Origin of the sequence: Lysinibacillus sp. NPDC093190 (assembly GCF_050280425.1) — a bacterium.
GTDB lineage: Bacteria > Bacillota > Bacilli > Bacillales_A > Planococcaceae > Lysinibacillus.
Window position 1 is genome coordinate 1 of sequence record NZ_JBNNVG010000013.1, and the last position, 57,671, is coordinate 57,671.

General features: G+C 35.2%; 55 protein-coding genes, 4 pseudogenes and 1 riboswitch (1 of these 60 running past the window's edge). Of the genes and pseudogenes, 47 read left to right on the top strand and 12 right to left on the bottom strand.

Annotated elements, in window-relative coordinates:
• Positions 1 to 285: 285 nt before the first annotated feature.
• The 12 genes from ACQKOF_RS11775 (at position 286) to ACQKOF_RS11830 (ending at position 9,494) form a co-directional block, all read left to right on the top strand.
• Positions 286 to 717: an RHS repeat domain-containing protein gene (locus ACQKOF_RS11775; RefSeq protein WP_427556999.1), complete on the top strand. Its 432-nt coding sequence runs from the start codon at positions 286 to 288 to the stop codon at positions 715 to 717.
• 80 nt (positions 718 to 797) lie between these two features.
• On the top strand, positions 798 to 1,025 hold the full coding sequence (locus ACQKOF_RS11780) for a hypothetical protein (protein ID WP_427557001.1): 228 nt from the start codon (positions 798 to 800) through the stop codon (positions 1,023 to 1,025).
• A gap of 54 nt (positions 1,026 to 1,079) precedes the next feature.
• On the top strand, positions 1,080 to 1,430 hold the full coding sequence (locus ACQKOF_RS11785) for a hypothetical protein (protein ID WP_427557003.1): 351 nt from the start codon (positions 1,080 to 1,082) through the stop codon (positions 1,428 to 1,430).
• A gap of 20 nt (positions 1,431 to 1,450) precedes the next feature.
• Positions 1,451 to 1,627, top strand: a complete 177-nt coding sequence (locus tag ACQKOF_RS11790; protein WP_427557006.1) for a hypothetical protein — start codon at positions 1,451 to 1,453, stop codon at positions 1,625 to 1,627.
• A 249-nt stretch (positions 1,628 to 1,876) separates the two neighbouring features.
• Complete coding sequence (locus tag ACQKOF_RS11795; protein ID WP_427557008.1) at positions 1,877 to 4,045, top strand: RHS repeat domain-containing protein; 2,169 nt, start codon at positions 1,877 to 1,879, stop codon at positions 4,043 to 4,045.
• Between the two features lie 10 nt (positions 4,046 to 4,055).
• Positions 4,056 to 4,475 (top strand): hypothetical protein, encoded by a 420-nt coding sequence (locus ACQKOF_RS11800; protein WP_427557011.1) that lies wholly within the window; start codon positions 4,056 to 4,058, stop codon positions 4,473 to 4,475.
• Positions 4,476 to 4,580: 105 nt separating this feature from the next.
• Positions 4,581 to 4,739 carry an RHS repeat-associated core domain-containing protein gene (locus ACQKOF_RS11805; RefSeq protein ID WP_427557013.1) on the top strand — a complete coding sequence of 53 codons (159 nt, stop codon included), beginning with the start codon at positions 4,581 to 4,583 and terminating at the stop codon, positions 4,737 to 4,739.
• The gene (locus ACQKOF_RS11810; protein WP_427557261.1) at positions 4,709 to 4,897 is read left to right on the top strand and encodes a hypothetical protein; all 189 of its coding nucleotides are present in this window, start codon (positions 4,709 to 4,711) and stop codon (positions 4,895 to 4,897) included. Before ACQKOF_RS11805 ends, ACQKOF_RS11810 begins: the two co-directional genes overlap by 31 nt.
• 1,445 nt (positions 4,898 to 6,342) lie before the next feature.
• The gene (locus tag ACQKOF_RS11815) at positions 6,343 to 6,741 is read left to right on the top strand and encodes a hypothetical protein (protein ID WP_427557015.1); all 399 of its coding nucleotides are present in this window, start codon (positions 6,343 to 6,345) and stop codon (positions 6,739 to 6,741) included.
• A gap of 785 nt (positions 6,742 to 7,526) precedes the next feature.
• A complete protein-coding gene (locus tag ACQKOF_RS11820; protein WP_427557017.1) occupies positions 7,527 to 8,060 on the top strand; it encodes a hypothetical protein in 534 nt (177 codons plus the stop codon).
• A gap of 563 nt (positions 8,061 to 8,623) precedes the next feature.
• Positions 8,624 to 8,866 (top strand): hypothetical protein, encoded by a 243-nt coding sequence (locus ACQKOF_RS11825; protein ID WP_427557019.1) that lies wholly within the window; start codon positions 8,624 to 8,626, stop codon positions 8,864 to 8,866.
• Positions 8,867 to 9,146: 280 nt separating this feature from the next.
• On the top strand, positions 9,147 to 9,494 hold the full coding sequence (locus ACQKOF_RS11830; RefSeq protein WP_427557022.1) for a hypothetical protein: 348 nt from the start codon (positions 9,147 to 9,149) through the stop codon (positions 9,492 to 9,494).
• Between the two features lie 61 nt (positions 9,495 to 9,555).
• Here ACQKOF_RS11830 and ACQKOF_RS11835 read toward each other — a convergent pair whose 3' ends face one another.
• On the bottom strand, positions 9,556 to 10,257 hold the full coding sequence (locus ACQKOF_RS11835; RefSeq protein WP_427557025.1) for a YwqG family protein: 702 nt from the start codon (positions 10,255 to 10,257) through the stop codon (positions 9,556 to 9,558).
• 191 nt (positions 10,258 to 10,448) lie between these two features.
• A complete protein-coding gene (locus ACQKOF_RS11840) occupies positions 10,449 to 11,681 on the bottom strand; it encodes a DUF418 domain-containing protein (RefSeq protein ID WP_427557028.1) in 1,233 nt (410 codons plus the stop codon).
• Positions 11,682 to 12,112: 431 nt separating this feature from the next.
• Here ACQKOF_RS11840 and comX point away from each other — a divergent pair, with 431 nt between their 5' ends.
• The 4 genes from comX to ACQKOF_RS11860 all read left to right on the top strand — a co-directional run bounded on the left by comX (position 12,113) and on the right by ACQKOF_RS11860 (position 15,825).
• Positions 12,113 to 12,271 (top strand): competence pheromone ComX, encoded by a 159-nt coding sequence (gene comX / locus ACQKOF_RS11845; protein ID WP_427557030.1) that lies wholly within the window; start codon positions 12,113 to 12,115, stop codon positions 12,269 to 12,271.
• A gap of 47 nt (positions 12,272 to 12,318) precedes the next feature.
• Positions 12,319 to 14,589 carry an ATP-binding protein gene (locus ACQKOF_RS11850; protein ID WP_427557255.1) on the top strand — a complete coding sequence of 757 codons (2,271 nt, stop codon included), beginning with the start codon at positions 12,319 to 12,321 and terminating at the stop codon, positions 14,587 to 14,589.
• A 301-nt stretch (positions 14,590 to 14,890) separates the two neighbouring features.
• The gene (locus tag ACQKOF_RS11855) at positions 14,891 to 15,109 is read left to right on the top strand and encodes a serine hydrolase (protein ID WP_427557033.1); all 219 of its coding nucleotides are present in this window, start codon (positions 14,891 to 14,893) and stop codon (positions 15,107 to 15,109) included.
• A gap of 2 nt (positions 15,110 to 15,111) precedes the next feature.
• The gene (locus ACQKOF_RS11860) at positions 15,112 to 15,825 is read left to right on the top strand and encodes a hypothetical protein (RefSeq protein ID WP_427557036.1); all 714 of its coding nucleotides are present in this window, start codon (positions 15,112 to 15,114) and stop codon (positions 15,823 to 15,825) included.
• Between the two features lie 87 nt (positions 15,826 to 15,912).
• Here ACQKOF_RS11860 and ACQKOF_RS11865 read toward each other — a convergent pair whose 3' ends face one another.
• Genes ACQKOF_RS11865 through ACQKOF_RS11875 form a run of 3 tightly spaced genes read right to left on the bottom strand, consistent with a single transcriptional unit; the run spans position 15,913 to position 18,520 of the window.
• Positions 15,913 to 17,160, bottom strand: coding sequence for an AAA family ATPase (locus ACQKOF_RS11865; RefSeq protein WP_427557038.1), 1,248 nt, complete (start codon positions 17,158 to 17,160; stop codon positions 15,913 to 15,915).
• Positions 17,153 to 18,055 carry a tetratricopeptide repeat protein gene (locus tag ACQKOF_RS11870; RefSeq protein WP_427557041.1) on the bottom strand — a complete coding sequence of 301 codons (903 nt, stop codon included), beginning with the start codon at positions 18,053 to 18,055 and terminating at the stop codon, positions 17,153 to 17,155. Before ACQKOF_RS11870 ends, ACQKOF_RS11865 begins: the two co-directional genes overlap by 8 nt.
• Positions 18,056 to 18,070: 15 nt before the next feature.
• On the bottom strand, positions 18,071 to 18,520 hold the full coding sequence (locus ACQKOF_RS11875; RefSeq protein ID WP_427557044.1) for a hypothetical protein: 450 nt from the start codon (positions 18,518 to 18,520) through the stop codon (positions 18,071 to 18,073).
• A gap of 365 nt (positions 18,521 to 18,885) precedes the next feature.
• Here ACQKOF_RS11875 and ACQKOF_RS11880 point away from each other — a divergent pair, with 365 nt between their 5' ends.
• The 3 genes and pseudogenes from ACQKOF_RS11880 to ACQKOF_RS11890 all read left to right on the top strand — a co-directional run bounded on the left by ACQKOF_RS11880 (position 18,886) and on the right by ACQKOF_RS11890 (position 23,431).
• Positions 18,886 to 21,750: a hypothetical protein gene (locus ACQKOF_RS11880; RefSeq protein ID WP_427557046.1), complete on the top strand. Its 2,865-nt coding sequence runs from the start codon at positions 18,886 to 18,888 to the stop codon at positions 21,748 to 21,750.
• Positions 21,751 to 21,883: 133 nt separating this feature from the next.
• Positions 21,884 to 22,270: pseudogene (locus tag ACQKOF_RS11885) on the top strand (peptidase dimerization domain-containing protein); the annotation flags it as partial.
• 192 nt (positions 22,271 to 22,462) lie between these two features.
• A complete protein-coding gene (locus ACQKOF_RS11890; protein ID WP_427557048.1) occupies positions 22,463 to 23,431 on the top strand; it encodes a glutaminase in 969 nt (322 codons plus the stop codon).
• Positions 23,432 to 23,614: 183 nt separating this feature from the next.
• Here the strand turns inward: ACQKOF_RS11890 and ACQKOF_RS11895 are convergent, their stop codons facing one another.
• From ACQKOF_RS11895 to ACQKOF_RS11905, 3 genes are all read right to left on the bottom strand, one after another.
• The gene (locus ACQKOF_RS11895) at positions 23,615 to 23,791 is read right to left on the bottom strand and encodes a hypothetical protein (RefSeq protein ID WP_427557051.1); all 177 of its coding nucleotides are present in this window, start codon (positions 23,789 to 23,791) and stop codon (positions 23,615 to 23,617) included.
• Positions 23,792 to 24,124: 333 nt separating this feature from the next.
• Entirely contained in the window at positions 24,125 to 25,474 is a 1,350-nt protein-coding gene (locus ACQKOF_RS11900) for an amino acid permease (protein ID WP_427557053.1), read from the bottom strand.
• A 161-nt stretch (positions 25,475 to 25,635) separates the two neighbouring features.
• Positions 25,636 to 25,712: riboswitch (glycine riboswitch) on the bottom strand.
• A gap of 919 nt (positions 25,713 to 26,631) precedes the next feature.
• Positions 26,632 to 27,021 carry a rhodanese-like domain-containing protein gene (locus ACQKOF_RS11905; protein ID WP_132357268.1) on the bottom strand — a complete coding sequence of 130 codons (390 nt, stop codon included), beginning with the start codon at positions 27,019 to 27,021 and terminating at the stop codon, positions 26,632 to 26,634.
• 486 nt (positions 27,022 to 27,507) lie between these two features.
• Here ACQKOF_RS11905 and ACQKOF_RS11910 point away from each other — a divergent pair, with 486 nt between their 5' ends.
• From ACQKOF_RS11910 to ACQKOF_RS11920, 3 genes and pseudogenes are all read left to right on the top strand, one after another.
• Positions 27,508 to 28,338 carry a lipoate--protein ligase family protein gene (locus ACQKOF_RS11910; RefSeq protein ID WP_337989567.1) on the top strand — a complete coding sequence of 277 codons (831 nt, stop codon included), beginning with the start codon at positions 27,508 to 27,510 and terminating at the stop codon, positions 28,336 to 28,338.
• 202 nt (positions 28,339 to 28,540) lie between these two features.
• Positions 28,541 to 29,332 (top strand): annotated as a pseudogene (locus ACQKOF_RS11915) (ribonucleotide reductase N-terminal alpha domain-containing protein); the annotation flags it as partial.
• Positions 29,333 to 29,679: 347 nt separating this feature from the next.
• A pseudogene (locus tag ACQKOF_RS11920) lies at positions 29,680 to 31,461 on the top strand (vitamin B12-dependent ribonucleotide reductase); the annotation flags it as partial.
• Between the two features lie 172 nt (positions 31,462 to 31,633).
• On the opposite strand, the gene ppsA reads toward ACQKOF_RS11920, so the two are convergent.
• Positions 31,634 to 34,234 (bottom strand): phosphoenolpyruvate synthase, encoded by a 2,601-nt coding sequence (gene ppsA, locus ACQKOF_RS11925; protein WP_427557056.1) that lies wholly within the window; start codon positions 34,232 to 34,234, stop codon positions 31,634 to 31,636.
• 239 nt (positions 34,235 to 34,473) lie between these two features.
• Positions 34,474 to 34,655 (bottom strand): annotated as a pseudogene (locus ACQKOF_RS11930) (recombinase family protein); the annotation flags it as partial.
• Between the two features lie 461 nt (positions 34,656 to 35,116).
• Between ACQKOF_RS11930 and ACQKOF_RS11935 the strand changes: the two are divergent.
• A complete protein-coding gene (locus tag ACQKOF_RS11935; protein ID WP_427557059.1) occupies positions 35,117 to 36,025 on the top strand; it encodes an NAD(P)H-dependent flavin oxidoreductase in 909 nt (302 codons plus the stop codon).
• Between the two features lie 101 nt (positions 36,026 to 36,126).
• Here the strand turns inward: ACQKOF_RS11935 and ACQKOF_RS11940 are convergent, their stop codons facing one another.
• Positions 36,127 to 37,059, bottom strand: a complete 933-nt coding sequence (locus ACQKOF_RS11940) for a DUF1385 domain-containing protein (RefSeq protein ID WP_427557062.1) — start codon at positions 37,057 to 37,059, stop codon at positions 36,127 to 36,129.
• 170 nt (positions 37,060 to 37,229) lie between these two features.
• On the opposite strand from ACQKOF_RS11940, the gene ACQKOF_RS11945 reads away from it, so the two are divergent.
• The 21 genes from ACQKOF_RS11945 to ACQKOF_RS12045 all read left to right on the top strand — a co-directional run bounded on the left by ACQKOF_RS11945 (position 37,230) and on the right by ACQKOF_RS12045 (position 54,154).
• Entirely contained in the window at positions 37,230 to 37,655 is a 426-nt protein-coding gene (locus ACQKOF_RS11945) for a hypothetical protein (RefSeq protein WP_427557065.1), read from the top strand.
• A 60-nt stretch (positions 37,656 to 37,715) separates the two neighbouring features.
• Complete coding sequence (aroQ, locus tag ACQKOF_RS11950) at positions 37,716 to 38,150, top strand: type II 3-dehydroquinate dehydratase (protein ID WP_053483682.1); 435 nt, start codon at positions 37,716 to 37,718, stop codon at positions 38,148 to 38,150.
• A 2-nt stretch (positions 38,151 to 38,152) separates the two neighbouring features.
• Entirely contained in the window at positions 38,153 to 39,214 is a 1,062-nt protein-coding gene (locus ACQKOF_RS11955) for a M24 family metallopeptidase (protein ID WP_370043021.1), read from the top strand.
• A gap of 17 nt (positions 39,215 to 39,231) precedes the next feature.
• Complete coding sequence (gene efp, locus ACQKOF_RS11960) at positions 39,232 to 39,789, top strand: elongation factor P (protein ID WP_427557068.1); 558 nt, start codon at positions 39,232 to 39,234, stop codon at positions 39,787 to 39,789.
• Between the two features lie 199 nt (positions 39,790 to 39,988).
• A complete protein-coding gene (locus ACQKOF_RS11965; RefSeq protein WP_427557071.1) occupies positions 39,989 to 40,996 on the top strand; it encodes an NAD(P)H-dependent flavin oxidoreductase in 1,008 nt (335 codons plus the stop codon).
• 182 nt (positions 40,997 to 41,178) lie between these two features.
• Positions 41,179 to 41,388: a hypothetical protein gene (locus ACQKOF_RS11970; protein ID WP_012295089.1), complete on the top strand. Its 210-nt coding sequence runs from the start codon at positions 41,179 to 41,181 to the stop codon at positions 41,386 to 41,388.
• Positions 41,389 to 41,393: 5 nt separating this feature from the next.
• The gene (locus ACQKOF_RS11975; protein WP_427557073.1) at positions 41,394 to 41,771 is read left to right on the top strand and encodes a hypothetical protein; all 378 of its coding nucleotides are present in this window, start codon (positions 41,394 to 41,396) and stop codon (positions 41,769 to 41,771) included.
• Between the two features lie 12 nt (positions 41,772 to 41,783).
• Complete coding sequence (locus tag ACQKOF_RS11980; protein WP_370043025.1) at positions 41,784 to 42,695, top strand: stage III sporulation protein AE; 912 nt, start codon at positions 41,784 to 41,786, stop codon at positions 42,693 to 42,695.
• Between the two features lies 1 nt (position 42,696).
• Positions 42,697 to 42,840 (top strand): hypothetical protein, encoded by a 144-nt coding sequence (locus tag ACQKOF_RS11985; RefSeq protein WP_199777723.1) that lies wholly within the window; start codon positions 42,697 to 42,699, stop codon positions 42,838 to 42,840.
• A 62-nt stretch (positions 42,841 to 42,902) separates the two neighbouring features.
• On the top strand, positions 42,903 to 43,322 hold the full coding sequence (locus tag ACQKOF_RS11990; RefSeq protein WP_427557077.1) for a hypothetical protein: 420 nt from the start codon (positions 42,903 to 42,905) through the stop codon (positions 43,320 to 43,322).
• Positions 43,323 to 43,880, top strand: a complete 558-nt coding sequence (locus ACQKOF_RS11995) for a SpoIIIAH-like family protein (RefSeq protein WP_427557080.1) — start codon at positions 43,323 to 43,325, stop codon at positions 43,878 to 43,880.
• Positions 43,881 to 44,083: 203 nt separating this feature from the next.
• Entirely contained in the window at positions 44,084 to 44,578 is a 495-nt protein-coding gene (gene accB, locus ACQKOF_RS12000) for an acetyl-CoA carboxylase biotin carboxyl carrier protein (RefSeq protein WP_427557082.1), read from the top strand.
• A gap of 13 nt (positions 44,579 to 44,591) precedes the next feature.
• Positions 44,592 to 45,950 carry an acetyl-CoA carboxylase biotin carboxylase subunit gene (gene accC, locus ACQKOF_RS12005; protein WP_427557085.1) on the top strand — a complete coding sequence of 453 codons (1,359 nt, stop codon included), beginning with the start codon at positions 44,592 to 44,594 and terminating at the stop codon, positions 45,948 to 45,950.
• Between the two features lie 99 nt (positions 45,951 to 46,049).
• The gene (locus ACQKOF_RS12010) at positions 46,050 to 47,099 is read left to right on the top strand and encodes a tyrosine-type recombinase/integrase (RefSeq protein WP_427557087.1); all 1,050 of its coding nucleotides are present in this window, start codon (positions 46,050 to 46,052) and stop codon (positions 47,097 to 47,099) included.
• 561 nt (positions 47,100 to 47,660) lie between these two features.
• Positions 47,661 to 49,130 (top strand): DEAD/DEAH box helicase family protein, encoded by a 1,470-nt coding sequence (locus ACQKOF_RS12015; protein ID WP_427557089.1) that lies wholly within the window; start codon positions 47,661 to 47,663, stop codon positions 49,128 to 49,130.
• 623 nt (positions 49,131 to 49,753) lie between these two features.
• Positions 49,754 to 50,071, top strand: a complete 318-nt coding sequence (locus ACQKOF_RS12020) for a hypothetical protein (protein ID WP_427557092.1) — start codon at positions 49,754 to 49,756, stop codon at positions 50,069 to 50,071.
• Positions 50,072 to 50,273: 202 nt separating this feature from the next.
• Entirely contained in the window at positions 50,274 to 50,579 is a 306-nt protein-coding gene (locus ACQKOF_RS12025) for a hypothetical protein (protein WP_427557095.1), read from the top strand.
• A 152-nt stretch (positions 50,580 to 50,731) separates the two neighbouring features.
• Entirely contained in the window at positions 50,732 to 51,646 is a 915-nt protein-coding gene (locus tag ACQKOF_RS12030) for a hypothetical protein (protein WP_427557098.1), read from the top strand.
• Between the two features lie 168 nt (positions 51,647 to 51,814).
• On the top strand, positions 51,815 to 52,045 hold the full coding sequence (locus tag ACQKOF_RS12035; protein WP_427557100.1) for a hypothetical protein: 231 nt from the start codon (positions 51,815 to 51,817) through the stop codon (positions 52,043 to 52,045).
• A gap of 405 nt (positions 52,046 to 52,450) precedes the next feature.
• Positions 52,451 to 53,242 (top strand): STM4504/CBY_0614 family protein, encoded by a 792-nt coding sequence (locus ACQKOF_RS12040; protein WP_427557102.1) that lies wholly within the window; start codon positions 52,451 to 52,453, stop codon positions 53,240 to 53,242.
• Positions 53,243 to 53,545: 303 nt separating this feature from the next.
• Positions 53,546 to 54,154 (top strand): hypothetical protein, encoded by a 609-nt coding sequence (locus ACQKOF_RS12045; protein WP_427557105.1) that lies wholly within the window; start codon positions 53,546 to 53,548, stop codon positions 54,152 to 54,154.
• A gap of 174 nt (positions 54,155 to 54,328) precedes the next feature.
• On the opposite strand, the gene ACQKOF_RS12050 is transcribed toward ACQKOF_RS12045, so the two are convergent.
• A protein-coding gene (locus tag ACQKOF_RS12050) for an IS3 family transposase (RefSeq protein ID WP_427557108.1) occupies positions 54,329 to 55,464 on the bottom strand; the annotation gives its coding sequence in 2 pieces (ribosomal slippage) (positions 54,329 to 55,239 and positions 55,239 to 55,464; 1,137 coding nt in all).
• A gap of 76 nt (positions 55,465 to 55,540) precedes the next feature.
• Between ACQKOF_RS12050 and ACQKOF_RS12055 the strand changes: the two genes are divergently transcribed.
• From ACQKOF_RS12055 to ACQKOF_RS12065, 3 genes are all read left to right on the top strand, one after another.
• Positions 55,541 to 55,852 (top strand): hypothetical protein, encoded by a 312-nt coding sequence (locus ACQKOF_RS12055; protein WP_427557111.1) that lies wholly within the window; start codon positions 55,541 to 55,543, stop codon positions 55,850 to 55,852.
• A 447-nt stretch (positions 55,853 to 56,299) separates the two neighbouring features.
• Positions 56,300 to 56,488 (top strand): hypothetical protein, encoded by a 189-nt coding sequence (locus ACQKOF_RS12060; protein WP_427557258.1) that lies wholly within the window; start codon positions 56,300 to 56,302, stop codon positions 56,486 to 56,488.
• 87 nt (positions 56,489 to 56,575) lie between these two features.
• Positions 56,576 to 57,671 carry the 5' portion of a DUF3883 domain-containing protein gene (locus ACQKOF_RS12065; protein WP_427557114.1) on the top strand. The gene runs 260 nt beyond the window's last position, so the window shows 1,096 of its 1,356 coding nt (coding positions 1–1,096); it begins with the start codon at positions 56,576 to 56,578; the stop codon falls past the right edge of the window.

Here is a 57,671-nt window from a genome sequence, read left to right on the forward strand (position 1 = left end):
ATAAGGCACTTCCTGTTCAAAATCGAACAAGAAGTGCCTTATTTTTATCTGAGAAAGGTTCGCTTTTATGAAAACGTAAGTTTTTCAGTGCCCTCGTAAATCCCGAGCAGGGTTTTATTGCTACTCTTTTTTAATGAATTATACTTACCTTAATAAGACCTTTCTCTTATGGGATGGGAATACTATCCTACATGAGTATTTCTCACAGAATAATTCAGATATATATGAAAATCTAGATGAGTATTCTTCACAGAATAAATCTGAAATACCAGACAATCTAGTTACATGGTATTTAACGATGAGTTCGTACCTTCAGCTAAAATCACGAATGAAGGTAACTTCAGCATTATTAGTGACTATCTAGGAACGCCTGTTGAAGCCTATGATGGAGAGGGTTATAGGGTTTGGTCAGCAGAGCTTGATATTTATGGACGAGTGAAAGAATTCACAGGGACGAAAGACTTTATTCCATTCCGTTATCAAGGGCAGTATGAAGATGTAGAAATAGGATTTTATTATAATCGATTCCGATACTATGATCCTGAACAAGGGAACTATACTCAACCGGATCCGATTGGTCTTGAAGGTAAGAATCCAACTTTATATGGATATGTCCGCGAGACGAATAAGAATATAGATAAATTTGGTTTATATTCAGATTTACTAGGAACTGGTATGGGTCATCATTTGATGCCGAGATCAATAGCTGGGCTTTAGGTATTACAGAATTAAGCCAAAAAACTTCGATTGCATGGTATCCAGATAAAGGAGCTGAAACAGCAGATCTTCACAAAAAATTGCATAGAGAACTTATAGAAGAAGGAATACCTTATCACGGTTCAAAATATACTGGAACAGCAGATGAATTTTTTGACAAAGCTGCTAAAGCATACAAAGATATTGACGTTAAAGGTTATTTGAAAATCCCTTATACTGATAATAGATTATTCGAAAATTTAACCCCTGCAGAAGCATTAGATAAAATAAAAGAATTACATTCAAATGGGAAAAATCCTTGTAAATAGAAGAATAGGAGATGTTATTATGGATAGAATTTTAACTGTCTCAAGTTACGGCATTTGTTTATTTTCATTAGACGTATTAGAAGATTTTTAAAAAAAGAAAAAGTTAGGTCAAAAAAACTTTTAAAGAATTTTCAGGATAATCATAATCGATATTTAACTTTACTTACTGAAGGTATTTGGATTCCTTTTTTACCAATAGACTCTATAAAATATGTAATCAAGCTTGATAACTATAATCAATCATTTGATGATGAATGGGAGGAAAAATTAGTATATCATGACTTCAATATTGAAGTTAAAGATACATTATGGATTGCTAGTATTGGTTTATTTTATGAATTCGATAAAAATATATTTATAGGAAATGATGAAGTATCATATCAAACATTAGATGAAATTAATTAAATTCTGGATTTGGGTATAATGTGTCTCCTGGTAAATATTGGGTATCTATAAAGGGCTATGCACGTAAGAATAAATTAGATTATCCTAATGCGAATTTTGGTTTTTTGTTTTCTCTTGTTAAAGTAAATGAATTTGAAGGTTTTAATGATCCACGCGAAGATGAAAGATACAACTTTAATGTGGCAGATATGGATTAAAAATTAGATTAGATAATATTCTAAAAAACTGATAAAACATATTTTGCTAAAGGTTGCAACGTCAATAGAATTACCATAGATAGGTACAATAGGGGATCTATTCTGTAACAGATCTTTAGTGTATTAAAAGATTTGAAATTAAATTAAAAAGGGCAATAAATTCATTTAAAAGGATTTTATTGCCCTTTTGATCTTTATATCTAACTAAAGCTAGTTTATGATGCTAATCTAAACCTGAGTCAAGTAACATTGCCAGACGGGACAAGTTCGACATGGGAATATGACCGTCGTGGTAACTGCACCACAACGATTAATCCGCTAGGGTCCACTGAGAAATTCCTTTACGATAACTTGAATCGCCTTGTACGAGCAAATCTTTCAGATGGAAACGACGTTCAATTAAAGTACAATGCCTACGATGATGTTGTTTTTGCAAGAGATAACCATACGCAAGTAGCCTTTGATTACACTATTCTTGGCAGCTTAGTGTCTCGAGAACAAGGTGGAAAGAAAGTACAATTCGCCTATGATACAGAAGAGCAATTAACCTCTGTGGTCAATGAAAAAGGCGAAGCGTATCAGTTTGAACGAGATACGAAAGGGAATATCATCAAGGAAATTGGCTTTGATGAGATGGAAAGAACGTATGAGCGAAGTCTGGCAGGATTGGTTCAGAGAATTCAACGTCCAGGTGATCGTTGGACAGCGTTCCAGCATGATGGTCTAGGGAATGTCATTCGAGCTGATTATTATGATGACACCTGGGAAACGTTTGGCTATGACAAAAATGGTTCGTTAATTGAGACTGAAAATAAGTATGTGACCGTAAAACTGGAGCGAGACCCATCTGGACAAATAATCAAGGAGTGGCAGAATGACCATTGGATTGCGAGTAGTTATGACGAATTAGGCAACCGTTCACAGATTACAAGTAGCTTAGGTGCCAAAATCGATGTTGCTCGCAATGAAATGGGAAATGTGTCGCAAATCACGGCTTCTCGCTTAGAGCAAGAACAGTGGACAGCAGCGATGCAATACAATGAACTTGGTCAAGACATTGAGAGAATCCTTCCGGGAAATGTTATCAGCAAATGGCAATATGATGTGACCAGTAGACCAACACACCATCGAATAAGTAGTCAAAACCGTGATACACGAAGACGAGCGTATAATTGGGACGTCAATCATCGATTACGAAGTATGGTAAACGAGTTAACGGGTGTAAAAGTTACCTATGGTTACGATGAATTCAGTAACCTTGTCTGGTCCAATCAAGGCGGTCAATTTGACTTCTTACACCGCAGTGTGGATGATGTCGGGAATTTGTATGAAACAAAAGAAAAGACAGATCGTGTCTATGGTGCCGGAAGTAGATTGCTTGAAACGAAAGAGGCAACATTCTCTTATGATGATGAAGGTAATCTTGTTCAGAAGATTGAGAAGAATGGTGGTACATGGAATTACGAGTATTATGGCAATGGGATGATGTCAAAGGTCATCAAACCAGACAAGGCAGAAGTTACTTTTAAGTATGATTCACTAGGTAGACGAGTAGAGAAGTGTTCTGACGAGAGAACTATGAGATTCGTATGGGATGGGAATACTATCCTGCATGAGTATTTCTCGAAGGATAAATCAGATAAATTTGAAAACCTAGAGGAGTATTCTTCGCAGAGTAAATCCGAAATACCAGACAATCTAGTTACATGGGTGTTTAATGATGGGTTCGTACCTTCAGCAAAAATCACAAATGAAGGTAATTACAGTATTATTAGTGATTATCTAGGAACGCCTGTTGAAGCCTTTGATGAAGAAGGTAATAAGGTTTGGTCAGCTGAGCTTGATATATTCGGTAGGGTAAAAGAATTTACAGATGTAGAAGATTTTATCCCATTTAGGTATCAAGGGCAGTATGAAGATGTTGAAGCAGGATTATATTATAATCGATTCCGTTACTACTCACCAGTTGAGGGTATATATACTCAGGTCGATCCGATTGGGTTGACTGGTGGGAATCCTACACTATACGGATATGTGAAAGATCCTAACACATGGATTGATGTGTTTGGGTTGGAAACCATATTTGTAAATCCAAATGACATTAATTTCTCACAAAGGACTGTATCAGAATTAAGGGTATTTGATGCATCTAAGTATACACCATTAAATGTTATCAAAGTTGATGGACAACTGGTATCTTACGACAATAGAAGGTTACTCTCTGCTCAAAATGCAGGAATAGAAAAACTTGAAGTTAATGTTGTAAAAGCAGAAGACATACATCCTGATTCTACAAAAGGGAAGACTTGGGGACAGAAATTCAAAGAACGGTTTAACGACATAAGGAACAAAAAAGCAGGTGGAGTTGTTCCTGATAAAGGATTGAAAGAGAAACCTATAGTTCCTTGTAAAAAATAAAGGAGATTTTATGAGTATAAATAAGTTGATTGAAAATTTTGAGTGTCCATTAATTAATGCTTTTTTCTTTTCTAATGAAGATATATTAGTTTTAGATAATAACAACGAATGGATAAGAGTGTTATGCAAATCGACAATTGAAAGTTTTTTCAAGTACAATGATGGAGATTCCGTATGTCATTTTGATATATTGAAAAAGTATGAAACAGATGATTTTACTGTAAGCATTGGAGAAGGTAGTTTTGGAGGAGACGGTATTGTTCAATTGAATGATAAAACAGGAAAATTAATTTGGTTCTTATTTTTAGATAATAGTAATCCTTTTATAAAAGCAGAATTAGAAAATGATTCTATTCAAGTAACAAGTACAAAGGGTATTAAAATTAAAATTCCAATACGTAACCCTGAAAAAATCTCCATTGTAAAATAAATTGATATGCAATACCCTAGTTGTCGACTTTAATTCTAACTATCTAGGTGTTCCAAGCTTGCCTATGACAGTCAAGGCAAGCTTGTATGGTCAATGGAGCTGGATATGTATGGAAAGGTTAGAGAACTAACCGGAGAGCAGGATTTTATTCCATTTAGATTCCCGGGTCAATACCATGATTTTGAAACGGGGTTATACTATAATCGCTTTCGCTATTATGACCAGAAATGGGTATGTACACCCAACAAGACCCGATTGGATTAGCTAGAAATAATCCTACTTTGTACGGGTATGTTGGTGATGTAAATAAATTGAAAAATAATGAGAATGGAACATTTCATGGATTTCCTATTGATGGAACAGCTGAGAGTATTACATCAGATAAAGTGGGGAAATCTAAGACAGGTTGTGGTGGAAGATAATGAATAATAAGAACTTCAAGATAACACTTAATAACAACATAAAATTAGGGGAACTTGACACTGAAGATTGCACAATTTCAGATGCTATTGATAGTACGTTTACAAATTTAGAATATTTCATATTGAAATGGAATAACTCTTTTTTAATTGCACACAATCGATGGGGTTACCTGTATTAAATGGAATGATGATGAAATACCTGATGTTGTAACTATTGAATCTATTTTGTATATAAAAGAATGGTTAAAATTATTACAACAGATCCATGATTGTTTATTATTAGTAGGATATAACAATGAGAACTTGGAAGACTTCTATTTGTTAGAAAATCTAGAGAGATTTTCTTAAATAATCAAAACATCAGGACTGTAATAATCTCGTTATATACTTATAGAAGTTAACAAAGATTCTGAACATATGTAAAGAAGGAGGACACCATAAATCCTTTCTTTGCATATGTTTTTTTGTGTCAGAAAAGGGGAATTGTTTTATCGTGTATTTAGTGTAAACTCTCATCTGATGGTGGTATTTTATTACACAAAAAACTAAAACTGCTGAAAGTGAAGAGATTGATTGGTCTGTAGATCTTGATAAATAATGTTGGCTTAACATTTTCACAAAAAATCTAAATTAAATTTTATTTGACCAAATAAAAAAATAAAAAACATATGTAAAGAAGACGTTGTAACCTTCCTTTATATATGTTTTTTCCTGTATGCATTTACTATCTTCAATTAGGAAATATCTTATAAAACGAGTAACTAAAACTTCAAGAATTTAAAGAGGATGAATATTAAATCTATTTAGTGAAAAATGTTAGTTTTTGAGTATGGAAATTCTATGAGACAATACTTGTGTTAAAACCATCAAAGGAGTAGGATTAACAATCTTTCTAGATATCCTACAGAGAATTTATGGCTATGACAAAAATGGTTCGTTAATTGAGACTGAAAATGAGCATGTGACCGTAAAGTTTGAGCAAGATCCATCTGGACAAGTGATCAAGGAGTGGCAGAATAACCATTGGATAACGAGTACCTATGATGAATTAGGCAATCGTTCACAGATTACGGGTAGCTGAGGTGCAAAAATTGATGTCGCTCGTAATGAGACGGGGAATGCGACGCAAATCACGGCTTCTCGCTCAGAGCAAGAAAATTGGACAGCATCCATGCAATATAGGATGTTTCTATTGTTTTAGATGATCATTTAAAAAATGGTACTAAACCTAAGTGTTTATAAATATTAATTCAAGATTTTATTAAAGAGGGAGTTCTGATGGAATTAAGAAAAAACTAGGTAATCAGTTAGAAAAGCTTAATATAGAGGATATAGTTACTTATTTTATTGAAGGATCGACTTCATTTAAGAATGATTCGTATAATGAGCCCTATCATTTATTAGAAAAATATAGTGATAATAAATCAGGAGATGAAAAATATGATGTGATATTATCGTATTATATAGAAATTCTTGAAAAACAGGAAATTGAATTAAAACTATATTTTTCAGAAGGAAAAAGGTATTTACATGCAATAGAATTTTATGAAGATTCCCCGAAACTATTTGATTTCCAGAAGCAATTGGAATCAAAAAGTATTAATGTGTATGTTTGCACATATGAAGAAATTGATTGGGAATATGGAGTGATCATTTTAGATCAAACAAAGGCAATACAATTTAGAGTAAATACATCTATAAATAAATATGAGATTTTTCAGATTGAGGCTCCACATGTTGGCGAAGATCAAGCTGAACGATCAGCTAGTATGATTAGAGGAATACAAGTATCATATAAGAAGATCAGTTTTCAAGAATTGAAAGCATCTCGTTTTTGGAAGTAAAAATAGTTTTCTTGGAGATTTAATCTCACAAGTTTATCCATTTGAACTTTAAAAAACACCTAGAAAGGTAAATAAAAAGATGCGCTGATTCCTTTTTTGTAGAAATTGAAAGACAAAATGAAGGACTGGTAATGAAGATATTTAATCATACAAAACGTGATCATTGGGATAATGATTTGGCACAATTAGTAGAAATTTTAAACAGAACAAAAAATGAATTGAAATAAAAAGAAAGTAGTTTAGTTTAAAATTATTTTTATAAAACACACATAAACGAAGGTATATAAGCCTGCTTTATGTGTGTTTTTGTTAGAAGCGGAATTGTTTCATCCTTTGTATTTTGTGCTTGCTATGAAGCAACAAAATTCCTATGAGACCGGACCATCATTTTACATGAATGGTGCGTTGCAAAAGAAAGTGATCTATCCAAACAAAAGACGAAAACCTAACGATATGGATATTTGAAGCGGACACCTTCTCCCTACAGCCAAACTAAAAAGTGCAGGCAGTTACAGTATTATCACCGACCATTTAGACGGTAAGTTCCTATGATGAAGAAGGAAAAGAAGTCTGGAAAAGAGAACTAGACATATTTCGCAGAGAAAAACTCGAACTAACCGAATACAAACAAGTAAAAGAATTCACAGGTGAAACAGACTTTATTCCATGCGAAGCGATATGCTTCTGAATTAACGATGAAACTTAGGGAGGATGCAATTAATTTTGCTAAGGAACAAGAATTAAAATGTCCATAAAAACTAATAAAATGGAAAGGTGGATTTTAATTGTTTGCTCAATGCATTCCTTTTGATGATCATGTGAGAGGAAGAATAGGTGGTAATCCTCCAAAATTGATTGAAGAACAAATACCTGATGATTACAGGTTTTATGCAACTCTAGTTCATCCAGGAAAGGAGGATGTTATGCTTTCTATTATTATTCATAAGAATTTTGATACTTTATTGGGAAAAAATATTTATCCTTCAATTGAAGTAAAAGTTATAGAGCATAAATACTCCGAAATTGGAAGCAATACTGATAAAAGTATTTTAGATTTAGGTAGGAACTCAATAAGCGATTATTCGGAAAACCAAGGGAATAATTTTTTGTTTATTAAAGTTTTGGGAGAACCACGTCTTATTCAACCCAATAGTTATTATTATAAAGAGTTGGAAAATAATAATTATTCCTTTTTTCTGCAAATAGAGGAGGAAGGCTATAGTGATAATATGGATTATGTGTTTATGTACGGTGCATTATATTTATATAGGCATAATGAAACAGGAGAGGTCATTGCTGGTTTCTGGCAATGCTCTTGAACAATCTAGCTATTAGAGTGTAAAATGTGCACCTGCGGTTACTTTATTCAAATGCTATTGTGCAGATTGAGTAAAGTAACCCTCTTTTTCTTTGATTTTGATGTGATTTTTGGCAAGACCCTTGTATTTTCTTCAAGGAGAAATAGCTGAAAACATCCATTTTTACGTGAGCGATGGGGTTCTTGATCAGTCCATAAGTAAAACGTTTTGAATCTATCTGTATAAATTATCATATTTTTACAAAAAATACTTTGATTGCATAAGAATTAAAGTGTATCCATTGTCAAGGACAGTTTGGGTTTTTATTCTCCAATTTAGATAGATTTTGTTTTCGAAATATTTCCAAACGTGGGATAGACCAAAGATCAGTCTCTGACTTTTGCTTTTGGAATAGTCATTGGGTAGACGCCTGTAACAAGGTACTTGTAGTATTCCGTTACAGTCGTACTAAATAAAATAGGAACTTCGTTTAAATTAACATCCCCCCAATTATTATCGTCACTGTGTATCAAAGAAGGTAAGGGTGTACTAAATAAGAAAGGAAATTGGGTTGCAAAAAAAACATGTCGATAAAAAAATTATTACTTGAACTAATATCTGTTTGGGAAAGTACAAAAGACCCCAATGAGATTGCAAAGTCTGCTTATAATGTTTATTTAGAATTTGATAGATACTTACCAAATGAAATTCAATTCATTATTAAAGACATAATGATTATGGAGGCTGACGAGTGTATGATTATTGAAGTTGATGAGATCAATACTCTTATAAAAAAACTACAAAATTTTGCTGAATCACTAGCATAAAACAAATAGTTCATAATTGAATGAGGTATTTTTTAATCGATTCCGTAATATTTTGCATCTGATGAATCTAGTATTAAATTTTAAAACATATGTAAAGAAGACGTTCCAATGAAAATAAAATACGTGGATGTCCTTGATTATTGGAGGTAATATGGACCAAATTGGATTGTAGGTATAAAAGGAGAATTCGTTATGGAAATATATATAAAAGTTTTTGAGAATATGGAGTTTTTTGTAGTACTAAATTGATTGAGATAATTAAAGGTGTTTCGCAAGAAGAATGCGATGCTATCCTAACCTTGATAGCAGATATAGTGATGAGTTTTCAAATAAGTGGATGGAGGTATATGATGAGGTAAGAAAGAATTTAAAAAATAGTACAGTCGATACTTGTTACACACAAAAAATTGTAAGCTTAAGGGAAAGAACTTTTAAAGTAATTTTTGAGCACTCACAGTCATCCGATCTTGCAGCTTATTTATCAGATGATATTGCATTATTATTAGAGGCAGTGCTATGTAATTTTAATAGTAGTTGGTTAAATGGGCTATGGAATGAATATTGTGCAGGAAAAATTCCCTATGGAAAAATACTCTTAGCTGATGGGAAACTAGACCAATTAATTTAACTCTTACGATTGAGACATATTTACACGCTAAGGCGCCACTGCCTTAGCGATAAGATTTCTATTACAAACTGTAAAGATAATAATAAAGTTTAGAAAAATCCTTTGCGATCAGAGAATCTCGCTCGATAAAAAATTGCAATGTGCCAGAGTCTGCTATCATGGCATATGTCTTTTGGGCATCACCCTCCATATCTAATTGAAACAGCAGCTCAGCCTTGCTATTATTCTCATCAAAACTATTTTTATCCATAAATGCATAGCCACCTATTTTCGTCCCACTACCATCTGTTTGATCAAAATATTTTGAATATGCAGGGTTCTCCATTGGTAAGTCATAATGAACAGAGCGAGGATCTGTGTACGGTACTAACTCTTCTCGTGATGTTGCTTTAAATGCATAAGGGCCACCAAAGATAATTGGTTCACATAGCTCATACTCCATTTCCTCGTCAGAAAAAGGCTCTAAATCATGAGAGGGCTCAAAGTCCGCATAATAGTGACAAAAATAACCATCCTCGTAAACACCATAATCCTCATCTGCCAACACAAAAAACTGTAGAAGCCCTTGCTGTGGATAATCTTCCAGCGAAGGTAGCTGAGAAAAATTAAGCTGTGCCAAAAACATATAAGGTGTGCCACTACAATGTACAGGAAAGCTATCACCTAACTTACAATAAGGTTGTCCGCCTAATTTACTATCCTTATAAGTAACTGACCCTTCTACGGCTTGTAAAGCTATCGTCTGTTTTAATGATTGCTTCATTATTTATCAATCCTTTCTTGTTGCAATAAATGATCTTTCTAATTATACATACTCTGAAAATTCCTGTTAATTCCCATTGAGTGAAATAAAAAGACAGGCTTGATGGAACAGGGAGGCTGTCAACTGGCAGCCCCGTAGTTCATTTTATAGAAAAGAAACCTAAATTTATCATGAACTCACAAACACATAAGCTATGCATTTTTAGATTCCTTATTAATACCTAAATAAGTGAATGACCTCCAAACATATTCTAGTGGCCCGAAGCGGAATTTGGATAACCAAAGTTTACTAAAAATCACTTGGAAAACAAAAATGACAATGGCAATGATGATAGCTGTCGTTAAGTGGAGTTTTCCGTATACGCCAAATGCAAATGGTCCAAATAAAAAAGTACATATAATAGATTGGCCGATATAGTTTGTGAATGCCATTCTTCCAGGGAACGCTAACCATTGTAAAACTTTTTTCCCTATAACCGTGTGATAAATAAAGATCAAGCTAATGGCATAAAAGATTGTTAGGAGTGGTGAGCTAATATATTGAACAGCTGAAAAATTTTCTAAAAGGAAAGGTAAGATCCAGCACAATGTTCCACCAAAAATCAACGTTAGTAACCACGTAATGAAAAAGCCTTTTCGATATTCTTCAAAACGGTGAAGCCATTTTTTCTTAGCAACAGCTGCTCCGAATAAGAACATTAGTAAGAACGGAAGATTTGTAAATAGATAAAATATAGGGTTTCCTAGTGAAAGAACATATAACCCATTACGCATTGTATAAAAAGTTCTTTCCATAAAATTAGCATTCATTAATTCTTGAAGACTACCATTTTGATGGGCATCTATCGTATATTGCATGAGTTGACGACTTTCCTCTGACATTGTCATTGACATTGTCGTAGTAGATTCGGAGGATAGAGCTCCTAACGTAAATAATCCAAAAAGTAAGCTATATAAAATTACGCTAATGATTAACATAGCATTAGCTTTTAACTTATGCATGAATAGGAGTAATAACCCTAAGATTGCATAGTCTGTTAAAATATCTCCGAACCAAATGAAATAGGCATGGATACAACCAAAAATAAATAACGCAATAAGTCGTCTAGAATAAATTCCCCAAAAGTTTAGTTGCTTTGCAGCTGCTCTTTCCTGCATAATGACCATTCCAAAACCGAACAGCATGGAAAAGAGCATAACAAATTTCCCATCGACAAACATTGAAAGAATAGTATGAACTGTATAATCGGCTTGATTCCAAAAAGAAGTCCATTCATTTTTAAAACTTAGATCTTCCTGCATATAGGCTGGATAAAGGAACCAAACAATATTTGCTAATATGATTCCTAATAATGCGAACCCCCTTAATACATCGAGTGTTTCAATCCGCTCTTTGGTAGATATGGGTGAAAGCTTTTGCTTCATATAATCATCCTTTCGATTGTTACTTAGTTCCTTCAACAACTAGTTACTGTTGAAAAAACCTTTATTAATGAAACTTTAAATTATAATTATCAGGATTTTATAAGGAAAATTTAACACATATTTCCCACTTTAAAAGAATAGAAGGAATAAGCTATTTTTATTAATGATAATATTATCACAATAAAAATAGTGTCAAAATTAAATAACGAGAAAATTGTGACATTATTTAAAAATCCTGCATAATCTATTGTTTTCTTAGCGATTTATAGAAAATATTGTTGATTAAATGTAGGATGATAGTATAATGAAGGTGTAGTTGCATTTATGGTTATTAATTCCTTGGTAAAAAAAGTAAAAGAAACGGTGTGAATAATCCGAGAAGTGTGACTATGTATAAAGGGTGTAAAAAACTAATGAAATGAGGAGATTTTATGATTAACATGATTCAATATTTGGAAAAAAATCCGTCGTTATTAACTTTGTTAAAAGAAAAAAAAGCTTCTCTAGTTGGTGTTACAGAACTTGAACAAAAGGCAATTCTGGATTCTTTTGATGAAGAAGTATGTTTAGAAAGTACTATTTGGTACTAGAATCGATTTATAAAAAGTGGTTTTGGTTCGCTATAAGTATCTATTTGGTGCTTGGTCTTTATCTGCTCACTATAACTTATAGCGCGCCAGCCTTAAGCATTAAAGTACAAAAAGAACATGAGAAATGGATTATAGTTGAACCCTATTACAAAAATTGGGCAGAAAATAAGCACCTAATGTCTGGGGATGTTCTATTAGAAGTAAACGGAATTAACATAGACAATATTTCTGATTTAAGATATGAATCTGTAATCCGATCTGCTAGAAATTTAACAATAATGAAGCAAAATGGACAGATTTCTAAAATAAAAATAAACTATCTAGATATTCCTCAACAATTTTACTATGTACTGATAGTTCCTTTTTGCTATTATTTTCTTACATTATTTATCACGTTATATTTGTATTATAAGCAAAAAAATACTGTTTTATTGAATTTTCTCATTCTATTTATTTTAACTGTTTCTTTGGCTTATGTTAGTAGTGGGGCATCTAGCAGATTAAATAATGTAGGGATTATTGTAAATCGGTGTACAATGCTACTTTGCTTAGTATTTTTAATCCAATTTTTGAGAAAATATTTTGATTATTTAAATATAAAATGGCTTTTTGTAAACAAGATAGAATTACTTTACCTAATTCCTTTGTTTGCAATTTTCTTTAGTATTAATAGTATTGTATACCCATCAACTCATTTTCAGCATTCTTTTATTATTTTAGGGTTTTTTTTCTTACTATTAATAATCATTCTTACTATTATAGTTGTAGGTTATCTCAAATATAAAACGCCACAGTTAAAAATATTATTAAGTAGCATTATCATTCCGTTTTGTCCATTTCTTTTTTTATATGCATTACCAGAGGTTTTCTTTCAAATACAAATACTCTCAGCCGATATAGCTTCCTTATTCTTAATACTTATACCATATAGCTTTATATGTACACAGCTCACTGAACGTATTTTTGATATGGAGCACTTTATTACCCGTTTACGCCATTATTTTAATTTTTCATTTGTTTTTACAATTTGGCTGTTAATGGGCCTTTATTGGTTTACTGATTTATCTATTTCAAGAATGACGGAAATTTTCTTTTTTACGTTCTTGTCTTTAATAGCACTTTTCTACATTAAAGAGAAGATAGATTATCATAAGCGAAAAATTCTTTTTTCAAGAAAAGGGGATTATATCCATCGATTGTATACCACAGTTGATAGTATTGGGAGGGTTGTAAAGATTGAAGACTTGCTTGAGAAATTTGTTCAAGAAATTTCTTTACACCTTGAGATTAAACATGTTTCCGTATTAACCTATGATTTGCAAACACATCGAATTATTTCCACAAACACATCAAAAGAATTTACTCAAAATCAAATTAACGAAATATTACTTGAGAATCTCCGCTTAGGGGATATAAAGAAAACGAAGCATTTTTATATTGCTTTTATTCATCAAGATATTAATTATAAAAGAATATTAGTTGTAGACCATAATAAATCCATTTATCTAAAGGATGAGGAGTTATTATGGCTTGAATTATTGCTTTTATATGTAAATAATTTCATAGAAAACACGAAAATGGTAGAAGGTTTATTAGAACAGTTAAAGCATATGAAAGAGGCTGATAAAAGTCAGCTACCATGGCTCAATAAGCTTCTTTGGCTACGATTTGAACAAGAAAAATATCAATTAGCTCAAGAGCTTCATGATACGGTTTTACAAGAGCAGCTACATATTGCTCGAGAAATGGATGTATTTATTCATGCGAAGAGGACAACGGATATTCATGTGAACCTTACTAAGATTCATGATCATATGATTGCATCATTGAATGATTTAAGAGGCTACTGTGAAAATTTAAAGCCACCATTATTAGATACATTGGGATTAAATGCTGCACTTGAGAAACTTATTCAAAAAGTTCATAAGCGTGCTGATTTTGTTTTAATATACACAATTGATCGTTTATATTTAGAGGATGAGCGTTTAAACTTGATGATTTATAGGCTTTTCCAAGAGTTGTTAAACAATGCTTTAAAACATTCGTATGCCAATACTGTCGAAATGCATCTGTTAGAAACAGAAGAGGGCTTTGAAATTATTTATTCTGATGATGGTGTAGGATGTAAAATGGATGAAATTATTGTATCTGATTCAATGGGGATCAGGGGAATGCAAGATAGGGTACAGGCCTTTAATGGTCAGTTTTTTATCAATACCAATGTAGGAGAAGGAATGACCATTCGAATTATGGTGAATGAAGGGAATCCTACTCATTCCTATGGCAACGATAGAAGGCCAACCCATAGTAGAGGATAATAGATGAATAGAAAGAAAGACATGAACCATTTTCACACCTCCTAATCTTTTTGTACTGTGCAGAATACACAGTGCGTGTATGGATTGGGGGGTTTTGCTTTGAAGTACATTTATATAGAAAGGAGTTAATATCTATATGGAAATAGAAGAAATGATCTTACACTAGACATCACATCAAAATGAATTAAGGTGAAGCGTCTCTACAAAACAATTTCAAGAAATGCGGATTTGGCAACTCATCAGGTACGGAAAATCCATCAAAATAAAGAATGATTAATCATTCTAGTAAGGAGAAACTCACATGCTATTAGAGGAACGATTAAATAATTGGGTAGACTCTTATAATCGAAACGGTTATTTGAATGGTACTTTATTAATTGCATCGAATGAGAATATTCTTTTAAATAGAGGATTTGGTATGGCGAATTGGGAGCATAGCGTTCCAAATGTGCCAACAACTAAATTTCGTATAGGGTCACTCACGAAAGCATTTACAGCGATGGCTGTGATGATGGAATAAAGGTGGTTCCGGGTTTAGCATCTGGCTATTCATTTTGGGAAGAACCAATTCATTCAGCGTATGCGGATATGTCATTTCCATTAGGTTCCTACGGTTTATATTCAACAACAGAGGACCTATTTATTTGGGATCAGGCATTAAAATCCTCCAAAATCCTTCGTAAGGAATTAACAGAGAAAATGTTGACTCCAAATCTTGGATCCTATGCGTGTGGCTGGATGGTCTCTGAAGTTATGGGGAAAAAATGTGTGCATCATTTTGGAGATATAAGCGGTTATTCAAGTGATTTCCTTAGATTTGTTGATGAACAAGTTACGATTATTTTTTTAAGCAATATTAGCGTTACACCTGTCATACATTTAAGTAGAGAGATTGCAAAAATCGTTTTTGATAAAAATGTATCTTCACCAGTACCGGCAGTTCCGATCGCATTCACAATGAAAGATTCTATCGTGGGGCAATATGTAATAGAAAATGAAGACAAAGTACTTACTCTTTCTATTAATAATGAAGAACTTTATCTAACAGTCCCTAAGATGTATGGAGCGTTATATAAATTTAAACTTACACCATCTAGTCATAACTCTACGGCAACAGCTTTTTTAACCGAGATGATTTATGAACGATTGATATTTTTTTATTCATTATCAGGCGAAATAGAGCGTGTGCATTACGTCGATTGTTATGAAAAAACTTATATGCTTTATAAGCAATAAGTCTAGATGGAGCATCAATATTATATTTTGAAACTTAGAAAGAGGCATCCCAAATCATTAGTTGAGATGCCACTTTGATTTTATTCATTAAATGCGCTTAGCGTGAACACGAAGATACTTTTCGACATCATTGTAAAGTCCTGATTGGTTTGCGTATTTTACGTAGTTTTTTGCGGTACGTAGCCACTCTAATGTTGAGGGGCGTACCTCTTCTAAAACGTGTAATAAATCATTAGTTGTGATTGGACGCTCGTTACCAGTTGTTAGAATTTCTGCAAGAACATTTTCAGTAGCTAATTCAATCACATTTTCAATGTCTGCCCCTGAGAAAAACTCTGTTTGAGCAGCAAGTGTTGCTACATCTATTTCTTCAGCATATCTTCCCGCTAGCTTCAATTTAAAAATTTGCTCTCTCGCTTTTTTATCTGGAGGAGCGACAAAGATGAGACGATCGAATCGACCAGGGCGTTTTAAGGCACTATCGATATCCCAAGGGGTATTCGTAGCAGCCATAATAAGCACTTCATCTGTGCTTGTATCAATTCCCTCTAACTCTGTAAGGAATGTGTCGATGATTCCTCGAGTATATTCAGAAGCTTTAGACCGACTCATACCAATCGTGTCTACTTCATCAAAAAACATAATACTTGGCTTTTGAAAACGCGCTTTATCAAAAGCCGCTTTTAAATTTTGTTCACTTTCTCCAAGATAGCGATTTAATATGTCTGTAATATGAACAGGATAGAAATTAGCCTTACATTCACCAGCGGTTGCCTTGGCAATAAATGTTTTTCCACAACCAGGGGGACCATAGAGCAGAACGCCGCCGCCTACTTTTTTTCGAAACTTAGCAAATAGACCTTTGTTATAAAATGGGCTAATAATACGTAAATTAATGGTCTTTTTTAAGTCATCAAGGCCAGCAACATCCGCAAAAGTGATTTGCTCCTTACCTTTTTTTACTGTTTTTTTAGGGGCTTCACCATCAATAACTTTTAACCTAGGTGTAAAATCTATTAATTGATCCGACTCGCTTTCTTCACTTTTGACTTCTCTTTCAAGCAATTCATCTAAATCAGGACTTTCCTGCTCAATAACTGGTGATTGGAAATCCATTGAATTCGTTTGCTGAATTTGTACACTCGCTTTTGTTAATTCATGAATGATTTCCATACGTAGCGTATCATCTGTACAGAGAGAAATTCCTGTTGAATACGATTGCACAGCTTCTAGCCAACGACCGTTTTCGGCAAGCTCTTTTCCAAGCCAGTAATGTGCTTGAGGGTCAGTTGGGCTTTGTTCCACCATTTGCTGTAACCATTTAATTTTATCCATATCGATAACCCCTTATTTTTCTTAGTCCCTTTGCCAATGGAACTGATATCCATGTATAAAGTGCAAGTATCACATAGCATTTTAAAAACAGCATGGCTATACTATCAAACCCTAGTGCTAGTAACAAAAAGGTTAGCCCAATCCCCACAAGCCAAATGATAGATGGACCCCCTAAACGCTCCATAAAACGATTAGGCGCTAGCAGTGGGTGGGTTGTAATTTCCATCTCTTCTAATATGGATAGCAATGTTTGATCTTCAGGATTTAAAAGAAAGGCTTGTCTGTAATATTCTTTCGCTTCTTTTTCATTATTTCGGAATGAGGCATTTATTCCAAGGTGCAACAATTTAGCAACTTCACTATCTGCTGAATTCATATATTGTTCTAATGCAAGGATTTGTTGCTCTTTATCTCCATGTACACCTTGTAAAATAAAGTTTCTACGTAACACATATGAGTTTTCTGGATCTAATTCTAATGCTTTATTTATTAATAACTTTGATTTTTTATGATGACCTGTTTGTTTCATTAAAACAGCATAGCCAGCATGTGTTTCTGCATCATTTGGATTCATGCGAAGTGCTTCAAGAAAGGCTTCCTCTGCTTCTTGCCATCGCTCGGTTTCCATGTAAAGATGGCCGAGAAAATAAAATATGATTTCCTCATCATAGCCTAATCGCATTGCTTCGTGAAACTGTTCTTCAGCCTCGTCAAATTCGTTTATGGCATAGTTACTGTAACCTAACATATACCAAAGTCGGCTATTTTCAATATTGTCATGTAATTCCTCGTTAATAAGCTCAATAACTTGGGGATATTTCCCTATATCAAAATAATGCTCGATAACTTCAAAGGATGGTTCTTCATATTCATCATATTCTTCGAATTCACTCATAATATATCTCCTTTCCTAAAGTGCTAGTAAGAATAACGTAGCCAAAGCATCGATTAAGCCAGAGAAGATGATTGCGATAAACCCTGGCCTCCATAATGATTCAGCTTCACCACCTACTGATAAATGTTCTTTATAGGGCTTGTCTAAAAATGCAAAGAAAATGAAAAAACAAGCAGCCCCGAATAGTCGGCCAACAAATTTGATCAACTTTTCATCTATGGCTATTATTTGTTGCCCAATTGCGTAAACGACTGCAAGCTTCGCAATAATAAGTACAATACTAATAATCGTTAATAGCTGAATGTATTTTTTCTCGATTTTTAGCCATTTAGCATTTTGCAGACCTAATGCTGCAATAGCAAAAAGACCACCAAACATAGCAACAAAAAATAAATTACTAACTTCATAGCTTCTTGTTCTATCTACATCATTACTTTTTATACTAGGTTCATAAAGATTTTCCACAATACCATCAAACTCCTTGTTTTCCGTTAATATCCTAATAACAGTTGTATTATACATATATTTCTTAAAACTGGAAACATTAAAATTTAAATGTGTGATAAAGAAGATATCATTCTCCTAAATATCTTCATAAATTGCATTTTTTAAAATCCCAGACTCCCAATCTCTTTGTTCTAAGATGTCTAAAATAAAAATATGAACTGAAAAACTTAAGTTGTATAAAAATTAGATGAAATCAAAATATTATTATTTAGCATATTAAAATAGGGAGGAAATACACGTTTTAGAATTATTTAATAAAATGAAGAGAATTATTAAAAATGTAGCCGATATAATTTAATAGATGATAGAGGAGGTATGAAAATTTGAATAAAAAATTACTTTTCACAGCAGCAGCTATTCCAGCAGCACTTATTGTACCAACAGTTGCAGGAGCTGCGGGTGCCAATACAGTTTCCGTCACAGGACAAAATATAGTAAATGAAACTTTAAAAGCGTCTATCGAAAACTTACCAGCAAATTCGATTGTCAATGGTTATCAGTGGTACTATGTAGATGGTTCCAACGATTCAACGAATAAACCAATCTCTGGTGCAACATCAGCGTCATTTACAATACCAGTAGAAGCGGCAGGGAAGGCAGTTTTCGTGGAAGCGACTACAACGAAAGGTGAAAAGTATAAGAGTGAATCCCGTTCGATTAAAGAACTAAATCTTTCAATAACTGCACCTAGAATTGATAGTAGTTCAAACTATGCAGTACCTGGTGAATTGGTACAAGTAGGAGGGGCAATTGTAACCGATGATGCAGGAGCAAAATTAAATAGCAGTCAAATTACATATAGCTATCAATGGTTTTATAAAGTTGGTGAATCCTTCACAATAATTGATGGAGCTACTAACGACACATACAGAATTCCTAAAGATGCTTTAGAAAAAGGCATGAAAGACATCATTGTTAAAGTAAAGGCAAAGGTAGGATCTTCTTTCGTAGAATCTGATGTTTCTGATGTGATATCAGTATCTAATGAACCTTCTGATTCAATGATTGATGAAATTAAAACTTTACTATTAAATGACAGCAAATATAATATGACAAGTCTAGAATCTTTTAAGGCAGAAGTAACTGTATTAGAAAGTAAATATCAGGCACTATCAACTGCGGCGAAGGCCAATGTGACAAATTATGATGTATTAAAAAGAGCAGTAGCTGATGTAGAGTTAGTAAGCAAGTTAAATGAGAAAGTAGATAAGGTTAATGAAGTTAATGAAAAAGATCTGTCAAAATATTTAAAAGAAATTGAAGAGGCCTATGATAAGTTTGATTTATTACAACGTAGCTTAGATCTAAATGATGCCTTATACAATAGCATTAAAAACATTTTGAAAGATCCTACAGATATCGAAGAATTTAAAGAAGTTAGAAGACTAAATCAGGTAATTGTTGCATTGTTAGCATATGAAAATTCCTTTGCGAAGTATGTACCTACTAGCATAGAATCTTTACAAACAGCAGTTGAAACAATTGAAAAGGATATCGCAAAATTATCTCAAAATTACCGAGCAACTGTTCAAAATCAAACAATTTTAAGTGATGCTAAGTCGGATATTAAAAAGGTTGAACAATTTATTAAACTTTTCGATAAGCTGTCACAAAATGATTCACCGAGCAAACAGGTGACTACAGCAAAATCAATACGTACATCTTATGAAAAGTTAACTTATAAACAACTTCAACTTGTACCAGCAAAATATTTGAATACATTACTTCAAGCAGAAGAAGCAGAAAACAGTCAAATTGACAGATTAAATATCGAGATTGACAATTATGTAGGCGATGCGGATGATAGTTACCCAATAGATCCGTCAGTAACTACTTGGCAAAGTCATGTTAATAATGTAAATCGTATTATTAATGAATATAAGGGCTTAACGAAAAATTCAGCGGCTAAAATTGTCGGATATGATAGCATTGTAACTTTACAAAAGGATTTTAAAGCAGCTGAAAAAATTATTAAGGACATGGACGCTTACCAAAAGCTTTCAGAAACACCAGGGGTAGCTGAAAGTAAGTTGAAAACTAACTATACTAATGTATTGAAAGCATATAATAAGTTAACTAGTCTACAACAATCACTTGTATATAATGCAAACGATTTTTTATTAAATACACCGAATGTTACAGTTGATTTAAATGGCAAGGAACCTGCTGATAAAGCTGCTGCATTGGCTTTAAAGGCTGATGTTGATAAGCTTGCTGATGTAACGAAGTATACATTTGCACAATTCGAAAGTGCTGTTAATGCAGCAACAACAAAATATAAAAACATATCTTCCGCTGGACGAAAGTACGTAACAAACTATTATTTATTAACAGCGGCTAGTAAAGATCTTTCCGGTGTTAAGTCATTCCATAAAAAAGTGCAAACCGCACGAGAAGAAACAGATGCTACGAAACAAGCGAAAAAAATTCAAACAGTGCAAACTGCTTATGCAAAGCTACCTGCAAATCAACAGTATTTAGCTAAACAGCAATATGAAGATTTGCTCAATCATCGTTTAGAAGATGGGAATGCACCAGATATCACAAAGTTAAATAATGAAATTGCAAAAATTGTCTCAAATGATACGTATACAGTTTCAATGGGAAAAATTAATGAGCTTTCAACTCAATATAATAAGCTGAGCTCTAGTGATAAAAAACGTATTACGAATGCTTCCATCTTAACAACAGCAGTTTCTGATGTGAAAAAAGTAGAATCCTTTATGAAGACGTATGAAAAATCATTTATTAGTAGCCCAACGACTGTCATCAAAGCTTTTGCAAAACTGACATCAAAACAAATGAGTTTAGTTAGTCCAGAAATACGACAAGCTATTATCGATAAGGATAAAGATCAACAACAGTCTAATGAAATTGCTTTGAAATTAGTTGAATCAATTAATTCACTACTTGTAAATGGTGAATATATTGATGACTTGGAGACGAAAGTAAAAGAAATCCGTACAGCGTATGATGGTCTTAGTGCTTCTGAAAAGAGCGTCGTGAAAAATTATTCTAAGCTAACACAGGCCGAGAGTGATTTGAAAAAGGTAGCAGAGGTTCATGCTCTGTATGTACCTTCGACAGACGATAACGCAGCAGCTCGTAAAGCTTGGCAAACTGCCTATGGTAAGCTCTCGAAAAAATTAGAAATTTTATATAAGCAAATGTATGCAAACGATTTATAAAAAATAGTTTAAACCAAAACTCCGGATAACGAGATTTATTCGGGGTTTCATGTTGTTGAAAAACTGTTGTGTCAATGAAATTAAGGTGTCCTAATTGCAATACGAGTGGTTGATTTCCGTGACTGAGCGCGTCGGGGCAACAAATTATTTTCTGTGCGAAAGCGAAGAGGTGAAGGCTGGTATTTTCGATGATGTTGATATTGCACTATCGTGGCATCCTGGTACTTTTACATCTGTTATGACTTGCAGCTCTCTAGCAAACTATACAGCTACTTTTAAGTTTACAGGAAAAAATGCACATGCAGCAGCACCACATCTAGGAAGAAGTGCATTAGATGCAGTTGAACTCATGAATGTTGGGGTAAACTATTTATGTGTGCGTATCATTCCAGAAGCGCGCGTGCATTATGCGGTTACAAACATAGGAGGATCATCTCCAAATGTCGTTCAACCATATGCAGAGGTGACTTACTTAGTTAGAGCACCTAAAAAGCATGAAATACAAGAGATTTATCAACGTGGAGTTCTTTGTGCAAGCACAAAGCCGATTCCGGACGCAATTATGCCGAGGCATAATTGAAAAAGTTATACCAAATAGAGTCTTCATAGGGTAAACTATGGAGGCTCTGTTTTTGCCTATTAATAATTTTAAAAGTGTACTTATTGAGTAGTTATGGCGTAAAAATGCCGTTTTTTGAAAGGAGATCACAAAATGCCGACAGAACATATCAATCATAATAATCACCTTGTGGCAGAATGGGTGAAACAGTTTCGTCCTTATGCTAAAGGGGGGCAATGTGCAAGCTATATTCCCGCTTTAGCGGAAAAAGATCCAAATCAATTAGCGATTTCGATTATTGGTACTAATAATGATGAAATGAAAGCCGGAGAGACAACTGAACTATTTACTCTGCAAAGTGTTTCAAAAGTTGTTACATTTATTTTAGCGTGTATGGAACGGGGATTACCTTATGTTTTAGAACGAGTAGATGTTGAACCTACAGGTGACACTTTCAATTCAATTATTCGTCTAGAAAGCCATCAGCCTGGAAAACCTTTTAATCCAATGATTAATGCAGGAGCGATTACAGTATCCTCTATGCTTGACGGAAATTCTCCACAAGAGAAGGTTGCAAAAATCCTTCAATTTTTAGAACAAATGGTTGGAAAGGAATTAAAGGTTAATGAAGAGGTTTATCAATCTGAATGGCAAACTGCAAACAGAAACCGTTCATTAGCCTATTATTTAATGGATTCTGGCTTTTTAGACTGCTCTGTAGAAGAGGCATTGGAGGTTTATTTGAAACAATGTGCTATAGAAGTAAATGTTTCGGATTTAGCGATGATTGGTTTAGTAATCGCCAATGATGGCTATCATCCTTTATTGAAAACACAAATTTTTCCAAAGCAAGTAGCGAAATTAGCGAAGGCATTGATGGTTACTTGCGGTATGTATAATGCTTCTGGTAAATTTGCTGCATTTATCGGGTTACCCGCTAAAAGTGGTGTCTCTGGAGCAATTTTGGCGGCTGTGCCAAGTCACGCAGGCTTAGATTCACCTTTTCCTGCTGGCTGCGGCATTGGTATTTATGGACCAGCTATTGATGCCATCGGGAACAGTGTAGCCGGAGTGAATTTACTAAAGCATATCGCTACCGAGTGGAATATGAATATTTTTTAATCAATATGAAGAGGCTGGGACAGAAGTGTTTCAGCCAACAAAAATACCGAACTATTCAATGAAACGCTTATGAAGTGTTTCGGAATAGTTCGGTTTTTCTATTTATTGTGTTTTGTTAATTTAGAAATTATTCGACTTTTCGAAGGAACCATTTAGTTATGTCCCAACCTCTTTTTAGTGATTTTATTTATTTTTGGAGACAATTTCTACAGATTCAACATTAGCTATAATTGGCGGTAATGATACTAGTAGGGTACCATCATATTCAATATATATTTTATATCCTAATTGAATTTGTGTGTACATAGATTTGTCTACGAGAACCCACATCATCGTGCTATCTTTTAGTGGGTATCTCATTGATCGTGTACTTTCTAAATTCTCTAGTTTTGTTGATTTAGGAAAATATAGAGTTATTATCGACCGATTAAGATTATCTGTCCAAAAGCGAGTAGCACGTTGCGGAAGAAATCAGCGTATTCTAATTATCGATTCAATCAATACATTTGTTCTAATAAATTAGTTGATCCTGAATTTAATGGATGATATTTATGAAACCACATGCAATGTATATAAGTTGATTGGAGTGGAGGCTGGGCGACTCCTCGGGGTGATTATACCGTTAATTGGCAATAAAAAAGTCCTGAATAGATTCACTTTCTTTAAAAGTGTCACTATCCAGGACAACTCACCTTAGCGTATTGGTTTCTTTCTTTTCATTTTATAAATAATTAGTAGCAGAATAAACCAAATTGGCGTTAACAGTAATGCGGTACGTGTTGCCTCTGAAATGAACATCACTACTAATAGAAATGCAAAGAAGGCAAGTACTAAATAGTTCACGAACGGAGTAAAAGGTGCCTTGAAAATCGATGCTTCATGAAGTGCACGATTTTTACGTTTATAGATGATATGAGAGATTAATATAATACTCCACACCCAAATAAAGCAAATAGCACTAATCGTTGTAACAACACTAAAGGCGTTTTCAGGCATTAATTTACTTAGTAATGCGCCGGCGGATACAACAACTGCAGAAACAATGAGTGCGTTGCTTGGCACACTGTTTTTATTGAGCTTTGCAAACGTTGGCGAAGCTTGCTTGTTGTTTCCAAGATTAAAAAGCATGCGGCTTGTAGAAAATAAACCACTATTCCCGGCCGAAGCAGCAGATGTTAGAACGACAAAATTAATAATGCCTGCAGCAATTGGAATTCCAGCTAGTGTAAATACTTGTACAAATGGACTACTTGAGGCAGACATTTCAGACCAAGGATTAATACATAAAATAACAAATAATGCTCCTACGTAGAATAATAAAATACGTAATGGAATTTTGTTAATGGCAGAAGGAATATTTTTCCTAGGATTGGCCGTTTCTGCAGCAGAAACTCCTACTAATTCGACACCAACAAAGGCGAAAACAACCATTTGGAATGCCATTAGGAAACCGTTTAGGCCGTTCGGGAATAACCCACCATGTGCCCAAAGATTTTCAACAGAAACTGTGCCAGAGCTTGTTTGAAAGCCTGTAAATAACATGATTAGTCCAATGATAATCAGCGCAACAATGGTGATGACTTTTATAAGGGCAAACCAAAATTCTAGTTCGCCAAATAGTTTTACAGTCAATAAATTCAAAATTAATAACAGTACTAAACAGCCAATTGCAGGCACCCATTGAGGTAAATCAAACCAATAATGTGTATAAACGCCGACAGCAATAATATCTGCCATAGCGGTCATAATCCAGCAGAACCAGTATGTCCAGCCGGTAATGTAACCTGCCCAAGGGCCTATGTATTCGGACGCAAAATCAGTAAATGATGTATAGCCAGCATTTGATAATAATAGTTCGCCTAATGCCCGCATAACAAAAAATAAGGCGGTTCCGACAATTAGATAGGCAAAGATGATGGAAGGTCCCGCTAAAGCAATGGCTTTACCTGAGCCTAAAAATAAACCAGTACCTATTGTTCCGCCAATCGCTATGAGCTGTACATGGCGATTTTTTAAATCACGTTTTAATTGTTGTTGTTCCACGTTGATCCCCCTCAAAGATACGTAAAAACTATGACTGGAAAATAAAAAAGAGACTAGTAGTGACACTAGTCTCGTAAACGACAGAATAACAAATACCGATTGCGGATGTTGTAGGTAAAAAGAAAACATTCGTGTGGTATAGCTTTCATGATGAAAGTTGATATTACTCTTCTGTCCTTTTGCCTGAGATAGTGAACCCTTCGGCGACGCAAAATGCGCTCTCTCCAGAACTGCTCCTGCTATAGTGTTATCCATAGCATTCATAGCTTGTATTGTATGTCTGTATGACATTGTTTTAAGATATTATACATCCTATCAGTGCCTACTTAATTATTCAAGGATAAATTTCAGTCATTTTCAGAAAAAAAGAAGATTGGAGCGCGTCTAGGTAAATACTTTACGAAAAATAGTATTTTTAGACATATGTTAATTTAAGGATAATATTTAATTTATAGTATACGGTGTTAAAAGAGGTGAACTATTGGAACTAGCGTGGGAAGCGGCTAGCATTTTGGCAAAGAAATGTGAATATGAGGACATATTACCTCTCGTTGCTTTATCTTACTCCAACTAACTTGTCAGACGTTAAACAATATATAATATAGTAGAAACTCAGAATTTTTTGCAAAAAAGAAACCATCTCATAGTGAGATGGTTCTTTTTGTATCAATTATGCCTCGGCATAATTGCGTCCGGAATCGGCTTTGTGCTTAGGCCTGCATGATGCAGGTCAGTTAGCCGTTATCGCATGGATGCGATGATTCTAGGCTAACATCCTTTATTAACTCCTTTCCGATTTCGGTGACATCCGCCGGAGGCTTTGGGCCAACAGATGTTTTTTGCGCGAAAGCGTAGTGCTAACGTAGCGACAGCTGCATGATGTTGGTCACTCAGTCGTTGCCACAGGACGTGGCGTTCTTAGACGGAGTTCCTCTATTTCAGCGGATGTTTGGACACCCGCTGAAAAGTAACTTATACCTGCATTCATCTCACCATCTATAGAGGTGGGAGACATCTGGACCTGTCGCTTCGCTTTCGCTACAAAAGACATTTGCTGAAAGAAGTTAAAACAAAACGATATAGGTAAATATAAATAAATTTACTTTGTTTCCATGAGTAGATTTATTTATATTAGTCACTAATGTCTTATCGATTTTTTAATTTTGTTTTTTTGACTTTATTTTACCTGTCCAAGTACGGAAGCCGCCTTGAAGTTGGTAAATTTGGTTGTAGCCACGTTTTTTAAGAAATAGAGCAGCACGCGAGCTACGGCCTGTATTTTGACAGTATAAATATACTGGTAAATCTGGGCGAATTTCTTTGTGACGTTGACGTAGAGTAGTTGAAGGAACATTGCGTGCACCAAGGATATGACCAGCATCAAATTCTTTCTGTTCACGTACGTCGATAAGCTGTGCTTTACGATAGCCTTCAATAAATTGTTCTTGTGTTAGGTTTGTTACGGCTTTTTTTAGTCGTAGGGCATTGATGCCGATATATGCAATTACAACTACTAAAATAACACCGATTGTGATAAGTATGTTCAACAAAATTTCTTACCCCTTTCTATCTTCTTTATTATTATAAAAGATGCGCTAGCGATAGTCCAATGAGTTTGATAAAATAAATTAGATTGTGGCTAGAATTAATCTATCTATATTTATGGATGTTATTGGTGAAAGGTCACAGAATCATTCCACTACATTCATAGACTTGGGTGGATGATTACTTCAATAAAGAATAGAACTAAACGCAGAGTGTCAAAATTTTGAGAAGTATTGTTTTTTGCTCATCACCTAGAGTAGGATGACATTTTAAAACGTATGCCATATATAGGTTGATTGGAGTGAAGGCAGGGCGACTCCTTGGGGATCAGCGTCACAAATGAGACCCTGAAGCGAAGCTAAGCGGCTCATCGGACGCCCCCAGGAAAGCGCCCAGCCGGAACGGAATCAACCCCACGTTATGGTGATGAGACTTATTTTTGTACACATTAGCTAATGTTCAATTAAATATTTGTAGGAGATGAAAATATGACAACTTGGTATTTTCTAAATTCAGGGAAATGTAGCCCTTCTTTTAATATGGCTTTAGATGAGGCATTACTTGATTGGCATAGTGAAGGTTTAATTCCACCAGTCATTCGTTTTTATGAGTGGGAGCCAGCAACTCTTTCGATTGGCTATTTTCAACAAGCGAAAAGAGATATCAATCTAGAAGCGGTACGAGAACAAGGACTAGGCTTTGTTCGTCGTCCAACAGGTGGTAGAGCTGTTTTACATGAACATGAATTGACATATAGCGTCATTGTTTCAGAAAGCTATCCAGATATGCCTGAATCAGTGACAGAGGCATATAGAGTGTTAAGTGAAGGTATATTGCAAGGTTTTCATAATCTAGGTATGGATGCTTATTTTAGTGTACCTGATACAGAAGAACAAAGAGCAGACTTAAAGAAACCAAAAAGCGCAGTTTGCTTTGATGCGCCAAGCTGGTATGAGCTTGTTGTAGAAGGTAAAAAAGTAGCTGGTAGTGCACAAACTCGTCAAAAAGGTGTTATTTTACAGCACGGAGCCATTTTACTAGATTTAGATCAAGAAAAATTATTGTCTGTCTTCAATTTTTCGAGTGAAGAGGCGAAGGACCGTATGCGTAGAAAGATGCCAGAGAAAGCGGTTGCTATCAATAACCTTGTTAAAGAACCAGTGACTATTGAACAATGTGTGACAGCTTTTAGAGATGGTTTTGCAAAATCGTTGCAAATTGATTTAAAACCATTTACACTTTCTGAGGAGCAATTAGAATATGTACATGCACTGGAAGAAAAAAAATATGCATGTGATGATTGGAACTTCAAAAAATAAAAGATGGTATAAGAAAAATAATTTTTTATCGTTCAACCCTTGTAATAACAAGCAGTTCGGATTCTATTCGAAATTGCAAGTGTTGAATTAAAAAACTATATATAGTATCTTTTTTAAAGAAACATACACAATATGTAGTGTTTGACGACACATGATATTGTGTATTTATTATTGTAATGCAGAAAACAAGGGAGGCAAAACGATGGTACTTACAAATCATCAACCCGAAGTAAACAAATTTGAACAGTTAAACAAAGATATTGAACAATTTCCACAGGTGCATCCTGTAACGCCTGATATGCACATTACGCATAAAGGTGTATCAAGACTTGTGATGATCGATCGATACTCGTTTAAGGATACGGAGAAGAAAACGTTAAAAGCCGGTGATTTCGTCGTATTAACAGTGAAGTCAGATCCAAAATTCCCTGCACGTGGTTTAGGGACAATCCAAAAGCTTGATATGTCTACGAAAACAGCAGAAATTTTGATTGAGGAAGATTACCGTAGTGCTTTAGATGATCCGAAAGAGCAAGAAACGGGTGTGATTACGCGTTCAATTGACGTGCTAGAAAAGCCTCTTGAAATATTTTATGAACAAATCGCAAAGAGAAATGCAACAGGACTTGCTGGTGTTGAAAAAACACCAGAGAAACGCCAAGAATGGTTTGAGAAGTTTTATGAGCAGTTAGTATCATTAAAATTCATTCCAGCTGGACGAGTTATTTACGGAGCAGGATCTGAAACAGATGTAACGTTCTTCAACTGTTACGTCATGCCATTTGTAGCAGATTCACGTGAAGGAATAAGTGATCACCGTAAGCAAGTAATGGAAATTATGAGCCGCGGTGGTGGTGTAGGGACAAATGGTTCAACATTACGTCCGCGTAACACTTTAGCACGTGGTGTAAATGGTAAATCATCTGGTTCCGTTTCATGGTTAGATGATATTGCGAAACTGACTCATCTTGTTGAACAAGGTGGCTCGCGTCGTTAAGACTCGGCGACGTAATCTCGTGAATTGCTGGAACACCCTGAGAGCTTTTTTTGCTACAACGTAAGCTGCAAAGCTAGGCGTGAATGCTTTGAAAAAAGAAAAGATTGGGCAATCAGCAGCGAAGCATCTATGGAAACGTAGATGAACGTTCAACGACTATTGAAACTTTCTAAGCTTGGCAAAGTATGAAAGGAGTAAATCATATGATGCGGTAACGCTCTTATGAGGCACGAGACAAAGAACAGTATTCTTTGATGATATAGTCTGATCTTATGTGAAAGCATAAGAGTATGGCAGAAATGACCATACCAGAAAGATTAAATTCATTATTTTTCTGTAACAAAAAAATGGGAGCACAGATGATTATGCTGGCAGATTGGCATCCTGATATCGTGGAATTTATTATTTCGAAAATGCAAAATCCACGTATTCTACGATATCTAATCGAAAATACAACGGATAAATCAATAATTCGTTTAGCGAAAGAAAAATTAAACTTTAAGCCTCTTTCATCTCAAGAGGAAGCTATGTATCAAGGGATTGTTAACTATAAAGGTATCGAAGGCTTAGGCGGTTTTGATACGGCTATTATTCGTGAAGCAGAAAACAAACTTCGTGATGGTGGTACTTATACTGTTCACAATCAAGAGTTTTTAACTGGTGCAAATATTTCTGTAACATTAACAAAAGAATTTATGCAAGCTGTAGAAAATGACGCTGACTTTGAGCTTCGTTTCCCAGCTGTTGAAGAATATACAAAAGAAGAGATGGCTATTTACAACAGTGAATGGCATAAAGTTGGAGATGTGCGCGAATGGGAGAAAATGGGCTATAAAGTACGCACTTACCGCACGATTAAAGCGAAGGAATTATGGAATTTAATCAACGTTTGTGCAACGTACTCTGCAGAGCCAGGTATTTTCTTCATCGACAACGCCAATGACATGACAAACGCAAAAGCTTATGGTCAAAGCGTTGTAGCGACAAATCCGTGTGGGGAACAACCACTTGCACCATATTCTGTGTGTAACTTAGCAGCTGTGAACTTAGCGCAGTTTGCGAATAAGGAAGATCAAACAATTGATTACGAAGCACTACGTGAAACAGTTCGTGTTGGTGTTCGTATGCAAGATAATGTTATTGATGCTACACCATACTTCTTAGAAGAAAACCGTGTACAAGCTCTTGGTGAGCGTCGTGTTGGCTTAGGTGTAATGGGCTTAGCGGACTTATTAATTTATTGTGAGAAAGAATATGGCTCAAAAGCGGGCAACGAGCTAGTTGATGAAATCTTTAAAACGATTGCTGAGACTGCTTATGAGGCGTCAACAGAGCTTGCAAAAGAACGCGGCAGCTTCCCATTCCTTGTAGGAGCAACAGAGCAAGAGACTGCACGCTTACGTAAAGCATTTACTGAAACAGGCTTTATGCAAAAGATGCCTGCACACATTAAAGAGCAAATTTTAGCAACAGGCATTCGTAACTCGCATTTACTGACAGTAGCTCCAACTGGTTCTACTGGTACGATGGTTGGCGTGGCAACTGGTCTTGAGCCATACTTCTCGTTCACATATTACCGCTCAGGTCGTCTAGGTAAATTCATCGAGGTAAAAGCAGAAATCGTACAAGAGTATTTAGAACGTCATCCAGAAGCTAATGAGAATGAACTTCCTGACTGGTTCGTTACGGCGATGGAGTTAAAACCAGAGGCACATGCTGATGTACAATGTATCATCCAAAAATGGATTGATTCATCTATTTCAAAAACTGTAAACGCACCAAAAGGTTATACAGTACAACAAGTTGAACAAGTATACGAGCGCTTATATAAAGGCGGCGCTAAAGGTGGTACGGTCTATGTAGATGGTAGCCGTGATTCACAAGTACTGACACTAAAAGCTGAAGAAAATGATATGGATCAACTATCATTCGAGGAAGAATTAGTAGAAGTACCAACGAAGCGTCCGGTTGTATTAGTAGATACGATTCAAGCATTAGAATCGACAACAGTTATCGGTTCGGATGTAGGGAATACTTGCCCTGTATGCCGCAAAGGAACTGTAGAGGAAATCGGTGGCTGTAATACTTGTACAAACTGTGCTGCACAGTTAAAATGTGGCCTATAAAATAATGAAAAAGTGTCTATCTCGTCAAAAAGACGGATAGGCACTTTTTTATCTTCATTTAGACAAATGCCTAGCTACGGAAGTATCCCACCTTTGAGGGGGGGCTTAGGCCTAAGCACAAAGCCGATTGCCGTCCGTTAAGACAGAGGCTCTTACTTAACATATTTAGTTATTACAATATTTCAATATACCCTGCTGTTCCATGTACGCGAATTCGTTGCCCATCTTTTATCAGTTTGATGGCATTTTCCACCCCAACAACTGCTGGTAAGCCATATTCACGCGCAATAACTGCTCCATGGGTCATCAGTCCACCAACTTCGGTGACTAGACCTTTTATGGATACAAACAATGGTGTCCAGCTAGGGTCAGTAAAGGGTGTGACTAATATATCTCCATCTTCTAAATCAGCATCTTCCATGTTTAAGATGACACGAGCCCGTCCCTCTATAACTCCGGAAGAAACAGGTAGCCCTACAATAGCTTTGGCTGGGAGATTTTCTCGTTTGTATTCACCTACAATGATTTCACCATCAGACGTGATAACACGTGGGGGAGTAAGTTTTTCATATAATTTGTACTCGTCTTTTCGTTCGCTGATGATCTGGTAATCTAGCTTATTTGTGTGTACGATTTCGCGAAGTTCTTCAAAAGTGAGATAGTATATATCTTCTTTTTCATGAATAACGTTGGTTTGTACGAGTTGTTCGGCTTCTTTCAGTAAAGCCTGCTTATAAACGAAGTAGCGATTAATCATGCCGTATTTAGGATATTCACGATAGCCGATGAAATTCCGAATTAGGTCGATCATTCGTTTTGTTTCTTTGGCTTTTTGTTCACCATCTGGTAATCGCTTCACGCGCTCTAATAATTCTTGTTCTTTTTTCAAAGCTTCTCGTCGCCCTTGCTCAAATTTTCGAGTGCTGGCATTAGGCTGCAAGTTTTTGATATTATTAAGAATCATGGGAACAAGTGTAATTGGTTTTTCACTCCAACGAGTTTTCGTAATATCGATTTCTCCAGCACATCGCATTCCATATTTGTTGAGAAAAACATAGAAAGCGTCTCTAGCTTCCTGTCCACCATCAATCTTAACTAGTTCATCCAAAAAGTTATCATCTTTTGCATGTTGTAAATATACAATTACTTCTGGATAAGGACGAATCACATCTGCGACATCCAAAAGTGCTAGACCCATTTCCGAAGTAATATTGTTTGGTACAGATTGAGAAAGCGTGTCTGCTACGTTTTTTTCACCTAACCACTCGTTCATTTTTTCATTGATCCATATTGAAGCATTTATAGCAGCCATAAATACAGCAGAACTTTGTGGGTCAGATAAAAACTTCTTTAATTCCTGAATATCTTCTAAAATAAAATCAAATAAATCTATTCCTGATTTCGCTTGGATGTTTTGTTTTAACTCTTCTATGGATGTTTGATTACGCTTAATCAATTCAGAAACGATTGATGGATTGTTTTCGATTTGTGCTAGCGTATCTGTATTGCCTCTGTTGGGGCTCGGTGCTTTAATATCATTAGGTAACGATTTTATAAAATCTCCACGCTCAATGATGTTCATGAGTGCGTCTTTCATGAGTGGATCGTGTTGTCCCATAGCATTTAATAAATTGTTTCTACTGACCAGTGAAGCCAGTTGATGCGTGACATCAACAAACAACCTTCCGCCTGCTTTACGCATGGGCGCAGAAGTCGTTAACAGGAAAAAAGACAATCCCAATGGTTTCATGGAATCTGTCATCATTTGTTGATGACCGACAGATATATAGATGTGGTTTTCTTGATCATTCACTTCAGGGATGGGGAAAAGAGTCGTGATTGGGCGACTCTGAACAATATAAAATGTATCATCAACCAAACACCATTCGATATCTTGTGGGCAACCAAAATAAGCTTCGATCTGTCTTCCGATGCATGCTAGTTGTAAAATCTGTTGATCAGTAAGTGTTTGTGTCTTTTGCTGATCCGGATTGATCTGTTGTGTCTCTGTTCCTCCTCCTTTTAGGCCATAGATAGCTAATTTCTTGGTCGCTATCATCTTATCGACGATTTTATCTTCCTGTACTTTATAACAATCGGCAGAAACCAAGCCAGAGACCAGTGCTTCTCCGAGTCCAAAACTGGCATTGATTGATAGCAGCTTTCGGTTAGAAGTAATCGGATCAGCGGTAAATAAAATCCCTGATGCCTGTGGGAAAACCATCCGTTGTATGATAACGGATAAATACACTTGACTGTGGTCAAATCCATTTTGCATACGGTAGATTACCGCGCGATCCGTAAATAGGGAAGCCCAACATTTGCGAATATGCTGCAAGATTGCTTCTTTGCCGATGATATTTAAATAAGTGTCTTGTTGACCGGCAAAAGAGGCATCTGGTAAATCTTCAGCAGTCGCACTAGAACGCACTGCATAAGCATGGTCATCACCAAACTGAGAGAGTGTGTGAGCAACTGCTGTTACAACATCGCAAGGAATTTCTACTTCCATAATGATTTGTCGAATTTTCCTGCTGATTTCACCAATTTGATCTCGATCATTTACTTTTAGCGTTGATAGTTGATCCAACAATACTTGAAACGTTTCGTTTTGTTCGATGGCTTTTTGATAACCCACTGTTGTAACACAAAACCCTTCTGGTACTTGTATTCCTTCAATTTTTGATAATTCCCCTAAATTTAACCCTTTTCCACCAACGAGCAAAAGCTGTGTGTTATCCATTTCCTGAAAACCAAGAACCAAAGAACTCATTCTACATCTCTCCTAACCATTTTATTGAGAAAAAATATTTGACAAGAGCTTACCGGTGCGATATAATTAAATTATAAAATAGGATAATTGTGCGCATTCGATAGATAGCGATTGTAATATAATTATATCTTCGTGTCTGTTTTTGTGCAATATTAAAGAACTTGGTAAAACTATCCAAGTTTTTTCTTAATTTTCCTCTACAAAATCACATCAAAAAAACTGATTTAAGCCGACTCCGCCACTGCATAGTTAATCCCGGAATGCTTATGGTGATTCTTTTTAATTCTTCCACGGTATTTCACCTCCTTTTTCGCTAAATCACTTCCTTCACGTTGACGTATTCGAATTAGATCACGTCTAACGGATTTACTCTACCCATAACCGTCATTAAAAATTGGCTATACGGATTATCTTGCCACAAACGGGTGCTTATGTTGAATTACGCTTAAGCAATGTTCTTCAACAAAACCACATAATAAAAATAATATGATATTCCATTAAAGGACGCGATTGTGAAGGAAGCAGGTAGAAAATGATCAAACTTTTTTATAAAACTGATATTTAATTCTTCTGGGTAAGAATCCATTTTGATCTGTCTTTGTTCAAAATGGATTCTTTTTATTTATCGTAAAATACTGGTTGTGGGGTATTTTTGATCGAACTTTATTTCAAAGTAACCATCTATCTCGTTAACAAGACGGATAGGCACTTTTTTTATCTTCATTTAGACAAACCCCAGCTACGGAAGTCCCCTACCTTTGAGAGGGGAGATGAGTCTCTGTTATTTCAACGTAAGATGCGGGGTCAGCACTAAAATTAAATTTTTTTAGTAGGATTTTCAGGAAATCTCTCGAAATAATTAAGTATAAAGGGGGAGAGTGTATGTCTAGTTTACCAATTATAGTAGCACCGATGTTTTTAGTTTCTAACCCTAAGATGGTTATTGAAGCTAGTAGAGCAGGGGCTATCGGATCTTTTCCATTATTAAATGCAAGACCCGCTTCAACATGTGCTGAGTGGCTTGAAGAAATAAAAAAAGCACTACCGACTGAGCAATGGGCAGTCAACTTAATATGTCATCCTGTAGCGAATACACGATTTGAGGAAGATTTACAGTTAATTGAACAATTCCAGCCACCAATTGTCATTACTTCACTAGGCAATCCAAAGAGAGTTATAGACATTGTGCATGGCTATGGAGGGAAGGTCTATGCAGATGTTGCGAACGTCAAGCATGCTAAAAAGTCTGCTACAACGGGTGTAGATGGACTAATCCTTGTTTGTGCAGGTGCTGGTGGGCATGGAGGGCAACTGAACCCATTTGGCTTTGTATCTGCGGTAAAGAAATTCTTTACGGGGACAATCATTTTATCAGGCTCCATCTCTAGCGGTGCAGACGTATTAGCTACTCAAATAATGGGAGCAGACTATGCCTATATGGGTACACGTTTTTTAGCTTGTGATGAAGGAAATGCACCTGAGGAGTACAAAAATATGGTGATTGACAGTGATACCTCGGATATTTTATACACCGATGCTTTTAGTGGCGTCCGTGTGAATGTGTTAATTCCATCTTTATTGAAGGAAGGCATTGATCCAGCGACATTGAAGCCAAGAGAGGATGTTGATTTAACACATCTCGTGAATGTTAAGGCATGGCGAGATATTTGGTCAGCCGGACATGGTATTACCAATATTGTCAAGCGGGAGTCCATTCGTGAAATACTCATAACATTGGAAGCAGAGTACGAGAAAGCAAAGCAACAAATAATCTCTGTACAGCCATTGTAAAATAACCTAAAAAGGGCAAGTCCAACTAAATGCATCAGTTGGACTTGCCCTTTAACTTCTTTCCGATTCCGAACGCAATTACGCCGAGGCACAATTGATTTTTAGTCATGATTCAAAGTAGCTGCGATCTCTGGTTGCTGTTCGACTTGAAGTAGCATATTGAAGGATGCGATGGCTACTTCTACTTGCTCATCTTTAGGCTCACGTGTTGTCAGTAATTGTAGCCATAAGCCTGGATAGCCAAGGAAGCGTAACACGGGAATATTACGACATGCATTTGTAGCCTGAAGAACCTCAAATGATATACCAAGTACAACTGGAATTAATAGAATACGGTCCAAAATGCGTAACCAAAGTGGGTCAGTTGGCACGAAGAAATATAAAAACATGCCTACAAACACAGTGAACAGCATAAAACTACTACCACAACGATAGTGTAAGCGTGATTGTGCTTGCACATTTTCCACTGTTACGTCCATACCAGCTTCATAGCAATTTATAACTTTATGTTCTGCACCATGATATTGGAATACTCGTTTAATTAGCGGAGTTAAAGATATAAAATATAAATAGGTAAGTAGTAAAAATAGCTTAATGCCGCTTTCGAGTAAAATTTGACCGGTTTTGCCCTCTATCCATTTAGAGAAAAAATCTGCAATAAATACAGGAATTAATGTAAAGGCAAATTTACCAAATAAAAAGGAAAGAATACCTACAACTGCAACTCCTAAAATCATTTGAAGTCTCGAGCCTTCCTCTTTATGATCTTCTTCTTCGCCAGGTGTAACGTCGTAACGGTCCCCTGAAAATTGCATATGGCGAGATCCTAAACCAGCTGATTCAATCAGTGCTACAACGCCTCGTACCAATGGAATTTTTTTAAGCTTTTGTAAAATAGGGTTTTGAACTTTTTTAAAATGATAATAATCAATGGAATCATCATTACGGCGAATAGCGGTAATCGTATGTTCCTTTCCTCCGAACATTACACCCTCTAATTGTGCTTGTCCCCCGTATACAGGTGAATTGCTCAAGGCTAACACCACTCTCTTTATATATTTCAACTGTACCATTGTACTAAATTTAGTGAAAAACCTCTAGAGTTACGCATAGTAAAATTTCTATATGGTTACACTAATCGTACAGTTTAGGAAATGATTAACGTTTGAAAATAAACTCGTGGTACAAGTTAGGAGGATTTTGCTTGAAAGTAGCTAGTATTACATCGCTCGTCAGTGCACTTGTTTTAGCATTGTGTTTAAAGGGACTTCAATACTTTCAACTCATTAAATGGAATCCAATAGGTTTTTATAAGAAGTGGGATATATTTGAAGGTAGTTCAAAACTATTTCAATGGAGCTTTCTCATCCTAGTCTTATTTTTTATTGGATTTATATTATTTATTACATTGAGATATGTCTATATTATCCCAGCTGTGCTATCTTCTTTTTTGCTCGGCCTTTTTTTGTCCATCACATTAGAATGGATTGTTCTTGATTTACCTTTACAATCTTCTTCCTTTAAAAAACTATCGATCCCTTTCATAGTCATCGTGATTTGTCTATTACGTTTCTTGCTTGAAACTGCGAATTTTCATCAGAAAGAGCACACAGCACAAAAAGGAAATTAGTTGCTGTATGAGTCTTGTATGATAAAATAATGGCAAGTACATAGAAAGAGGCGAATATGCGTGAAGTTATTATGTTTGAATGGACCTAATTTAAATCGGCTAGGTAAACGAGAGCCACATATTTATGGTTATGAGACATTAGAAGATGTGAAAAACAATGTTCAGAATCTTGCGGCGTCTTTAGGTGCCACTGTCGAGTTTCGTCAATCTAATCATGAAGGGGTACTTGTTGATTGGGTGCATGAAGCAGAGGACGAAAAATATGATGGTATTATCTTTAATCCTGGTGCATATACCCATACAAGCATCGCGTTACATGATGCAATTGCAGGAATTTCTGTGCCGGTTATAGAAGTACATATTTCAAATATCCATAAACGTGAGGCTTTCCGTCATCATTCTTATCTCGCACCGGCATGCCTTGGTCAAATCAGTGGACTAGGTACGAAAGGCTATGAACTGGCACTACGCACATTTATCGAGAGGGAGAATTGATTATGTTGAAATTACAAAAGCTACGTAAGGCACTTCAGGAGCAAAGTATCGATGGCATTTTAATTACGAACGAGTTTAACCGACGTTATATGACTGGTTTTACAGGGACAGCGGGTGTAGCGATTGTGTCTCAAAATGATGCTGTGTTTATCACGGATTTTCGTTATACAGAGCAAGCGGCTGCGCAAGTACAGGGCTTCCGAATTGTAAAGCATGAGGCGACGATCATTGAAGAAATTGCAACGCAAGTAAACAACATGGGTATCAAATTATTGGGCTTTGAGAAAGATACTGTTAGCTATGGCACATATGAGCTGTATAAAAATAAAATTCAAGCAGATTTAGTACCGATTTCTGGGCTAATTGAAAAAATTCGCTTGATTAAGACGCAACAAGAGATTAATATTATTAAGGTTGCGTGTGAAATTGCTGATCACGCATATACACATATCTTAAACTTCATTAAGCCAGGTAAAACAGAGCTTGAGGTTTCGAATGAATTAGAATTTTTCATGCGTAAACAAGGAGCAACTCAGTCCTCGTTTGATATAATTGTTGCGTCGGGTCTTCGCTCAGCTTTACCACATGGCGTTGCAACGAATAAAGTGATTGAAAAAGGCGACTTTGTTACATTAGATTATGGAGCGCTGTACAATGGCTATATCTCGGATATTACTCGTACTGTGGCAGTTGGCGAGCCGTCTGAAAAATTAGTGGATATGTACAACGCAGTACTTGCTTCCCAGCTTTTAGCACTTGAAAAGGTAGGCCCTGGCTTAACAGGGATTCAAGCAGATGCGATTGCACGTAACTACTTAACAGAAAAAGGCTATGGCGCAGCATTTGGTCATTCTTTAGGACACGGGATTGGTCTTGAAGTACATGAAGGCCCTGGCTTATCGATGCGCTCTGAAGCGGTGCTAGAGCCAGGTATGGCCGTAACGATTGAACCAGGAGTGTATTTACCAGGAATCGGTGGTTTACGTATCGAGGACGATATTTTAATCACAGAGACAGGTAATGAACTACTAACTCATTCGTCAAAAGAACTTATTATTTTGTAAACTATGGAGGAACACAAATGATTTCAGTAAACGATTTCCGTACAGGTCTAACTATTATTGTAGATGGCCAATTATATCGCGTGTTAGATTTCCAACACGTTAAACCAGGTAAAGGTGCTGCGTTCGTACGCTCTAAATTACGTAACCTACGTAACGGTTCAGTAAACGAAAAAACTTTCCGTGCTGGTGAGAAAGTTGAAAAAGCACAAATTGATAACCGTAAAATGCAATACCTTTATGCACAAGGTGACGAGCATGTTTTCATGGACTTAGAATCATATGAGCAAACTGAACTTGCTTCAGCTGCGATTGAATATGAATTAAAATTCCTAAAAGAAAACATGGAAGTTCATATTCAATCATACCAAAGTGAAATGCTAGGTGTTGAATTACCGAACACTGTTGAGCTAGAAGTAACAGAAACAGAGCCTGGTATTAAAGGTGATACAGCTTCTGGTGGTACAAAACCAGCAACTCTTGAAACAGGTCTTATTGTACAAGTGCCATTCTTCGTAAACCAAGGTGACAAGTTAATCATCAATACAGAAGAAGCTTCTTACGTTTCTCGTGCGTAATGAATAAAAATATACAGCCTACTCTTTTCTAACAAAAGGGTAGGTTTTTATTTATACATATGAAGTTAAAGCAATTGAACTTTGTGACAATAGATAGAGAAATAACAGTCCTTTTTACTAGTATAAAAATTGTTTCTATCATTTGGTATATGGTCATATTTGGAAGAGTTGTTTACAATAATAATAAGGAGTGAATGCTATGTTACAAACAACTTTTGAGATACCATATCCAATAATACAGGCACCGATGGCTGGTGTAACTACGCCAAAATTTGTGGCTGCCTGTGCAGAGGAAGGTATTTTAGGCTCTATTGGGGCGGGCTATTTAGATGGGGAGCAAACGAGAAGTTTTATTCAGGGAGTTAAAAAGCTAACGAAAAAGCCGTTTGCAGTTAATTTATTTGTCCAGGAAGAGCCACGTATTGATATTGATGTACTTCAAAAAGCTCGAATGGCTTTACAACCGTTTTATGATGAGCTTGGACTTTCACCTGTACAAAGTGTCACGTCCAAGGAAGTATTTGAAGAACAAGTACAAGCTGTTCTTGATGAAAATGTAGCCATTTGTTCCTTTACGTTTGGCATTCCTTCAGCAGATGTCATTCATCGTTTAAAGGACAACAATGTGTATGTTATTGGTACAGCTACTACATTAGAGGAAGCAAAGCGTGTAGAACAAGCAGGAATGCAAGCTGTTGTCCTTCAGGGTGGGGAAGCTGGTGGTCATCGTGGTTCTTTCACGGAACCTATGCAATTAATTGATTTGCATGATTTACTGCAGCATGTAGTAGGACAAATTTCCATACCGATTATTGCTGCTGGAGGTATTGTGACGAAGGAAGATGTAAACAAAGTACTAGCAATAGGTGCACAAGCAGTTCAAATTGGTACAGCCTTATTAGTAGCAGATGAGTGTGAAATTTCACCTCTCTATAAAAATGCCGTGCTTCAATCAAAAGAACAGCAGACGACAATTACTCGTGCTTTTTCTGGTAAACCAGCAAGAGGCTTAGTGAATGGTTTTACGGAACGTATGAAGGATGCTATTGTAGCACCTTATCCATTGCAAAATGATCTAACTGCAACTATTCGTAAAGAAAGTGCAAAACAGGGCAAAGCCGAATATTTATCGATGTGGATGGGCGAAAATAGCTATTTAGTGCAACAACCAGGTACTGTCAAAAACATCGTTGAAAAGTTACTTTAACTTCTTTCAGCTAGTTTCCCACCTCTATAGGTGGTGAGCTTAAGTTGCTTTTCAGCGGGTTTCCAAACATCCGTTGAAAGAAGTTAAAGATTCATAAAAATACTAAGATCTCTATACGTATGTATAGAGGTCTTTTTTTTAGTGTAGCAACATATATTGCTGTACACGAGGGGGCGTATGAAATGGAATTACAAGACGTATTAAGAGTCGCTGGAGTGGGACTAGTAGTTGCGCTTCTTCATGTCTTCTTTGATCAAACAGGAAAGAAAGAATTTTCATTTTTCCTATTTTTCATTGCCTACTTATATATGACAGCGGAATTACTGCGATTTTTACGTCTATTTTTCAATGAAATCCTTACATTCTTTCAATGGCTGACCTCTTCTGGGTAATGTAAATGGAAATTGTCATCATAGCTGTTGTCATGCTGCTTTTATTAATGCTTATAAAAGAAGTCATAAAGCCACTCCATGCGCTAATTAGTGTAATGTTTTCGTTTTTGTTGTTCAGTATGTTGTTTTCGACACTCCTATTGCCATTCATCAAGCAATTGCTTGAGACATTAGCTTTTTTGCCTTATGCGAAAGCAATTGTAGTAAGTGCGAGCCTTTTTTATATAGGGCAATGGGTGTCTTTTTTACTTGTAGAACAAAGCTATAAAGTACTCGGTCATATTGTCTATGATGGGGTCAAGATTGTTATTTTGTTGTACTGGTTTAAGGAATTTTTGGCTGTTTTACAGGAGGTGTCGGCCATTTTACACCGGCTAAACTAAGGGGCGAAGACATTGCTGGAGCAAATATTTTCGTTTTTAACTGATCCATTCTTTCTATTGCTGAAGATGACGCTTATTTTGTGTAGCTACGTCATTATTATTTTGATTGTCAATATGATTTTACCAGAATTTGAAAAAGGGACAAGGATACTTTTTTTTCTTATTGTACTTGCAACAATAGGACCTGTCGTTGTGAATTCCTTTAAATTAATAGACGAAATAGCACAGGGACTTGCTCATATATTTACTGCATTTTATCCCATTCTTACTTCAAGCTTTCTTTTATCAAGCAGTATTACAGCGATTGCTTCTTGGCAGCCTTTTTTACTTTTTTTTGTACAAGTCTTAACGATTATTAGTAGTAAATGGCTTATTCCGGGAGTGCTTTTTGCCATTGTATTTGATGTCTGCAGTGTCATTGTTAAAGAAATTTCGTTTACGAGAATTGCTGAATTGATTCGTTTTACCATTATGAGCATCGTCTCAGCATCTGTTATTTGTTACATTATTTTAATGTCGGCGAGTGGTGTTGCCGCATTTAGTGTCAATGCAGCTGTTGCAGAGCCTGTGAAGAAATTAATAGAGGAAAATATTCCGGTTGTTGGTTCCTTTATAGTAGATAGTTTTTCGATGTTCCAACATATGACACAATTTTCCTCTTCTATTACTAGTATTTCTGCATTTATAGCAGTTATTACCGTGTCGTTCATTCCAACAGTTCAGCTTGTTGTCAGTGCCTATTCATTGAAAATGTTAGCTGCTATTTTAGAACCAATTGCTTTTGATGATATTTGTAAACTACTTGATCATGTTAGTAAATCTCTATTTACATTGTGTGCTGTATCATTTCTAATTGCTTTTTCATTTATGTTTTCTTGTTTATTCCTCATCGTTTTTGTGCAAGTTATGGCTGGGGGGAGATAGATTGATTCTTTTATTGGCAATGCTCTTTATTTGTCAAATATTTGTGTTTCTAACAGAAGATAAAGAAATAATTTCACTTACAAAGCTTGTTATTACGTTAGTATTTTTGCAATTGCTATTAAAGATTCCATTTATCAATTCATAGGAGGAAACAAGCGTACATACACTTGAAAAAGAGAAGATGAAAGGAGGCAATGTACAAGTGATGTGGAAAAGAAACGAAAAAAAACAACGTCATTTATAGTCTTAATGCTTATCGCTGCCTCCGTGGGAATTTTCATCATTTTACCAATGTATCAAACGAATACAACGAATGGGCAAGTAACATCGATGACCAATGAAGAAAAACTTGAGCAGACACTGAAGGCTATGAAAGGTGTTGGGGAGGTTAAAGTCTATTTTTATTACGGAGATATGACAGATGCGAAGGATGACAATAAACTATTCAGTCAATATTTTCGAGGAACTGAACAAGGCACGAAAGAAGTAACAGGGATGCTAATTGTTTCAGAAGGAGCAGCAGATATCTTTGTGAAAAATGAAATTCGTGCTGTTGTTAGTCAAGTAATGCAATTGCCGATTCATCGAATTATTATCGTTCCAATGGAGAATAAGGAGGAAAAGTAAATGCGCGTACGTAGAAGAACAGTTTGGTTTATGACATTATTAAGTCTAGTAGCGGTTATCTCAGTGTATTATTTGGTTGATCCAGCAAAACAATTTAATGGACTAACTATTTTCACAGATGACTCATTACAGCAAACTGCGGTAACGGGTGTGACTGATCAAGAAGCAGCGAAAGAGGGAGAGACGAAGGAAGTATCTTCTCCAAGTCATTTATTTGAAGAAATGCGCATGCAAGTTAGTGATGAAAGAAGCCAGCTTCGTGAACAATTAACAACGAAGATCGGTTCAAAAGATTACACAGCAGAAGAAAAAAGTAAGGCTTATAATGATATGGATAACCTTATAAAACAAGAATCCTCTGAAGCGATGTTAGAAATGCTTATTAAATCTTCAGGTTACTCCGATGCGTTTGTAAAAGCAGATGGTGATAAAGTATCGGTAACTGTTATGGCGGAGGAGCTATCAAAAGCTCAAGCAAATGAAATTATTTATTTGGTAAAAACAGAGATGGAAGGCGCAAATGACGTCCAAGTAAAATTCAGCGCAAATAACTATTGAAAAAATAGAAAGAAAAAGATGAATTTTCTGTCTATTAAATAACTATTGTTATATATCAGTATAATGAAAAGGCTTTCGTTTAGTAAAGGAAAGCCTTTTATTTTGTTCATATTTACTTAATTTGCATTAAAGTATTTCAAATTGTTCGAAAAAAATATAAAATAGTGTTTGTAGTAGATTTTATTTCATAAGGAGAGTTAGAAATGTTCAAAATTCAAGAAATTCGCGAAATTATCAAATTAGTAGATTCTTCTTCAATTGACGAGTTCGTTTACGAAGTAGATGGCGCAAAAGTTAAATTAAAAAAGAATGGTGTAGTTGTTACTGAAACTGTAGCACCTAAAAAAGAAGTAGCCGCACCTGTTGTGCAACAGTCTGCACCTGTAGCACCAGCTACTCCAGCACCAGCAAAAGCTGAAGAAACACCAGCTGCATCAGCAACAAATAACGACCCATCGTTACATAAAATTGTATCGCCGATGGTTGGGACTTTTTATCAATCTCCAAACCCAGATTCACCAGCTTACGTTAAAGTGGGGGACAAAGTTGGTAATGAAACAATTGTATGTATCGTAGAAGCTATGAAACTATTCAACGAAATTGAAGCAGAAGTTCAAGGGGAAATCGTTGAAGTACTTGTTAAAGACGGTGAATTAGTAGAATACGGTCAACCATTATTCCTTGTAAAAGCTGAGTAAGGAGTGCACAACTATGAAAAAAGTTTTAATTGCAAACCGCGGCGAAATCGCTGTGCGCATCATTCGTGCTTGTAAGGAGTTAGGCATTCAATCTGTTGCCGTGTACTCAGAAGCAGACGCAGACGCATTACATGTGAAATTAGCAGACGAAGCATATTGTATCGGGCCAAAGCTATCAAAAGATTCATATCTTAGCTTCCCAGCTTTACTTAGCGTAGCAGAAAAAACTGGTGCAGACGGTATCCACCCAGGTTACGGTTTTGTATCTGAAAACGCTGACTTCGCTGAAGCTTGTGAAAACGCAGGCATTAAGTTCATTGGACCTTCATCAGATTCTATTAAAATTATGGGTATTAAAGACGTTGCACGTACAACAATGGAAGCAGCAGGTGTTCCACTTGTTCCGGGTACTGGTATCGTTCCAGATATCGAAACAGGTAAAGAATGGGCCGCTAAAATTGGTTACCCAGTGATCATCAAAGCAACTGCTGGTGGTGGCGGTAAAGGTATCCGTGTAGCTCGTACAGAAGAAGACCTTGTAAAAGGCATTGAAATTACGCAAAAAGAGGCTGCTGCAGCATTCGGTAACCCTGGCGTATATTTAGAAAAGTTCATCGAGTACTTCCGTCACTGTGAAATCCAAGTATTAGCGGATGGCTATGGTAACGTTGTACATTTAGGTGAACGTGACTGTACAGTTCAACGCCGTATGCAGAAATTAGTAGAGGAAGCTCCATCTCCAGCTCTATCTTCTGAGCGTCGTGCTGAAATGGGTGCAGCAGCAGTAAAAGCTGCAGAAGCTTGTAACTATGAAGGTGCTGGAACAATCGAGTTTATTTATGACTATCGAGAAGATAAATTCTACTTCATGGAAATGAATACTCGTATCCAAGTAGAGCACCCAGTAACTGAAATGATTTCTGGTGTAGATCTTGTACAACAACAATTAAAAATTGCATCTGGTGAAAAACTTCCTTTCACTCAAGATGATATTAAATTAAATGGTTGGGCAATTGAGTGCCGTATTAACGCAGAAAATGCTTATAAAAACTTCATGCCATCAGCTGGTACTGTAGATACTTACGTAACTCCAGGAGGCTATGGTGTACGTATTGACTCTGCAGTATATGCTGGCTATACAATTCCACCATACTATGATTCAATGGTTGCCAAACTAATTGTTCATGCCAATACACGTGAAGAAGCGATTGCGAAAATGAATCGTGCGCTTAGCGAATTTGAAGTATCTGGTCCTGGTATCAATACAACAATTCCGTTCCACGAAGCATTGATGAACAATGACGTGTTTAAATCTGCGCAATTCAATACGAAGTTCCTAGAAGAGAATGATGTTTTGGGGACAAGCAAGTAATTGATTTGTGGATTTAGGGAATAGAATAGGGAATAGAACGCATTTCAAATATCGCAATAAAATTACCTTCTAACATTCAGTTGTTAGGAGGTTTTTTATTTGTCTAGAAAAGGTCAGCGTACAGGGATTTTTGATTTAGAAGATGTGACAGAAGCTATACAGCTACCAAGTTTTGAGGGTACGTTTAAAGAGGAAGACACGATACTGATTACTCCACCAAAGCTAATGATTGATGTAGCTGAATTACATGAGGGTAAGAAAGGTGTAGAAATTAATAGTGCTTTGTTAATTGTGAAAGAGCAAATGCGTCTATCGGGCGTTCGTAAAGCGACAATCAGTGAATATATTTATACTTTTAATCGTTTAGTAGATGCAATGAAAATTGAATACGTAGATGACATTAAATTGGAGTCTATATTTGGTTGGCTTGCGAGCTTAGGGGATATTTCAGATGTATCGAAACAAAGCCGTCTACGTGTCATTAAAGCTGTTTTAAATCGACTTTACGATAACGGATGGATAGCGAGAAACTTTTGGAAAGACGTTCGTATACGTGTTGATACCAAGATTAAACTTCCTGCTGATGAGAAGCAATTGTCAATCTTATTGTCATTACTTGATATGGTGAATTTCATTCAGTTTCGTGATGCGGTAGCCATTTTAACTATCTATAAGACAGGTATTCGCATGAATACACTCATTCAGTTAGAAGAGAAGCATATTGACTTTAAGACTAACTCATTGCTACTGACAGGTGACATTATGAAGAACCATGATGTATTGAAATTGCCATTCGATGATGAATTAGCACTGTATTTGAAACGTTTGATAACTCAAAATAATATCATTCGTAAACATTATAAGAAACGAAATGAAGTTGTGTTTTTAAGTAAATTTGGTGATTCTCTAGATGTTGAAACAAAACCATGTGCAATTACTAAGAGGCTTTCTTACTATGCTAAGAAATACAAGTTAAACAATATCAGTGCTCATGCTATTAGAAGGTTGTATGCAACTAACTTAAGGAAGAAGGGGGCAGATGTTGTTTTAATCAGTAAGGCACTTTCGCATAAAAGCTTATCAACTACAACTCGTTATCTAGGCATAAGCTCTGACGATGTATTGAAGGGGCTGAGGGATTACTTGTAGCCTTACTAAGGGTTAATCATGTAATCTAATCAAGGTTGTTTAACTTTATAGATGTTGAAGAGGTAGCTAAGGGTTTGAGGGAGTATCTATAATTTTTAATTGCTGTCTATGTCTTAGATTCTTTTTATGATGTAGTCAGTCTTTTTGCACAAAGCTGTATTCTTAACTTTGGCATCATGTTGGAGTAATGAAAAAAATGTTAGGATACTTGAAGCTGAAAAACTTTTCAAATGATAGTAATCTGATATATAATAAATAGAGATATAATTTTGAGGCACTTACAGCAAACGGACACTCTTTTAATAGAGCATGTGCCTAGTATAGATAAATAATAAAATACGAAATATCAGCCCTAACTAATGGGTTATTTGTCATACGTATTTATTAAAATTGTACTAGGGCTTCTATTATTGTTGGGTGTCTATTAGGATAGAAAAGATAACAATGATGATTAGAAAACACTTTTAAACAATAGTTTAAGAGTGTTTTTGTTTTGGTTTTGAATATGTGTTGTCAAATAGCCTTTTAGTGTAGCGTTGTTACACAGAGGAGACAAAGGAAATGAAAGTAACAGAATTGATTGGAAACGAGTACAAGAGTTGGAACGCAGGTGATATGGTTAGTATCGCTAGTGGAACAGGGAGTGGTAAAAGCTACTTCGTTCAGAATGTTCTAGCTGAGTATGCAAAACAAAATGGAGAGCTAATTCTATATCTTGTTCCAAGAGTAAAGTTAAAGGAACAGATTGAAGCTATTCTTGAAAAAGAAGGAATAACAAACATCGAGGTTAAGTTATATCAGACTGTTGAAGCTAAGTGTAATAATCATGGGAATAATAATGGTTGGCTAAACGCTTACAAATACATTGTTTGTGATGAATCGCACTACTTTACTAATGACGCAAACTTCAATGATTATACAGACATGTCGTTAGAACATCTTTTATCAACCTCTCATGCTATCACGTTGTTTTTAAGTGCTACAGGTGGAACATTACTAAACTATATTAAACGTTTCTACAAAGAAAGGAAACTCATCGAATACTCTTTAAGTCAAGATTATGGTTTTGTTGATAAACTTTCAGCCTACCAATCTGACGAGCAACTATACAAAGCTATGGATTGGTTACTTAAAAAGAATCATAAGGCAATGATTTTTATTCAAAGTGACATAAAGGCTTATCAAACTTTCAAAAAGTATGAGCAACACGCTACATTTGTTTGTGGAGTAAACAGTGACTATGTTGAATTTGTATATAAGGCACAGGTTGACACAATTATTAATAATGAGAAGTTTGATACGTTGTTTTTAATTGCTACTTCTGCATTAGATGTTGGTGTAAACATTATAGATTTAGATGTTCAACATGTAATAATTGATATGCTCGATACTGACACATTTCTCCAATGTTTAGGGAGAAAGCGATTGTCCAATGAGGTTGAGGAAAAGGTTAATGTCTTGTTTAGGAACTATACTAATCGACAATTAGGTGGGTTCATCTCGAAAGAAAATAATCGTGTAGAACAGGGGAAGCTTTTCTATGGAGCTACTAAATTAACAAGTAGTAAGTATTCAAAACTAGCTGATATATTTTTTATAGATGGATTAGGAACGGTGAAAGTGAATAATATGAAGTATATTAAAGCAGCGGTAAATTTAAAAAGATACGAAAAGTATGTACAGAAACCCAATGGTCATCTTGGAGAAATTAAATCCCTATTAGATTATCAAGGAAAGGTATATATTCACGATTATCTTGAGGATACTAATGCTAGGCTAGCAATACTAGAAGAAAATATTAATAACAAGTTTTCTTCTGAGGAAGCCAAAGAACTTGTAAAGCAATTGTCGTTGAAAAATAGCAAGACACAAAAGGCGATAAAGAGCATCTCGATAGCTAACAGAGAGATGATTACTTTAGGTTATCCTTATGAGTTTGTTGAATCCAAAGAATATATTGTAGATTCTAATGGACAGAAAAAACAGCGCAGAATCTACACTTTGAATCGTGTAAGACAGAATGGTCTATAAGCTATATATAGCCTTACGACTGTTTTGTCTTGCTAGAGGAAAAGTGATATGTAAAACGGTTTTTGCTTCGAAGAAGCGAAAACCAACAAATGTTGAGTTCGTTATTGTTTAAACATGAGCGGAGGGAGCGTAAGCGACTAAAGCCATGTTTAAATAATGACAACTCGACATGCGTTAGTAAAAGTGTAAGGAGCAAAGCGACTGAAACGTTAGAGGGTTTAGTTTTCACTAAAAGAGCAATCCTATTAGTTGGTTTCATGTTGCGTAACTCTAAAGTAACTCAAGAAGTTTGCAATCAAGCTCTAGACATCATTGAGAGTGCTACAGATGAACATAAAACAATGGAAATCACAAAGGAGAAACAATTGCTAATGGCTACATGTTTGCGAAAATGAAATTGAACGTGCCACAGCAATCAATGAACATCTTGAATGGACTAATCGACACAAGAAGTAACGAAATTCGAAATTTTTGATATTTTATTGATTGAAATCACATATTATTATGCTATTTTCAAAGAAAATTACTATAAAATTCTGTAGGAAAGCAAAAACGCATGATTCCGATAGACTACAAGGAGTGTTAACATATTACTATAATATCTTAGGAGTGTAGTGGGAAATTTGGACTTTTTTGTGAATCAGAATTATTATACATTAAATGATAGAGAATGGAATTTATTTTTAGAAGCGTACCGTTCTTATGAGTTGCAAAATTGCCACCATGCAATTTATTTAAGTGGTTTGAAAAAAGATGGAGAATCTATTCGTGAACTAAATGAAAGACGCATTGAGATGTTAAAGAACGCTTCCTATCAAAAACTGTTTACTGACTTTGGAGCTAACTTTACTGAGAGTATTGAGATTGAACTTGAAACAGAGGGGCATTATGATTTCTTCAAATTATTTGAACAAATGTTTACTAGGAAGCGAAGTTTATAAGAGTTCTCTAAAAAGTGAGCAAAATTGCTCGCTTTTTTAGTTTCATTAAGTTTGTAGGTATATCATCATTGTTTGTTCAACAGTTAACCCAAACAAAACAGCTTGTGAATCACATTATGACCGCAAAGCAGAAGATGAAGCACTAGAAAGCAATTTCACCAATCGTTTTGAGGTTAAACTGTTCTTTAAGGAAAAGGACAATATGAAGTTTAGTAACTTGAATAATAGAATCATAATGGAACGCTTACAAAAAGAAATGTTTATTCCATGCCTGACTTTTTCGTTTTTCCATGAGCGCACAGTTGAAACTAATCGAGGTAGCAAGGAATACATTGACCTTATTAGAAAAGCAAAAGGAGCGGATAACGAGAACTCTATTAAGTTGTTGTTGACTGATGCCCAATGGAAAACATTCCGCAAGCATTTCAAAGCATGTCGAGATGATATTGAATGGGCATATATTGAAAACAGTCACTTGATATATGATTTCTTACTAGCGCATCATTGATTGGTGTGTTTTTGTAGTGAATAGATTAAGATTGGCATATGGATAATAGTCATTTGATGAATGGTTTTATTCTAAGGTAACTTTTTGATAGAAACGGTTAAATCTATTTACTAAAACACTTTGCGAGTTATGATTGTTTAGAGGTGAAAAAAATGAGATTAAAATTATTACATACTAATTTAGGTGAGCTAGAAGTGTCTATTGAGATAATTCTAGAAGCAGGACAGTTTGACAAAATTAATTTACATCAACTTTCAAATAAAATATATGATGACTTGGAGAATAATAACATAAATGGTTATTTTGATAGTGATTTAGAAAGATTGGAACATTTTAAGAAAAAAAGTTCGGATTATGCATGGTCTAGTAACATGATTTATGATTTTACCGAATTATTATCGATTATTGGACGTGATATAAAATCTTTAAGAACAAGTATATCTATAGCATTAGACAATACCGAATTAAACATCGACAATGTTTATGCAATTAAATTACCTAAATTCGAATATTTTGATGATATGGCTAATTTCTCCAAAATAATGAATCGAATCTTCTCTCAAGTGTTCGGCAATAATAAAAAAGCAAAATTAGTAGGTTTTGATGTTGGTTCGGAGTGGTTCTTAATTGGCTTAGATTCGTTTGTAAGTTTCAAATTGTTTTCAATTTTCATGAATGGTGTTTATCAATATTTAAAAAGAAATAAACAAGATGAGGAAGATATTAAAGATTCTCACTCGGATGAATCCAAACAAATGATGTTAGAACATATGGAGAAAATCAAAAATTTATTAATTGCTGATACAATTAAGAGAATGGGAGAATTGCATGAAAGACCTTTAGCCCCCGAAGAAAGAAGTGCATTAGAAAAATCTTTTATGGATATGTCAAAATTAATTCAAATGGGTACGGAAGTACATATTGATAAGCAAACGCCATCAAAAGACGAAAATAATCAAGATACTCCAAAAGTAGAAATTCCTAAAATCGAAACAATTAAGGAGTACTTAGGAGATATAGAGACATTGTTTTTAGAGGAATTAGATGAAGAAAGTAAAGAAGAATAGATTAAGAAAAGCACACCATTAATTGGTGTGCTTTTTTGGTAATGTATATTATTGTGTAAAATGAGGGGGATGTATATTTGACTAAGGATTTTAGAAAGTATAAAATTTTCGACTAAGGTTGAATCTTATCCAATACTAAGTGGGCTTAGGGATATAAAAAAGTTTTATATGTCTTTGGAAGAAAGATTTGACGAGAGCATTAAAAACATAGAAAAAAGTAATAAGGAATTATCAGGTCTTTTAAGTTTAGAAAGTATTATGCTTTATGGTGAGAAAAAAATCTTATTTCAAATAAAGTCATTAATCATTGACTTGATGTGTGAGAAAGTTGAAGCGATAAGTAAAATGGAGCGAGAACAAGCGAGGGAGAAAGCGAGAAAAGAAATATCTAAAAAATAGTATTAACCATGCGATACATGCGATAGAGTGAATTAGTGAATCATTCTCTATCGTTTTTTTATGCATTGTCACACGTTCACCACGAGCCACAAATCATGACTATTTGGTCTAACGCTTAAATGAATTATTGTCAGAGCCATGCTATAAGGGCGTATTGACATAGGAAAACATTTCACAAGCACTTTAAAGAAAGTTTGACGAAATAGAGAGAGCGTACAGGCATTTAATATATGACTTCTTAACACCGTATCACAGTTAGTGGTACGGTTTTTTTATAGATGGTATAATTTTCATAAAAAGGTGTTTTTGGAGGGTATAATGGGGAGAAGTTTTTATGATTTCCAAGTGCAAATGGGTTTTAAAGAGGTAAATGATGTTTTTCAATATTAGGAAGTTTCTAATAGATTGAGGAATCAGTTTATTTTTTTAGTAGAACAAGTTTTAGAAGAAAGTGTTAGTTGGAATTATCAAAGTTCTTTTTGGAAAAGTATTCTTACTAAAATGAATATAGAATTTGGAAAGAATTTTAGAACAGTTTCATATTCAAGTGAAAAGGTTCATAAAGCGTTTGTTCAACTTGCTGATGGAGAATCCTTATATTTTTTTGAAATGGTACTTGATGAAATGGATGTTCAGATTGACTTTGACTATGAAGAATTTGTTGAAAGATTAAATAAGATATTTCTTGAAAATTCATTTGGCTATGAATTTGTTGAAGGGCAATTGATTAGAATTGATAGGAAGTTTATTCACCAAGAGATAGTAGTGGATGCTATCAAACTTTTGCATGAAAACGATTTTGAAAGTGCTTCGATAGAATATATGCAAGCATTTTCAGATTATAAAAACGGGAATCTAAAAGGTGCTATCACAAATGCAGGAAAATCATTTGAGAGTACAATGAAGATTATCTGTGAAAAAATGAATTATTCTTATAAACAAAGTGATAATGCCAAAAAGTTAATTTCAACTTTGATGAATAAAGAATTTATTCCAAGTTATTTGCAGACGCACTTTAGCGGATTAAGTAACACTTTAGAAAGTGGCTTACCAACCGTAAGGAATAAACATTCACATGGTGATGGAGTAATTGAAGTTGAAGTAACCGATAAGATTGTTCGATATGCACTAAATCTATGTGCCACAAATATTGTGCTTTTAGTTGAAATCTACAATGAATATATTCATCATGGTTAGTACAGCGAAGTGACGCTGTTACCAATGACGATATGATAATGTTTGACTACTTCAATTTAATTTTGAAGTGGTCATTTTTTGTCCATTTATTATTGAACTAATTTCCTGTTGATAATGCTAGTGGAATAAAATAGATTAGAACAGAATTGTAACGCATCAAGATTTGGATTGATGGACACTTGGTTGCATTGATTGCACTCAGGTTGCTTCTCTGTTCTAAAGCAATGGCTATATCGCTTTTTATAGAAATACGGTCGCTTTTTGTCTTATAATGGAATAAATATAATATAAGGGGTGTAAGTTATGGTAGAGATAGTTGCTGAATCTAAACAAAATGAATCAAGTGAAACGGAAACTGAGACAAAGAAATTAAAAGTTGGTTTAATAATGCCTATATCGAATACTGAAGGTTATCCTGTAGGGCATTGGGGTGACGTGAGAAAAATAATTGAAGAAGCATTGAGTGAGTTTAAGGATTATAAAGTTGAAGTAAATATGGTTAGCGAAGCAGAGGATTCTACATTAATTCAAAAAACAATAATTCAAAGAATCTATTCTGATGATATTGTAATTGTTGATGTTAGTTCTAAGAATCCAAATGTAATGTTCGAACTAGGTGTAAGATTGGCATTTGATAGACCTTTTATTTTGTTAAAGGATGATTCTACAGATTATGTTTTTGATATTTCATCTATATACCATATAAATTATCCGAGAGATTTAAGGTATAAAGATATTGTTGATATGAAGAATCAATTGAAATTGAAATTAGATGCTACTTATAGGAAGTCGTTAAAAGAAGAAAGTATGTACTTAAAAGATTTTGGTACATTTAAAGTAGCAAATTTACAAAGCACAGAATTACCTATGATGGACTATCTTCAAAAAATTGGATCTACGTCAAGATTTTAGACACACTCAAGTTAATTTTTTGTGTTGCGCAACGTCCATTTTTGGAGTGTTCCACATCCCGAGTAGCCCGTCAAAGTGAAAAGAGCCTTTGACCGTCTACTCGAGATGTAGAGCGGAAAATGCATGGAAGTTGCGCCCGAAATATGTGGTGGGGTAGATTTCTTTGTACCCCTTTTACGCTGCTGCTCGGCACATTTTCTCATATGCATCGGGTGTGAAATAACCAATGCTACCATGGATTCGCTTGCGATTGTACCAACCTTCGATGTACTTAAATAAAGCTACACGTGCGGTTTCAAAGTGGCTGTAGCGCGTTCGGTATACTTCTTCTTTTTTGAGTGTTGCGTGAAATGATTCGATGCACGCATTGTCATATGGGCAACCTTTTCGGCTGAATGATGAGACCATTTCGTATTTCTGTAAGCGCTCGCCAAAAGCTTCACTTGTATATTGAGAACCTAAATCCGTGTGTACAATGAGTCCTGGCGCTGGATTTTGCGCTGTTACTGCGTTATCAAGTGCTTCTAAGACTAGGTCAACCGTCATTTTACGACCAAATTTATATCCAACAATTTTCTTTGTATGACAATCTAATACCGACGCCAAATAACACCAACCATCATTTACTGTGTGGATATACGTAATATCTGCCACCCATTTTTTATTGATGTTTTCGGTTGTAAAGTCTTGTCCCAAAACGTTTTCACGCTCTTCCACTGGTTTCTGTGTTGGCGTCGGACGGTACTTTTTTGTAATGTTTGAACGAATGCCTGCTTTTCTCATAATGAGTTGAACACGATCAATACTGCCTGTATAGCCCTCTTGTTTAAGGATTTGAAATATTTTCGGTGCACCGTAACGGCCGTCACTTTCCTTATGAATAACGCGAATACGAGCGAGTAGCTTTTCATTGGCGACATGATAGATGTTCGGCTTTTTATGAAATGATTGATAATACGTACTTTTAGGCATCTTTAAAATGCGACACATCAATTGAACGGGTTGATGTTCGCTTTCTTTCGTAATGTGGTCAATCAGCTCTTGGTCTTCTATTTTTGCGCGAATATGGTCATAGCCTTTTTTAGGATATCTACCTCTTGTTTTAAGCGAAGGTTTTCCTTCTGGATAGCGGCTATTTCAGCTGTGGTTAACTCCCCAGTCCCTTCAATTGGAGAATGGAGTTTAATCCATTTATAAATCGTGACTTCTGACACACCATATTCGCTAGCTAGTTGATTGACCGGGGTACCCGAGCGATAAAGCTCGACTACTGTTTGTTTAAATTCTTTATTGTACTTTTTTTGACTCATGGTCGAACACGTCCTCTCTTATGCTCAATTCTATTGATTTAACTGAGGTATGTCCACTCATCTATAATACATCCAAATGTTTAGTGATGTTAAGCGAGAAATTAGAGAAGTAAAACCTAATAAGGTTGAATCGAAATTAACGTATCAATTCAATGAAGAAAATAGGAAGAAAAGAGATAAGATATTAAAAGATAGAATTAAATTGATAGTTAATGAGTACATTGCGAATAATGATGTTGGAGATGGTTCGGAGTTATTCAGTGATGACCATGAGATTATTGATGTTATTGATAAAGATAATGTGGTTAAGAGTTTAACTGGAGATAAAAATAAATTATATTTAGTGTTAAGCGATGTTTTAGATGACCTTGGTTATTTACCATTTTAATATATTGCTATGCAGGACCTAGAATGAAATACAAACTAATATAAGAAGTCATGATATGCGGTAGAGTGAATCATTCTCTATCGTTTTTTAATGTTTTGTCACACGTTCACCAACGAACAACATGACGCTAGACATTACTATACAGAATTTGGTTTAACGCTTCAATAGAACACTGTCAGAGCCATGATAGAGGTAGATAGGGACAATGGTGAACATTCCGTAAGCACTTCAAGGAAAGTCGTGACGATATAGAACAGGCATATATTGATGTACAGGACTTTATATATGATTTTTTAACACCTTATCACATCTAGTGGTACGTTGTTTTCGTGTGGTATAATTTGTAAAAAGAGGTGGTCTTATGAGCAGTGAAATAAACAAAACAATAGAGCGATTAAAATTCACAAGGAGGTGTGATTCGTGTCAAAAAATTGGGATTTGCCCCCGATGAAATTTAAGTTAGGCGATAAGGTTCGATTCACATTCAATGGCAGTGAAAAGGTTGGAATAGTTGAAATAGCAGACTATGGCGGTTCGCTTGAACATGATTACCATTCTTATGATATTTTCGTTGCTGAAGACAATTGTTTGTATAAGCATATTCCTGAAGAGGTTTGTAGCATTGCTCGATTCTAACGAGCCTGATGTATGATTTCTTAATAGCACATCATTAAATTGGTGTGCTATATTTTATATACAATATATGGGGGTTGGTGGCGTTTCATGGATGAACGTAGTAAGTCAAAAATCAAAGAATATTTAAACGAATACTATTCAGAAATTTCTCATGCTACTATGCGAGGTGCAATTGAAAGGCACTTATTCAAACGGAATCATATTCAGGACTATAGAAAAATAACACATCAAGATTATATTAGATTAAAAAGTGGTTTGCGTAATGCTGATTTTAATGAAACAGCATTTACAAACTGTGAATTTTTCATTAAATATTTGTATGCAAATGGTGAACTTATAAATGATGATGGATTTAAAGATGAATGGTTCACTAAAGATATATTTGAGCATTTTCAAGATAATAAGAATAGATTACAAGGTGTATATAAAACTGATAAAACACCGAAAAATAGAACTGTACTTAATATTCAAGAATTATCAAAGATTAAAAAGTTTTTGGATATTGAAACAGAAAACACAAAAACATATAAACAACAGTTTTCTTGGTTTCTTTTATTTGAGATAGGTTTATCGGTAGAAGATGTAAGGAAGATTAAATTAAAAGAAACATATAATAAAGGCATTTTGAGTTTAGTTACAGGTAGGAAAATTAAAATACCACAAAAATTCCATAATCACATTGAAAAGCATAAAGAAACTTCTCAAGATTCATTTAAGGCAGTAAACATATGGATAAAAGATTTAGGTGAAAGTTTGCAAATTGATATTCCATTGAAACCTTTCAATATTAAGAATACTCGAGAAAAAATGTTGATTAGTTGTAGTAATTGTCAACAAGTATTAATAAGGGATACAGACAATTGGCTTGCTATTGAAGGATGGTTAGTGTGTAAAGAGTGTGCAAATGAATTAAAAAAAAAGAATGAAGTAGGTAATGTAGATTCCATAGATAGTTTTGAAATTGAAACTAAGGATGAAATGAATAAGAGAGTATTTATTTCTTACAATGAAGCAAAAACTCAATTGTTGGAAAAATCCATAGATTATTTAAAACTACATGAGTTTCAAATGTTAATTGGTGAATTGGGTGAACAATATGTCTTTGAGTATGAAATGGCTAAATTAGAAGGCACAATATATGCTGATAGGATTGATAAATCAAAAGCAAAAGTTAATTCAAATG

Coding starts and splice junctions, on each gene's coding strand:
- ACQKOF_RS11775 (WP_427556999.1), top strand. CDS start 286: ATGGTATTTAACGATGAGTTCGTACCTTCAGCTAAAATCACGAATGAA.
- ACQKOF_RS11800 (WP_427557011.1), top strand. CDS start 4,056: ATGAGTATAAATAAGTTGATTGAAAATTTTGAGTGTCCATTAATTAAT.
- ACQKOF_RS11805 (WP_427557013.1), top strand. CDS start 4,581: ATGTATGGAAAGGTTAGAGAACTAACCGGAGAGCAGGATTTTATTCCA.
- ACQKOF_RS11810 (WP_427557261.1), top strand. CDS start 4,709: ATGTACACCCAACAAGACCCGATTGGATTAGCTAGAAATAATCCTACT.
- ACQKOF_RS11825 (WP_427557019.1), top strand. CDS start 8,624: ATGTCGATAAAAAAATTATTACTTGAACTAATATCTGTTTGGGAAAGT.
- ACQKOF_RS11830 (WP_427557022.1), top strand. CDS start 9,147: ATGCGATGCTATCCTAACCTTGATAGCAGATATAGTGATGAGTTTTCA.
- ACQKOF_RS11835 (WP_427557025.1), bottom strand. CDS start 10,257: ATGAAGCAATCATTAAAACAGACGATAGCTTTACAAGCCGTAGAAGGG.
- ACQKOF_RS11840 (WP_427557028.1), bottom strand. CDS start 11,681: ATGAAGCAAAAGCTTTCACCCATATCTACCAAAGAGCGGATTGAAACA.
- comX (WP_427557030.1), top strand. CDS start 12,113: ATGATTAACATGATTCAATATTTGGAAAAAAATCCGTCGTTATTAACT.
- ACQKOF_RS11855 (WP_427557033.1), top strand. CDS start 14,891: ATGCTATTAGAGGAACGATTAAATAATTGGGTAGACTCTTATAATCGA.
- ACQKOF_RS11865 (WP_427557038.1), bottom strand. CDS start 17,160: ATGGATAAAATTAAATGGTTACAGCAAATGGTGGAACAAAGCCCAACT.
- ACQKOF_RS11870 (WP_427557041.1), bottom strand. CDS start 18,055: ATGAGTGAATTCGAAGAATATGATGAATATGAAGAACCATCCTTTGAA.
- ACQKOF_RS11890 (WP_427557048.1), top strand. CDS start 22,463: ATGCCGACAGAACATATCAATCATAATAATCACCTTGTGGCAGAATGG.
- ACQKOF_RS11895 (WP_427557051.1), bottom strand. CDS start 23,791: ATGAGATACCCACTAAAAGATAGCACGATGATGTGGGTTCTCGTAGAC.
- ACQKOF_RS11910 (WP_337989567.1), top strand. CDS start 27,508: ATGACAACTTGGTATTTTCTAAATTCAGGGAAATGTAGCCCTTCTTTT.
- ppsA (WP_427557056.1), bottom strand. CDS start 34,234: ATGAGTTCTTTGGTTCTTGGTTTTCAGGAAATGGATAACACACAGCTT.
- ACQKOF_RS11935 (WP_427557059.1), top strand. CDS start 35,117: ATGTCTAGTTTACCAATTATAGTAGCACCGATGTTTTTAGTTTCTAAC.
- ACQKOF_RS11955 (WP_370043021.1), top strand. CDS start 38,153: ATGTTGAAATTACAAAAGCTACGTAAGGCACTTCAGGAGCAAAGTATC.
- efp (WP_427557068.1), top strand. CDS start 39,232: ATGATTTCAGTAAACGATTTCCGTACAGGTCTAACTATTATTGTAGAT.
- ACQKOF_RS11965 (WP_427557071.1), top strand. CDS start 39,989: ATGTTACAAACAACTTTTGAGATACCATATCCAATAATACAGGCACCG.
- ACQKOF_RS11970 (WP_012295089.1), top strand. CDS start 41,179: ATGGAATTACAAGACGTATTAAGAGTCGCTGGAGTGGGACTAGTAGTT.
- ACQKOF_RS11975 (WP_427557073.1), top strand. CDS start 41,394: ATGGAAATTGTCATCATAGCTGTTGTCATGCTGCTTTTATTAATGCTT.
- ACQKOF_RS11995 (WP_427557080.1), top strand. CDS start 43,323: ATGCGCGTACGTAGAAGAACAGTTTGGTTTATGACATTATTAAGTCTA.
- accB (WP_427557082.1), top strand. CDS start 44,084: ATGTTCAAAATTCAAGAAATTCGCGAAATTATCAAATTAGTAGATTCT.
- accC (WP_427557085.1), top strand. CDS start 44,592: ATGAAAAAAGTTTTAATTGCAAACCGCGGCGAAATCGCTGTGCGCATC.
- ACQKOF_RS12015 (WP_427557089.1), top strand. CDS start 47,661: ATGAAAGTAACAGAATTGATTGGAAACGAGTACAAGAGTTGGAACGCA.
- ACQKOF_RS12025 (WP_427557095.1), top strand. CDS start 50,274: ATGAAGTTTAGTAACTTGAATAATAGAATCATAATGGAACGCTTACAA.
- ACQKOF_RS12030 (WP_427557098.1), top strand. CDS start 50,732: ATGAGATTAAAATTATTACATACTAATTTAGGTGAGCTAGAAGTGTCT.
- ACQKOF_RS12035 (WP_427557100.1), top strand. CDS start 51,815: ATGTCTTTGGAAGAAAGATTTGACGAGAGCATTAAAAACATAGAAAAA.
- ACQKOF_RS12045 (WP_427557105.1), top strand. CDS start 53,546: ATGGTAGAGATAGTTGCTGAATCTAAACAAAATGAATCAAGTGAAACG.
- ACQKOF_RS12055 (WP_427557111.1), top strand. CDS start 55,541: ATGTTTAGTGATGTTAAGCGAGAAATTAGAGAAGTAAAACCTAATAAG.
- ACQKOF_RS12060 (WP_427557258.1), top strand. CDS start 56,300: ATGAAATTTAAGTTAGGCGATAAGGTTCGATTCACATTCAATGGCAGT.